This window comes from Gemmatimonas sp., assembly GCF_046594945.1.
Classification (GTDB): domain Bacteria; phylum Gemmatimonadota; class Gemmatimonadetes; order Gemmatimonadales; family Gemmatimonadaceae; genus Gemmatimonas.
This window is the reverse complement of sequence record NZ_JBKJRB010000102.1, coordinates 57,672-115,163: the sequence shown is the minus strand read 5'-3', so window position 1 is coordinate 115,163 and position 57,492 is coordinate 57,672. Positions and strand designations below refer to the sequence as shown.

General features: G+C 65.2%; 50 protein-coding genes and 2 tRNA genes (2 of these 52 running past the window's edge). 33 read left to right on the top strand and 19 right to left on the bottom strand.

Going from position 1 to position 57,492, the window contains the following annotated elements; genetic code table 11:
- The 6 genes from ACLL97_RS12775 to ACLL97_RS12750 all read left to right on the top strand — a co-directional run.
- Positions 1–2,333, top strand: the 3' portion of a protein-coding gene (locus ACLL97_RS12775) for a valine--tRNA ligase (RefSeq protein WP_411280853.1). Its footprint begins 430 nt before the window's first position; the window shows 2,333 of its 2,763 coding nt (coding positions 431–2,763); its start codon lies beyond the left edge, outside the window; its stop codon occupies positions 2,331–2,333.
- Positions 2,330–3,745, top strand: a complete 1,416-nt coding sequence (locus tag ACLL97_RS12770; protein WP_411280852.1) for an Ig-like domain-containing protein — start codon at positions 2,330–2,332, stop codon at positions 3,743–3,745. The genes ACLL97_RS12775 and ACLL97_RS12770 overlap by 4 nt, the downstream gene beginning before the upstream one ends.
- The gene (locus ACLL97_RS12765) at positions 3,745–4,362 is read left to right on the top strand and encodes a D-glycero-alpha-D-manno-heptose-1,7-bisphosphate 7-phosphatase (protein WP_411280859.1); all 618 of its coding nucleotides are present in this window, start codon (positions 3,745–3,747) and stop codon (positions 4,360–4,362) included. Before ACLL97_RS12770 ends, ACLL97_RS12765 begins: the two co-directional genes overlap by 1 nt.
- A gap of 10 nt (positions 4,363–4,372) precedes the next feature.
- Entirely contained in the window at positions 4,373–5,128 is a 756-nt protein-coding gene (gene purN, locus ACLL97_RS12760; RefSeq protein WP_411280851.1) for a phosphoribosylglycinamide formyltransferase, read from the top strand.
- A 52-nt stretch (positions 5,129–5,180) separates the two neighbouring features.
- Positions 5,181–6,710: a bifunctional phosphoribosylaminoimidazolecarboxamide formyltransferase/IMP cyclohydrolase gene (purH, locus tag ACLL97_RS12755; RefSeq protein ID WP_411280850.1), complete on the top strand. Its 1,530-nt coding sequence runs from the start codon at positions 5,181–5,183 to the stop codon at positions 6,708–6,710.
- Between the two features lie 73 nt (positions 6,711–6,783).
- Positions 6,784–7,245 carry a hypothetical protein gene (locus ACLL97_RS12750; RefSeq protein WP_411280849.1) on the top strand — a complete coding sequence of 154 codons (462 nt, stop codon included), beginning with the start codon at positions 6,784–6,786 and terminating at the stop codon, positions 7,243–7,245.
- On the opposite strand, the gene ACLL97_RS12745 is transcribed toward ACLL97_RS12750, so the two are convergent.
- Together ACLL97_RS12745 and ACLL97_RS12740 are read right to left on the bottom strand one after the other, a co-directional pair.
- Positions 7,199–7,744: a paraquat-inducible protein A gene (locus tag ACLL97_RS12745; protein ID WP_411280848.1), complete on the bottom strand. Its 546-nt coding sequence runs from the start codon at positions 7,742–7,744 to the stop codon at positions 7,199–7,201. The genes ACLL97_RS12750 and ACLL97_RS12745 overlap by 47 nt on opposite strands.
- A 9-nt stretch (positions 7,745–7,753) precedes the next feature.
- Complete coding sequence (locus ACLL97_RS12740; RefSeq protein ID WP_411280847.1) at positions 7,754–9,016, bottom strand: aminotransferase class V-fold PLP-dependent enzyme; 1,263 nt, start codon at positions 9,014–9,016, stop codon at positions 7,754–7,756.
- Between the two features lie 131 nt (positions 9,017–9,147).
- Between ACLL97_RS12740 and ACLL97_RS12735 the strand changes: the two genes are divergently transcribed.
- The 6 genes from ACLL97_RS12735 (at position 9,148) to ACLL97_RS12710 (ending at position 16,758) form a co-directional block, all read left to right on the top strand.
- A complete protein-coding gene (locus ACLL97_RS12735) occupies positions 9,148–11,493 on the top strand; it encodes a DUF2723 domain-containing protein (RefSeq protein WP_411280846.1) in 2,346 nt (781 codons plus the stop codon).
- A 77-nt stretch (positions 11,494–11,570) separates the two neighbouring features.
- The gene (locus ACLL97_RS12730) at positions 11,571–12,839 is read left to right on the top strand and encodes an amidohydrolase family protein (protein WP_411280845.1); all 1,269 of its coding nucleotides are present in this window, start codon (positions 11,571–11,573) and stop codon (positions 12,837–12,839) included.
- A gap of 218 nt (positions 12,840–13,057) precedes the next feature.
- Positions 13,058–14,209 (top strand): MlaE family ABC transporter permease, encoded by a 1,152-nt coding sequence (locus ACLL97_RS12725; RefSeq protein WP_411280844.1) that lies wholly within the window; start codon positions 13,058–13,060, stop codon positions 14,207–14,209.
- Positions 14,206–15,012, top strand: coding sequence for an ABC transporter ATP-binding protein (locus ACLL97_RS12720; protein WP_411280843.1), 807 nt, complete (start codon positions 14,206–14,208; stop codon positions 15,010–15,012). Before ACLL97_RS12725 ends, ACLL97_RS12720 begins: the two co-directional genes overlap by 4 nt.
- Positions 15,009–16,001 (top strand): MlaD family protein, encoded by a 993-nt coding sequence (locus tag ACLL97_RS12715; protein ID WP_411280842.1) that lies wholly within the window; start codon positions 15,009–15,011, stop codon positions 15,999–16,001. Before ACLL97_RS12720 ends, ACLL97_RS12715 begins: the two co-directional genes overlap by 4 nt.
- A gap of 13 nt (positions 16,002–16,014) precedes the next feature.
- Positions 16,015–16,758: a membrane integrity-associated transporter subunit PqiC gene (locus ACLL97_RS12710; RefSeq protein WP_411280841.1), complete on the top strand. Its 744-nt coding sequence runs from the start codon at positions 16,015–16,017 to the stop codon at positions 16,756–16,758.
- Positions 16,759–16,832: 74 nt separating this feature from the next.
- Here ACLL97_RS12710 and ACLL97_RS12705 read toward each other — a convergent pair whose 3' ends face one another.
- Positions 16,833–17,840: a DUF1611 domain-containing protein gene (locus tag ACLL97_RS12705; protein WP_411280840.1), complete on the bottom strand. Its 1,008-nt coding sequence runs from the start codon at positions 17,838–17,840 to the stop codon at positions 16,833–16,835.
- 324 nt (positions 17,841–18,164) lie between these two features.
- Between ACLL97_RS12705 and ACLL97_RS12700 the strand changes: the two genes are divergently transcribed.
- Positions 18,165–18,251, top strand: a tRNA-Ser gene (locus tag ACLL97_RS12700).
- Positions 18,252–18,319: 68 nt separating this feature from the next.
- On the opposite strand, the gene ACLL97_RS12695 is transcribed toward ACLL97_RS12700, so the two are convergent.
- Positions 18,320–19,504 carry an Ig domain-containing protein gene (locus tag ACLL97_RS12695; protein ID WP_411280839.1) on the bottom strand — a complete coding sequence of 395 codons (1,185 nt, stop codon included), beginning with the start codon at positions 19,502–19,504 and terminating at the stop codon, positions 18,320–18,322.
- Positions 19,505–19,716: 212 nt separating this feature from the next.
- Here ACLL97_RS12695 and ACLL97_RS12690 point away from each other — a divergent pair, with 212 nt between their 5' ends.
- Both ACLL97_RS12690 and ACLL97_RS12685 read left to right on the top strand, forming a co-directional pair.
- Entirely contained in the window at positions 19,717–20,793 is a 1,077-nt protein-coding gene (locus tag ACLL97_RS12690) for a WD40/YVTN/BNR-like repeat-containing protein (RefSeq protein ID WP_411280838.1), read from the top strand.
- Between the two features lie 99 nt (positions 20,794–20,892).
- Entirely contained in the window at positions 20,893–22,641 is a 1,749-nt protein-coding gene (locus tag ACLL97_RS12685) for a M28 family metallopeptidase (RefSeq protein WP_411280837.1), read from the top strand.
- A gap of 6 nt (positions 22,642–22,647) precedes the next feature.
- Here the strand turns inward: ACLL97_RS12685 and dps are convergent, their stop codons facing one another.
- Complete coding sequence (gene dps / locus ACLL97_RS12680; protein ID WP_411280836.1) at positions 22,648–23,160, bottom strand: DNA starvation/stationary phase protection protein Dps; 513 nt, start codon at positions 23,158–23,160, stop codon at positions 22,648–22,650.
- 223 nt (positions 23,161–23,383) lie between these two features.
- Here dps and ACLL97_RS12675 point away from each other — a divergent pair.
- Positions 23,384–23,473, top strand: a tRNA-Ser gene (locus ACLL97_RS12675).
- A gap of 109 nt (positions 23,474–23,582) precedes the next feature.
- A complete protein-coding gene (gene gltX, locus ACLL97_RS12670; RefSeq protein WP_411280835.1) occupies positions 23,583–25,028 on the top strand; it encodes a glutamate--tRNA ligase in 1,446 nt (481 codons plus the stop codon).
- 5 nt (positions 25,029–25,033) lie between these two features.
- On the opposite strand, the gene ACLL97_RS12665 is transcribed toward gltX, so the two are convergent.
- Genes ACLL97_RS12665 through trxA form a run of 9 tightly spaced genes read right to left on the bottom strand, consistent with a single transcriptional unit; the run spans position 25,034 to position 38,035 of the window.
- On the bottom strand, positions 25,034–26,083 hold the full coding sequence (locus ACLL97_RS12665; protein WP_411280834.1) for a hypothetical protein: 1,050 nt from the start codon (positions 26,081–26,083) through the stop codon (positions 25,034–25,036).
- Between the two features lie 26 nt (positions 26,084–26,109).
- Positions 26,110–26,724 carry a fumarylacetoacetate hydrolase family protein gene (locus tag ACLL97_RS12660; RefSeq protein WP_411280833.1) on the bottom strand — a complete coding sequence of 205 codons (615 nt, stop codon included), beginning with the start codon at positions 26,722–26,724 and terminating at the stop codon, positions 26,110–26,112.
- Positions 26,725–26,774: 50 nt separating this feature from the next.
- Complete coding sequence (locus tag ACLL97_RS12655) at positions 26,775–29,339, bottom strand: helicase C-terminal domain-containing protein (protein ID WP_411280832.1); 2,565 nt, start codon at positions 29,337–29,339, stop codon at positions 26,775–26,777.
- Positions 29,336–30,631: an asparagine synthetase B gene (locus tag ACLL97_RS12650; protein WP_411280831.1), complete on the bottom strand. Its 1,296-nt coding sequence runs from the start codon at positions 30,629–30,631 to the stop codon at positions 29,336–29,338. Before ACLL97_RS12650 ends, ACLL97_RS12655 begins: the two co-directional genes overlap by 4 nt.
- A gap of 23 nt (positions 30,632–30,654) precedes the next feature.
- On the bottom strand, positions 30,655–32,415 hold the full coding sequence (locus ACLL97_RS12645) for a tetratricopeptide repeat protein (RefSeq protein ID WP_411280830.1): 1,761 nt from the start codon (positions 32,413–32,415) through the stop codon (positions 30,655–30,657).
- Positions 32,416–32,434: 19 nt separating this feature from the next.
- The gene (locus ACLL97_RS12640; RefSeq protein WP_411280829.1) at positions 32,435–36,070 is read right to left on the bottom strand and encodes a hypothetical protein; all 3,636 of its coding nucleotides are present in this window, start codon (positions 36,068–36,070) and stop codon (positions 32,435–32,437) included.
- Positions 36,067–36,798, bottom strand: coding sequence for a DUF4159 domain-containing protein (locus tag ACLL97_RS12635; RefSeq protein WP_411280828.1), 732 nt, complete (start codon positions 36,796–36,798; stop codon positions 36,067–36,069). The genes ACLL97_RS12640 and ACLL97_RS12635 overlap by 4 nt, the downstream gene beginning before the upstream one ends.
- Positions 36,798–37,706 (bottom strand): 16S rRNA (cytidine(1402)-2'-O)-methyltransferase, encoded by a 909-nt coding sequence (gene rsmI / locus ACLL97_RS12630; protein ID WP_411280827.1) that lies wholly within the window; start codon positions 37,704–37,706, stop codon positions 36,798–36,800. The genes ACLL97_RS12635 and rsmI overlap by 1 nt, the downstream gene beginning before the upstream one ends.
- Positions 37,707–37,711: 5 nt before the next feature.
- Positions 37,712–38,035 carry a thioredoxin gene (trxA, locus tag ACLL97_RS12625; RefSeq protein ID WP_411280858.1) on the bottom strand — a complete coding sequence of 108 codons (324 nt, stop codon included), beginning with the start codon at positions 38,033–38,035 and terminating at the stop codon, positions 37,712–37,714.
- 105 nt (positions 38,036–38,140) lie between these two features.
- Here trxA and mce point away from each other — a divergent pair, with 105 nt between their 5' ends.
- Positions 38,141–38,551, top strand: coding sequence for a methylmalonyl-CoA epimerase (mce, locus tag ACLL97_RS12620; protein WP_411280826.1), 411 nt, complete (start codon positions 38,141–38,143; stop codon positions 38,549–38,551).
- A 65-nt stretch (positions 38,552–38,616) separates the two neighbouring features.
- Here the strand turns inward: mce and ACLL97_RS12615 are convergent, their stop codons facing one another.
- Positions 38,617–39,144, bottom strand: coding sequence for a hypothetical protein (locus ACLL97_RS12615; RefSeq protein WP_411280825.1), 528 nt, complete (start codon positions 39,142–39,144; stop codon positions 38,617–38,619).
- A 137-nt stretch (positions 39,145–39,281) separates the two neighbouring features.
- Between ACLL97_RS12615 and ACLL97_RS12610 the strand changes: the two genes are divergently transcribed.
- From ACLL97_RS12610 to ispE, 4 genes are read left to right on the top strand one after another with little or no spacing between them, the layout of a single operon-like run.
- Positions 39,282–40,025 (top strand): pyridoxine 5'-phosphate synthase, encoded by a 744-nt coding sequence (locus tag ACLL97_RS12610; RefSeq protein ID WP_411280824.1) that lies wholly within the window; start codon positions 39,282–39,284, stop codon positions 40,023–40,025.
- 40 nt (positions 40,026–40,065) lie between these two features.
- Positions 40,066–41,091, top strand: coding sequence for a hypothetical protein (locus tag ACLL97_RS12605; RefSeq protein ID WP_411280823.1), 1,026 nt, complete (start codon positions 40,066–40,068; stop codon positions 41,089–41,091).
- A gap of 22 nt (positions 41,092–41,113) precedes the next feature.
- Positions 41,114–42,133, top strand: a complete 1,020-nt coding sequence (locus tag ACLL97_RS12600; protein WP_411280822.1) for a lysylphosphatidylglycerol synthase transmembrane domain-containing protein — start codon at positions 41,114–41,116, stop codon at positions 42,131–42,133.
- Entirely contained in the window at positions 42,130–43,017 is an 888-nt protein-coding gene (gene ispE, locus ACLL97_RS12595; RefSeq protein WP_411280821.1) for a 4-(cytidine 5'-diphospho)-2-C-methyl-D-erythritol kinase, read from the top strand. Before ACLL97_RS12600 ends, ispE begins: the two co-directional genes overlap by 4 nt.
- A gap of 156 nt (positions 43,018–43,173) precedes the next feature.
- Here the strand turns inward: ispE and ACLL97_RS12590 are convergent, their stop codons facing one another.
- Together ACLL97_RS12590 and ppk1 are read right to left on the bottom strand one after the other, a co-directional pair.
- The gene (locus ACLL97_RS12590) at positions 43,174–44,670 is read right to left on the bottom strand and encodes a sensor histidine kinase (protein ID WP_411280820.1); all 1,497 of its coding nucleotides are present in this window, start codon (positions 44,668–44,670) and stop codon (positions 43,174–43,176) included.
- A 110-nt stretch (positions 44,671–44,780) separates the two neighbouring features.
- Complete coding sequence (ppk1, locus tag ACLL97_RS12585) at positions 44,781–46,805, bottom strand: polyphosphate kinase 1 (RefSeq protein ID WP_411280819.1); 2,025 nt, start codon at positions 46,803–46,805, stop codon at positions 44,781–44,783.
- 59 nt (positions 46,806–46,864) lie between these two features.
- Between ppk1 and ACLL97_RS12580 the strand changes: the two genes are divergently transcribed.
- The 7 genes from ACLL97_RS12580 to ACLL97_RS12550 all read left to right on the top strand — a co-directional run bounded on the left by ACLL97_RS12580 (position 46,865) and on the right by ACLL97_RS12550 (position 54,631).
- Positions 46,865–47,188, top strand: a complete 324-nt coding sequence (locus ACLL97_RS12580; protein WP_411280818.1) for a hypothetical protein — start codon at positions 46,865–46,867, stop codon at positions 47,186–47,188.
- Between the two features lie 74 nt (positions 47,189–47,262).
- Positions 47,263–48,255 carry a threonine/serine dehydratase gene (locus ACLL97_RS12575; RefSeq protein ID WP_411280817.1) on the top strand — a complete coding sequence of 331 codons (993 nt, stop codon included), beginning with the start codon at positions 47,263–47,265 and terminating at the stop codon, positions 48,253–48,255.
- Positions 48,256–48,290: 35 nt separating this feature from the next.
- Positions 48,291–49,409: a GNAT family N-acetyltransferase gene (locus tag ACLL97_RS12570; RefSeq protein WP_411280816.1), complete on the top strand. Its 1,119-nt coding sequence runs from the start codon at positions 48,291–48,293 to the stop codon at positions 49,407–49,409.
- A gap of 283 nt (positions 49,410–49,692) precedes the next feature.
- Entirely contained in the window at positions 49,693–50,562 is an 870-nt protein-coding gene (locus ACLL97_RS12565) for a dienelactone hydrolase family protein (protein WP_411280815.1), read from the top strand.
- Positions 50,563–50,613: 51 nt separating this feature from the next.
- Positions 50,614–52,230 (top strand): TldD/PmbA family protein, encoded by a 1,617-nt coding sequence (locus ACLL97_RS12560; protein WP_411280814.1) that lies wholly within the window; start codon positions 50,614–50,616, stop codon positions 52,228–52,230.
- Positions 52,227–53,603 (top strand): TldD/PmbA family protein, encoded by a 1,377-nt coding sequence (locus tag ACLL97_RS12555; RefSeq protein ID WP_411280813.1) that lies wholly within the window; start codon positions 52,227–52,229, stop codon positions 53,601–53,603. The genes ACLL97_RS12560 and ACLL97_RS12555 overlap by 4 nt, the downstream gene beginning before the upstream one ends.
- Positions 53,600–54,631 (top strand): alpha/beta hydrolase, encoded by a 1,032-nt coding sequence (locus ACLL97_RS12550; RefSeq protein ID WP_411280812.1) that lies wholly within the window; start codon positions 53,600–53,602, stop codon positions 54,629–54,631. Before ACLL97_RS12555 ends, ACLL97_RS12550 begins: the two co-directional genes overlap by 4 nt.
- A gap of 26 nt (positions 54,632–54,657) precedes the next feature.
- On the opposite strand, the gene ACLL97_RS12545 is transcribed toward ACLL97_RS12550, so the two are convergent.
- A complete protein-coding gene (locus tag ACLL97_RS12545) occupies positions 54,658–55,260 on the bottom strand; it encodes a YdeI/OmpD-associated family protein (RefSeq protein ID WP_411280811.1) in 603 nt (200 codons plus the stop codon).
- Positions 55,261–55,339: 79 nt separating this feature from the next.
- Here ACLL97_RS12545 and ACLL97_RS12540 point away from each other — a divergent pair, with 79 nt between their 5' ends.
- Positions 55,340–55,723, top strand: a complete 384-nt coding sequence (locus tag ACLL97_RS12540; RefSeq protein WP_411280810.1) for a hypothetical protein — start codon at positions 55,340–55,342, stop codon at positions 55,721–55,723.
- On the opposite strand, the gene ACLL97_RS12535 is transcribed toward ACLL97_RS12540, so the two are convergent.
- Positions 55,720–56,580 (bottom strand): acyl-CoA thioesterase, encoded by an 861-nt coding sequence (locus ACLL97_RS12535; protein WP_411280809.1) that lies wholly within the window; start codon positions 56,578–56,580, stop codon positions 55,720–55,722. The genes ACLL97_RS12540 and ACLL97_RS12535 overlap by 4 nt on opposite strands.
- A 56-nt stretch (positions 56,581–56,636) precedes the next feature.
- Between ACLL97_RS12535 and ACLL97_RS12530 the strand changes: the two genes are divergently transcribed.
- The 3 genes in view from ACLL97_RS12530 to ACLL97_RS12520 are tightly spaced (at most 19 nt apart) and all read left to right on the top strand, a layout consistent with a single transcriptional unit that may run on beyond the window.
- A complete protein-coding gene (locus ACLL97_RS12530) occupies positions 56,637–57,101 on the top strand; it encodes a hypothetical protein (protein WP_411280808.1) in 465 nt (154 codons plus the stop codon).
- A gap of 7 nt (positions 57,102–57,108) precedes the next feature.
- Entirely contained in the window at positions 57,109–57,420 is a 312-nt protein-coding gene (locus tag ACLL97_RS12525; RefSeq protein ID WP_411280807.1) for a hypothetical protein, read from the top strand.
- Positions 57,421–57,439: 19 nt separating this feature from the next.
- On the top strand, positions 57,440–57,492 hold the start of the coding sequence (locus ACLL97_RS12520; RefSeq protein WP_411280806.1) for an SDR family NAD(P)-dependent oxidoreductase. The gene runs 1,537 nt beyond the window's last position; 53 of the gene's 1,590 nt are visible here — the first part of the coding sequence; its start codon is at positions 57,440–57,442; its stop codon lies beyond the right edge, outside the window.

The window sequence follows — 57,492 nt, the reverse complement described above, 5'->3', positions numbered from 1 at the left end:
GCGCCGACTGGTCGCGCACGGCTTATACGTTTTCCCCCGCCCTCTCGAAGTCCGTGCGCGAAGCGTTCGTGCGCTTGCACGAGGATGGCCTCGTGTACAAGGGGCACCGGGTAATTCACTGGTGTCCGCGCTGCGGCACCTCGCTGTCGGATGAAGAGGCGGAGTTCGCCGACACGACGGGCAAACTCTATCACCTGAAGTACACGCTCGCCGACGACCCGACGCAGTCGATCAGCGTGGCGACCACGCGCCCGGAAACGATGCTCGGCGACGTGGCGGTGGCCGTGAACCCTGACGATGAACGCTATCAGGCCATGATCGGCAAGGACGTTGTGCTGCCGATCAACGGCGTGCGCATTCCGATCATTGCCGACACGTACACCGACGCCGCCTTCGGCACCGGTGCCGTGAAGATCACGCCGGCGCACGACGCGAACGATTTCGACGTCGGCAAGCGACACGGCCTGGCCATGCCGGTCGTCATCGATGCCCAGGGCATCGTGCGTGAAGTCGAAGATGCCGCCGGACGTGTGCCGGCGGCCTTATCTGGTCTCGATCGCACCGAGGCACGCAGCGCCATCGTAGCGATGCTCGAGGCAGCCGGGGCCTTGGTAAAGGTCGAGCCGCACGCCCACGCGGTACGTCATTGCTACCGCTGTGACACGGTAGTGGAGCCGCGCTTGTCCGATCAGTGGTTCGTGCGCATGCGTCCGCTGGCCGACAAGGCGCTTGATGTGTTGCGCGGTGGACAGCTGCGCATTCTGCCGGATCGCTGGGAAGCCGTGTACGTGAACTGGCTCGAAGGCATTCGCGACTGGAACATCTCGCGACAGATCTGGTGGGGCCATCGCATACCCGTGTGGTACTGCGACAATCCGGCGTGCTCACAGGAGCCGATCGTGTCGCGCACCGATGTGAGCAGCTGTCCGTCCTGCCAAGGAAGTGTGCGTCAGGACGACGACGTGCTCGACACTTGGTTCTCGTCGTGGCTGTGGCCCTTCTCCACGCTTGGATGGCCCGATAGCACGCCCGATCTGAAGGCGTTCTATCCGGGCGACGTGCTGGTCACCGCACCGGAGATTCTGTTTTTCTGGGTGTCACGCATGGTGATGTCGGGCTGCTGGTTCCTCGAACAGACGCCGTTTCACACCGTGTATCTGCACGGCACGGTGCGCGACCTGCAGCACAAGAAGATGTCGAAGTCGCTGGGCAACGGCATCGATCCGCTCGATGTCGTGAAGCTGTACGGCGCCGACGCGCTGCGCTGGACGATGGTGGCCGGTCTCGGTCTCGGCGTTGATGTCATGCTCGACCCCACCGATCTCGACAAGTCGTTCGCGCCGGGGCGCAACTTCTGCACAAAGCTTTGGAACATCGGACGCTTCCTGTTGTCGCGCGTTGGCACCGAGCCGCTGCAGCCGTTGTCGTCGATCGCGCCCGAGCGCCTCACCGCCGCCGATCAGTGGATCCTCGATCGTCTCGATCAGGCCATTCTCGACTGCGATGCGGCGCTGGGGCCGCCCCGCCCGGCCAACGGGCGCACGTGGACCGACGCCGAACGTGGTCGCGGATTGCGATTGTCGGAGTACGCCGAAGCGGCGCGCCGATTCGTGTGGAACGAACTGGCCGACTGGTATCTCGAAGCGCTCAAGCCGCGACTGTACGCCACCGAGGGCGACGATCGCGACGTGGCACGGACCGTCCTCGCGCACGCCTTCGACGGTGCGCTGCGACTGCTGCAGCCAATGGTCCCGTTTATCACTGAGGCGCTCTGGCAGCAGTTGCCGAACACGCCCGCCGGGGCGTTCCTGGCCCAAGCTGCATGGCCAGTGGCGCGTCGGGCCGATGGCGCGATATCAGCCGAGGCGCAGGCGTTCGATTACGCGCGCGACGCCGTTCAGGCGATCCGCAGCGTGCGTTCGGAGTACAACGTGAATCCAGGCGCGTGGGTGGACGCGATGCTGGTGGCCCCCGCGGGTATCGCAGGGCTGCTGGCTGCGCAGCGCGATACGATTGGCTCGTTGGCGCGCGCGCGCGTGACGATGGGGTCGGAAAACCCCGGGGGGGCGTCGGCACAGCTGTTGCTGCGTGACGGCGTAGAACTGGTCGTGCCGCTGGCCGGCATGGTCGACCTCGAGAAGGAGAAGCAGCGATTGCACGCAGAACTCACGCAACTCGAAACGCAGCTGAACGCCCTCGACTCACGCCTGGCCAACGAGACGTTCGTGGCGAAGGCGCCGCCGGCGCTGGTGACGGCGGAGCGCGCCAAGGCCGAAGAATGGCGGGCGCGGTGTGCGCTGATGCACAACAAGCTCGGTACGTTCGGCGCGTGAACACCGCGAGAAACGCCTGCGTGATCAAGGTTGGCATGATGAGGGCGGTCTCCAGGATGGCGGCCGTGCTGGTGCTGCTCACCGGGTGCGCCAATCAGACGGCACCGCCAGGTGGCGCGCCGGATCTGGCGCCGCCGCTCGTGCTGAAGGTGACACCCGACAACAACGCCATCGACACCAAGCCGAAATCGGTGGTACTGCAGTTCGACGAAGTGATCAGCGAGACACCAAAGGGCGCGAAGGATATCGCGGACCTGGTGTTCATCAGTCCGAAGAGTGGGGTGCCCAAGGTGGACTGGGGGCGATCGAAGATTGAGATCCGCCCGTCGAAGGGCTGGAAGCCGAACACCGTGTATTCAGTGGTCATCAAACGCGGCTTGCAGGACCTGCGGAACAACGGCATCGACAGCACGATTCGGCTGGTATTCAGTACCGGCGGTCCAATTCCGACCACGCGCATTGCCGGCGTGGCCTTTGATTGGGCGGCGGGCACCGGACTCTCGGGCGCGCTGGTGGAAGCGATCGCCCCCGACAGCACGACCTATCAAGTGGTCGCCGATTCCACCGGCCGCTACGTGTTGCAGTACCTGCCGCCGGGTCCGTATCTGCTACGCGCGTACGGCGACCGAAACACCAATCGAAGTCTCGATCCGATCGAAGTGTGGGACTCGGTGAGCGTCACGCTCACCCAATCGGCAGACATCGAGTTCTATGGGTTTTCGCACGACACCGTGGGACTTCGCGTGTCGGAAGTCACACCGCAGGATAGCGCGGTGCTGAAAGTGGTGTTCGACAAGCCATATGCCCCCGGACGCCTGTTCGGCCCGGAAGACGTGCTGATCAGGCGAGCCGATTCGTCGCTCGTGCGGATAAAGGCCGTGCAGACGGTCCCGCAACGCAGTCTGGCCGATTCGCTACGGGCGAAAGTACGAGCCGACTCGCTGGCGCGTGTGGCGTCACTCCGCGATTCGACGCCCGCGTTGCGGGCCCGTACCGATTCGCTGGCGCGGGTCAAGCGTGCGGACAGTCTGGCCGCAGTGGCCCGCACCGAGCGCGACGCGCGTGCGCGGTTGGCGGCCCGTCGTGGTCGTCCCGGTGCCCCGATTGATTCTACGCCGCCGCCCAAACTGCGTCGCCCGCTGCTATACAAGGAAATTTACGTCACGCTGGATACGGTGCTCGAACCGCAGAAGCAGTTTCGACTCAGCGTGTCCAACCTTCGCAGTCTCTCGGGAACGGTGCGGAGTCCGGCCCGCACGTTCACCACGCCGCGCGCGCCCAAGCCTGACAGTACGCGTGACAGCACCAAGCGGGACAGCGCCGCGGCGCGTCCGGCCCCACGCGACACGCTCGCTCCGCCGTTGCCGCAGGTCATGCGGTCGCGCGTCCGCGCCCTGTTCAGCAGTTCGTGATGGAGACGATCGCCGCAGCATCGGCGGTCCCCGCTCTCTTCATCGACCGTGACGGGACGCTGATCGCTGACGCGCACTACCTCGCTGATGCAGGCCGAGTACGGCTGCTGGCCGGCGCGGCCGCGGCGGTCGCGAAGGCGAACGCGGCGCAGGTTCCGGTCGTGGTCGTCACGAACCAGTCTGGCATCGCCCGCGGACTGATCACGACGTTCCAGTATGAAGCGGTGCGCGATCGAACCACGGCGTTGCTGAGCACGGGCGGCGCGGCGTTGCTGGCGACGTACCACTGTCCGCATTGGGGACCGCCGAAGGAACCGTGCGCGTGTCGCAAGCCCGGCCTCGGCATGTACCGCGAGGCGGCCGCCGCGCATTCGCTCGATCTCACGCACAGCGCGTATATCGGCGACCGGTGGCGCGACGTGCAGCCAGCGCTCGCGACCGGAGGCATTGGCATTCTGGTGCCTGGCATCGAGACGCCCGCGGCCGATGTGGAAGACGCCCGCTCCGCGCTTTCAGAGCGCATCTTCATGGCAGATACCATTCTGGAAGCGGTGTCCATCGCCCTAGCCTTGATCGGCCCGCGCGCCCCCCTGCAGTCGACCAAGCGCGGGGAGTAGCTTGGTCGCCATGATGATGCCGGCTTCTCCCCACACACCCGCGCGTATCTCCGTGCTCACCTCGGGCGGTGGATCGAACCTGCAGGCGCTGATCGACCACTTTGCGGGCCTCGCGGCCTGCGCCGGGGTGATCACATTCGTCGCCTCGGATCACGAGCGCGCGGGCGCGCTCCAGCGCGCGAGGGACGCGAGAATCGCCACCGGGGTGCTCGACGCGCCGCTCGACAGCGATGCCCTGCTCTCGTTGCTCGAGACGGCCAAAACCGATGTGCTGGTGCTGGCGGGCTATCTCAAGTTGGTCCCCGAGGGCGTCGTGCGCGCGTTCCGAGGTCGCCTGCTCAATATCCACCCCGCGCTGCTGCCCGCCTTTGGTGGACCGGGCATGTACGGCAAGCGTATTCACGCGGCCGTGCTCGAACATGGCGCCACGATCACCGGTGTCACCGTGCACTTCGTCGACGAGCACTTCGATCGCGGTCCGATCATCGCGCAGTGGCCGGTACCAGTGCTTCCCGGAGATGACGCCACCCTGTTGGCCGCGCGCGTGTTGCGTACCGAACATCGGCTGTTGCCGCTCTGCGTGGCCGCCGTGGCGTCGGGCGCGATCGTGCTGGGCGCTGATGGTCGCGTGCATGGACACCTCGACGTCCCCCAGTCTGTACACGCACCGGAGTGGCGCTTTGCGCTGATCGACGATAGCCCCAATCCGTCGCCGCCCGTTGCGACGGCGTTCACCACTGAAGTGGCGCGCCTCTTTCCGCGCTGATTCCGCGCGCATTCACTCCCGTCGTTCCCTTTCCTCTCCTGATCCCGTCTCCATGCGCGCGCTGCTTTCCGTTTCCGACAAGTCCGGTCTCGTTCCCTTCGCCACCGGACTCGCCCAGCAGGGATACGAGTTGGTCTCCACGGGCGGAACGGCCAAGGTGCTGCGTGACGCCGGCCTCGCGGTCAAGGACGTCAGTGACATCACGGGGTTCCCGGAGATGCTGGACGGACGCGTGAAGACGCTCCACCCGGTCATTCACGGTGGTCTGCTGGCGCGACGCGATCTGCCCGAGCACATGGACGCCATCAAGGCGCACGACATCGGGACCATTGATCTCGTGGTCGCGAATCTGTACCCGTTTCGCGAAACAGCCGCGAAGCCGAAGGTGCATCCGGAAGAGGTGATCGAGAACATCGACATCGGCGGCCCATCGATGCTGCGTTCGGCCGCCAAGAACTTTGCGTCGGTGTGGGTACTCGTCGATCCGACCGATTACGCGCATGTGTTGGAGATCGTACAGTCGGGCGGCGACGATCTGTCCTTCCGGACGTTGCTCGCGGAGAAGGTGTACGCCCATACGAGCGGCTACGACGCGGCAATCGCGCAGTGGTTCGCGCAGCAGCGTGGCGAGCCGTTCCCCGATCGGTATCCGCTCGCCTTCGAGAAGCAGCAGGCGCTGCGCTACGGCGAGAACCCGCAGCAGCGCGCGGCCTTCTACGTGGAGAAGCCGGGCGCCGGGTTGGGCGCGTTGGTACAGAAGGGTGGTAAGGAATTGTCGTTCAACAACTTGCTCGATCTCGAAGGTGCGCTGCTCGCCATCGAACCGTTTAGCGATCAACCGGCGTGTGCGATCATCAAGCACACCACACCGTGCGGCGTCGCCACGGGCATCGACGCCCTGTCCGCCTTCAAAAAGGCGTTGGCGTGTGATCCGGTATCGGCGTTCGGCAGTGTGATCGCGTTCACGGTGCCGGTAGATGTGGTGGCGGCGGAAGCGATCTCCAGCCTGTTCGTGGAGTGCATCGTGGCGCCGTCGTTTGCCGACGACGCCGTCGAGATTCTTGTCCGCAAGAAGAACCTGCGGGTATTGGAAGGGCGCGCCAGCTGGCCCACGGGTGGCATGGACTACAAGCGCGTGCGTGGTGGCCTGCTAGTGCAGGACCGCGCACCGGCGCCGATGGAGCCGGCCCAGTGGAACGTGGTCACCACGCGTCAGCCGACCTCCGACGAAATGATCGACTTGCACTTCGCCTGGAAGTCGGTGGCAAGCGTGAAGTCGAACGCCATCGTGCTGGTGCACGACGGCGCCACGATCGGCATCGGCGCCGGTCAGATGTCGCGGGTGGATGCCAGCTTCCTCGCCGTGCACAAGGCGACCAGCGCGGGCCACGTCACCGACGGCGCGGCGCTCGGCTCTGACGCCTTCTTCCCGTTTCGCGACGGCATCGATCAGGCCGCGGCGGCCGGCGTGAAAGCGATCGTGCAGCCTGGTGGATCGGTCCGCGACGCCGAAGTGATCGCCGCGGCCGATGAGCATGGTATCGCCATGGTGTTCACCGGCGAGCGTCTTTTTCGCCACTAGGCGTTCAATCGCACTTTTTTCCCCGACGCGGGTTCAAGCAAGGATGCCAATTCTCTCGGTCGGAGTTTTTGTGATGTCTCGACGCATGACGCGGGTTGTGGCCGCCACACTCGCCGCGCTCGTCACGGTGGCGGCGACGGCGGCGCCTCTGGCCGCGCAGTCGAAGTCGGTGAAGGCCGCGGTGTCCGCGTCGGCATCGCCGGTGCTGGTCGGTGGCTGGAGCGGCACCGCCACCGTGCCGCTGCCGGACAGTGTAATCGTGGTGCCCGTGCTGTACACGTTCACGCAGTCGGGAACCACCGTTGTCGGCCAGGCCATGGTACCCGGTCAGGGTACGGGGCCGATCTCGAACGTGGTGCTCACCGGAAAGCGCGTGCGCTTTCGCGTAACCGCGCCGGAGGGCAAGTTGCTCGAACATGACGGCACGTTCGGCGCGGACGGCAGCATTGAAGGCATGGTGAACATGGACAAGCAGCCCATCGCGAAGTTCAAGATCGCGCCGAGAAAGGACTCGAAGTCGATGCCGAAGAAATAGGCGTCACCGCTGTGGGCGGCTCGACCCGCAGCGCCTGAAAGGCCGCGTTGGAGACGAGACAGTACGCAGCGAAGCAGTAGAAGCCTAGGCCTGCCGTTGCCGAAAGATTGGCGGTGCCCTTTCCGACCAGCAGCGCGATGAGCATACCGACTGCAAAGACGTCGGCCATCGACCACTTGCTCATCGCCTGCACTACGCCGTACAACCGATACGCCATCGCGCTGCCACGCAGTGCGAAGATCGGCACCAGCAACGCCGCCTTCAGTACTGGGACGAGCACGCTGAACAGCAGGATGAGTCCGGCCACGAAGTCGTTGCCCGTGTTGTGCAAACTGCGTATCGCACTGATCACGCTACGGGTTTCATTGGAGAGCTCGCGCGTATTGCCGAACAACTCCATCGTGGCGCGGATGGTGAGCACCGGTTGCACGAGCCCAGGCCAGAGCAATACCAGCGACACCAGCGCTAGTACGATCGCAAGTTTGTTCCGTGAGGTCATGACGTTGCTCTAGGCCGCCAGCTGAGTGATCGCGCGAACGAACGCATCCAATTCGGCGGGCGTGGTGAACAGTTGCGGCGTGACGCGCACGCCGGTCACGCCCGCGGTATCGATCGCCACCGTGAAAATCTTGAAGCGGTCCATCAATGCCGTGGCAAGATCCCCCGGCTTCATGCCGTCGATCCCCACGGTGGCGATCGCACCCGTGCGCATGGGATCTTGCGGAGTGAACAGTCGCACGCGCGGCAGGCCGCGCACCTTGGTGGTCCAGTACTGCTGCAGCCAGCGCAAGCGAGCCTCCTTGCGCCGAATACCGATCTCCTCGTGAAAGGTGATTGCATCGTCGATCGCCAGATCAGTGTGCACCGGATGCGTGCCGGTGTGATTGAGTTTCGCGATGCTGGTCGCAGGCTGTCCTTCGTCGCCATATATCGGCCAGAGCGCTTCAATGCGGTCGCGGCGCACATACAGCAGTCCGGCTCCGAGCGGCGTCCCGAGCCATTTGTGCAGACTGGCGCCGTAGTAGTCGCAGCCGAGGTCGGGAATGCGGAAGTCGAGCTGCGCGAAGGCGTGCGCGCCGTCGACCATGACTGGCACACCGCGCGCCTGCGCCATATCGCAGATCTTCTTCACCGGCAGTAGCTGACCGGTAATGTTGATCATGTGGCAGACCATCAGCAGACGCGTACGCGGCGTGATGGCCCTGGCGTATACCTGCACGATGTCGTCGTCGCTTCGCGGATCGAGGGGCACCGTGACGGTGCGGGTCACGACGCCCCAGCGACGGCCCATCAGCGCGAACTGATCGAGCATCGCGCCATAGTCATGTACCGCCATGACCGCCTCGTCGCCGGCTTTCCAGTCGAAGCCCGAGATCACCGTGTCCAGTGACTCGGTGGTGTTGCGGGTAATGATCAACTCTTCGGGCGAGCACCCGGCCAGTGCGGCCAAGCGGGCCTGCACCCGCGCCTTGTTGGTGCCTTGCACCGTGCGCATGTAGCGTGAACTCTGGGCGTTCACAGCGCGCACATGGCCGATGAACTTCTCCAGCACCGGTTCCGACTGCATGGAGTAGTAGCCGTGCTCCAAATGGATGTAGTCGGTTGGGACGCGGTACTTGGCCCGAAGCACGTCCCAGAAGTCGGCTCGCGCCGCCAGCACATTTACGGGCAGGCGGGAAAACGCCCGAAGCTGGGCCGGCGTGAACAGGAGGCCCAGCGAGGCGCCGCCCAAAGCGCCGCTCACGGTACGGAGAAAGTCGCGCTTGTCCATGCGTCAGGGGAGATGAGGGGCCCGGACCGGGCGGGAAGCAGTTGTGCCCCCCGTCGCTGCCTGCGAACTTACCTGATTGTGTGAGCTCCGGCCGCCCCCGGTCCGGTGCTGTCCCACCTTCCGTCCAGTCCATGACCGTCGCAGCCACCGCTTCCGCGACTGCCGCTTCCCGGCCAGCCGCCGCCACGAGTGCCGGCGCGGCCGAGCTTGATTACCGCCCGTCGTACCTGGCCGCCGGAATCGCCGGCCTCGTCGTGTTTCTCCTGTACCTCGTCACGTTGGCACCGACGACGTCCATGTGGGACACCAGCGAGTACATCGCGGCCGCGTACGTCCTCGGTATTCCGCACCCGCCGGGCAACCCGTTCTTCGTGTTGATCGGACGCGTTTTCGCGATTCTGCCGATCGCGCCCACGGTCGCCATGCGGATCAACGTGCTGGCGGCACTGTCCAGCGCGGTGTCAGCCGGCGTGTGGTTCCTGATCACCGAGCGAGTGCTGGTGCAGTGGATGCCGCGTCGTTGGCAACGCATCGCCGGCGGTGCGCTCGCCGCGTTGATCGGGGCCACCGCGTTCACCGTGTGGAATCAGTCGGTCGTGAACGAAAAAGTGTACACGGTGTCGCTGGTTGGGCTGGCAGTCATCTGCTGGCTCACCGTGCGCTGGTGCGACGATCCGGAAGGCCCCGTCGCTGACCGCCTGCTCGTGCTGGTGGCCTACTTGCTGGGTCTCGGCTACGCCAACCACATGGCCGGTATGCTGGCGGCGCCCGCCGTTGGACTCGCGGTACTCGTGCGCCGGCCGTCGTCGATTCTGCGCTGGAAGCTGCTCGTGGCCTGCGCTGCCGCGCTGGTATTCGGCATGACGCCGTTCGCCACGCAGCCCATTCGCGCCGCGCACTTCCCGGCGATCAACGAGGGAGAGCCCACCGGCTGCGTGACCGAGCTGAAGCTGGATTGCACCTTCTCGGCGCTCACGTACGACCGCTTCATGTACAACTTCAATCGCGGGCAGTATGGCAAGCCGGAGCTCGGGGAGCGCCAGGCGCCGCTCACGGCGCAGGTCGGCATGTACTGGCTGTACTTCAAGTGGCAGTGGCTTCGTGACGCATACCAGGAGAATCCGGGGCTGCAGAATGGGCTCGCGGTGTTTTACTTCATTTTGTGCATCCTCGGTGGTTGGATGCACTTCAAGAAAGACCGACGCAGTTTCTGGTTCTTCGGTCCGCTCATCGGCACGATGACGTTGGGGCTGATCTTCTACCTCAATTTCAAGTACGGCCACAGTCAGGCACTGGAGCTCGGCGACTCGGTCCCTCGCGAAGTACGCGATCGAGACTACTTCTACTTGTGGAGCTTCTCGGCGCTGAGCGTGTGGGCAGCGCTCGGACTCGTGTATCTGTGGGAAACGGTGGCCAGCCTGTTTGGCGCCGATGAAGTGAAGCTCGGTCGCGAGACCGTGGTGGAGCCGCGCACGCGGAGCTTCCTCTTGGCGTCGCCGTTACTTGCGGTGGCGTTCATCCCGCTGGTGGGCAACTGGCAGCAGGCGTCGCGGTCCAATCAGACCGACACGACCGACTTTGCGCGCGACTTGCTCAACTCGGTCGAACCTTACGGCATTCTGATCACCGTGGGCGACAACGACACCTTCCCGCTCTGGTACGCGCAGGAAGTCGAAGGCATCCGCAAGGACGTCATCGTCGCAAACACCTCGTTGATGAATACCGACTGGTACACGCGGCAGATGATCCGTCGCCCGGTGTACGAGTACGATGCCGCCAAGGGTCCGGAGATCTACCGCCGCCAGCAGTGGAAGAAGCCGGTCGGTCCGCCAGTCAAAATGACGTTCGACGAAGCCGATGCACTGCCGCTCGCGATTCAGACGCCGCCAAACGCCGCGTTTCAGAAGGGCGACATCATCGCGGCGCCGCGTTCACCGCAGCTTATGCGCGCCGATCAGTTGGTGTACTTCATGATCCGCGACACCTACCCTGATCGGCCGATCTACTTCAGCCGCACGGCTGGTGGATACCCGTACGAACTCGGTCTCGAGCGCTACGTGCTCACGCAGGGCATGGCGAAGAAGCTGGTGGGTCAGCAGATCATCCCGGGACGTGACACCGTGCTCATTCAGGGTGAGGGCATGGTGGACGTGAAGCGCTCGTACGACCTGTGGACGAAGGTGTTCACGGCCACCAAGTCGCTGGCCGCCCGGAAGGGATGGGTGGACGACGCGTCGGTTGGCATCCCCGATCTGTACGTGATCAGTGGGGTCACGTTGGCGGAAGCGCTCGCGCAGTCGGGGCAGATCGCGCGCTCCGACTCGGTGTATCAGCAGGCGAAGGGCATCGCCACCGCCATGCGCCGCGCGCAGGTGTTCGGGTTTGATCGTCAGCCGGCGCTGCCCGTCACGCCGGGTGCCGACGTCGGTCCACAACAGCAGCTGTTGGTGCCGCAGTCCCGGCCCGACTCGAAGTAAGGCACATCGCTCTGTCAAAGGCCGGGGATCAACGACATGTTGATCCCCGTCTCGTATCCTACCTCAGGAGTCTGCCCGTGCGTCGCTCCCGTTTTGTGCTTGCGCTTTCCATCGGCCTCTCGCTGGCCCCATCCGCGTTGGCTACCGCCGCATTGCCGACGTGGATGTCGGCCCAGCAGCCGCCGGCCACGCAACCGCCGCGCCCTCCCGCCGGTTTTCGCGGCGGAACGCAGATAAAGCCCGGCGAGTCCTGCCCCGCCGGCATGACGGAAATCCGTCCGAATAACTGCCTCGCACCGGCCTCACCGCCGCCGAGTATTGTCGACTATCGGCCCAAGTCCACGCTGATCGTGCCGTCGGCCGGGATGAAGTGGAAGGCGAAATATCCGGTGGTCGACTTCCACGGCCATCCCTCAGGACTCCTGGCCAACGCCGACGGACTGGCGCGTCTCGGGGCCTCGATGGACTCGGTAAACGTGCGACTCATGATCGCGGCCGACAACGTGAGTGGCGACCGGCTGCAGCGCACGATGGAGTTGGTGAACGGCTCGCCAACGATGAAGGATCGCGTGCGCCTGCTCACCGGTATCAACCTGGGCGGCGTGGGTCCGGGGTGGGCCGCGAAGGCGGTGGCGCAGCTCGACGCCGACGTGAAGGGCGGTGCGGTCGGCATCGGTGAAATCGGCAAGGGTTTCGGCTTGAACACGAAAAAGGCCGACGGCACGCGCTTGCGGCTGAACGATCCCGATCTGGATCCGATCTGGGAGGCGGCGGCGCGTCTCAAGCTGCCGGTGTTCATCCACACCGCCGATCCGCAGGAGTTCTTCCGCGAGGTCGACAACACCAACGAACGGTGGCTCGAAGTTTCGCTCTTCCCCGAGCGCCTGTATCCGCCAGACCGCTATCCGAGCTTCAACCAGCTCATGGCGGAACGCGACAGTCTATTCCTGCGTCATCCGAAAACGACGTTCGTGGCCGCGCACCTCGGTTGGCACGCCAACGATCTGGGCCGACTGGGCCGCCTGTTCGACCAGATGCCGAACGTGCTCGCTGAAGTGGGCGCGGTGCTATACGACATCGGTCGTCAGCCGCGCAGTGCACACGACTTCTTCATCAAGTATCAGGACCGTCTGCTCTTCGGCAAGGATTCGTTCCAGCCCCAAGAATATCCGTACTACTGGCGCGTGTTCGAAACGCGTGACGACTACTTCGATTATTACCGCGATTACCACGCGTTCTGGAAGCTGTACGGCATTGATCTGCCGGATGTGGTGCTGAAGAAAGTGTACTATCAGAATGCGCTGCGGATCATGCCGGCGATTCAGCTTTCGGGGTGGCCGAAGTAAGGGCGGCTGAGTGACGGTGCCGACTCGAACAGATCACACAGAGGGACGGAGAAAAAGAGAAAAGGAGCGTAGGGAACGGGGACAGCTGCACAATCAGGCCCCAACGCTCAGCCTGCCGGACGCATGCTCGAATTCGGCATACAACTTGCTTCGCGTAGGCTAAAGCGTTCCGCGCGTCACGTTCCCCTTCGCCCCACCGCTCGTCCACGAGGACATCCATGCCCGGAGCTACGGCAAGCGCGACTGCTGCTGCGCGTGCCGAACTTCGCGCCGAGGGCGATGCCCTCGTCATTGTCTTGGCCGGTGATTGGTCGATCGAGGCGCCGCAGCCGCACTTCACGGAGCTGGTCAGTCGCGCGACCGTCGGGAGGAGCACGCTGCGCACCGTCACATTCGATGCCACCAATCTCGGCGTGTGGGACAGCACGCTCCTGATCTTCGTAGCACGATGTCAGGACTTCTGCGACGCCCAGAAGCTCGAGCTCGACCTGTCTGGCCTGCCGGAACAGATGCGCCGGCTGCACGCACTCGCGCAGGCGGTGCCGGAACGCGTCCAGGTCGCCGATCCGACGCGTGGATCGTTCGTCAGTCGCCTCGGCACGGCGGTGATCGGGGCGTGGAGTGGCCTCAAAGCGGCGGTCACGTACGTCGGTGACACCGCGATGGCGCTCAGCGGCATCGTCACGCGGCGCGTGCATATGCGATGGCGGGAGTTCTTCGTCGTCGTGCAGACGAACAGTTCGGGTGCGCTCCCCATCGTCACGCTGATCGCCTTGCTGATGGGCATCATCATCGCATTTCTCGGCGTCGTCGTGTTGAAGCGCTTCGGCGCTGGGTACTACGTGTCGTACCTCGTCGGCTTCGGCATGCTGCGCGAGATGGGGGCCCTCATGACGGGCATCATCATTGCCGGCCGTACCGGTGCCGCGTTTGCCGCCGAACTTGGCAGCATGAAGATCACCGAAGAAATCGACGCCTTCACGACCCTGGGCATTTCACCCATCGAGCATCTCGTGCTGCCGCGTGTGCTCGGCATATTCGTCATGATGCCGCTGCTCACGATCTACGCCGATTTCATCGGGATCGTTGGTGGCATGATGGTATCGGCGCTGTTGCTCGACTTGTCGTTCAAGCAGTTCATGAGTGGTATGCTGTCGGCGGTGACGATCTCCGACGCGCTGCTCGGCGTGTTCAAGGGCACGATTTTCGGACTGATCGTGGGCGTGTCGGGCACCATGAAAGGACTGCAGGGCGGCTCCGACGCCGGCGCCGTCGGGCGTGCGGCGACCGCCGCCGTCGTGCTGGGCATCACGTTGATCATCACCGCCAACGCCGTCGTGGACTGGCTCGCTGCCTTGCTTGATATATGACCGTCACCAATGCCTCGCCATCGCACGAGGCGCCCACGACGCGCCCCGTTGTACCGGCCATCGAAGTCCGCGGACTCACCATGATGTACGGTGAGCGCGTCGTGATGCACGATCTCACCTTTAACGTGGCGCGCGGCGAGGTCTTCGTACTCATGGGCGGCAGCGGCAGCGGCAAGAGTACGCTGCTCAAGCATCTCATCGGGCTCAAGACGCCGGCCAAGGGTCAGATCCTGTTCGATGGCGCGGACTTCGCCCTCGGCGACGACGTGGTGCGCAAGCGCGCGCTGCGTCGTATGGGGGTGCTCTATCAGAACGGTGCGCTGTGGAGTGGGCTCACACTCGCCGAGAATGTGGCGCTGCCGCTCGAGGAGTTTACGGACCTCGATGCCGACACGATTGCCGAAGTCGTCTCACTCAAGCTCGCACTCGTTGGGCTGCGTGGCTTCGAGGCGTTCTACCCGTCGGCCATCAGCGGTGGTATGCGCAAACGTGCGGCCCTCGCCCGCGCAATTGCCCTCGACCCCGACGTGCTCTTTTTCGATGAGCCGTCGTCCGGTCTTGATCCTATCAGCGCGAGCCGACTTGACGATCTCATTCTCGAGCTCAAGGCGAGCTTTGGTACCACCATCGTCGTAGTCACCCACGATCTCGACAGCATCTTTCGCATCGCCGACCGGGCGCTGTTTCTCGATATCGAAGAGAAAACCATGACCGCGCTCGGTCCCCCGAAGGAGTTGCGCGACAACCCGCCAACCCCCCACGTGCATCAGTTCCTCACCCGCAGCAGTGAAGGTGTTTCATGAGTACCCGCGCGAATCCGACTGCCATCGGGCTCTTTCTCATTGGTGCGCTCGCCATCGTGATCATCGGCGTCGCGGTACTGGCGTCGGCCACCTGGTTTCAGTCGCGGACCACGTTCCTCAGCTTCTTCCCCGAATCAGTGAACGGCCTGGAAACCGGAGCGCCCGTGAAGTTCCAGGGTGTGCCCGTCGGGCGCATCACCGCGATCAACATTCAGATCGATCCGCGCGACGATTCCTTTCAGGTGCCCGTCGAGTATGAGATCGACCTGCCGCGACTCACGACCTCGCGGGGGACGTTCGTGAATCTCGAGGACACGCTCGTCCTGCAGCAGCAGATCAAGAAGGGGCTGCGTGCGCAGCTGCAGATGGAGAGCTTCGTGACCGGCGTGCTGTACCTCGAACTCGCCTACCGGTTGGATTCCACGCCGCCACGACTGTACGCCACCGACACGACGCTCTATCCGCAGATTCCCAGTTCGCCGTCGCTCATGGCGGCCATCGGAGGCGGTGCAGGCAGCCTGCTCTCGGAGATGTTGAAGATCCTCAACCGCGTCAATGGCATGCTCGGTGACGTGAACATGCGCGAGATCAACACGGCAGTCGTGCAGTCGTCGAAGGCCGTGCAGCAGCTCGTGGAGTCTCCCGAACTCCGCGCAACCTTGCGCCAAATGCCCGCCACCACGGCGCAGCTCAATCGAACGCTGGTCGAAGCCGAACGGCTGGCATCGCGCGCGGGCGTGGCGCTCGATTCGATACGGCCGGGCGTGCAAGGCGCGAGCACCGAGGCCGTGGCCACTTTGAAGGAGCTGCGCCGAACGCTCGAGCAAGCACAGAGTCTGCTGTCGGCCGACACCGGACCGGGCTACGCGCTCACTGGTGCGCTGACGAGCATGCGGGAAGCCGCCGATGCGCTGCGCGTGCTCATCAACTCGCTCGAGCAGAACCCCGACATGTTGATCCGCGGCAAGAAGCCCCCGGCAAAGCGATGACTACGAGATGATCATGCGAAGCAGTATCCAGACATCGCGACTGGCATTCCCGCTCGTCGCGTTCCTGCTCGGCGCCCTCCTGCTCGGCGGATGCTTCAAGCTGTCGCGCGAGTCGCCCCCCTTACGGCAGTACGTGCTGAGCGCGACCGCGCGGCCCGGCGCCATGGCCGGAGCACCGGCCATGGCGCCGGCCGGCGGTGTCACGTCTCCAGCCGCGCGCGCAACACTCACCGTCGGACTTCGGCGAATGGACCTCGCGTCGTATCTCTCCGTTCAGTATCTCATCGTTCGGCGTGGGACGAGTGAACTGGTGACGTCGGAATTTCATCGCTGGGGCGAGGATGTCGGCGAAGGCATCAATCGCGTAGTGGCGGCCTTTCTCGCGGGATCGCCTCCGGTGCGCGCGGTGGATGTTGCACCGTGGCAACCGACTTCTCGGCACAACTTTCTGGTACAGCTGCACGTGACGCGCTTCGAGGGCGTCGCCGATTCGGCAGCGACCGAGGGTCGGGTGCATGTGATCGCGGGCTGGGACATCATCCGTCCGGTCGACGGGCGCGTGCTGTGGCGTGGCAGTACCGACGATCGCCGCGAATTGTGGCGCGTTGGTGACTACACTGGCCTCGTGCGCGGGCTCGATGCCGCGCTGCTGCACGTGGCTCGGGATATCAGCGCGTGCGTGGCGCAATTCCCGAATGATTCGACGCCGCCGTCGGCGTGTGTCGCGACGGATTCTACAGCGGGCGGGTCACGGTAGGCGCGGGGGAAGGGCCTGCAGAACAGATCACACCGAGCAAAAGAGAAAAAGGGGGAACGAGAGAGGTTGAGTCCTCACTTCCCCAACACCGACAGCGCGATCGCATCGAGCCCGCCACGCAAGGGATCGCACACCGGCACGCCAAGTTCGGTACACACGCGCTGCGCGTACTCGTGCCAGGCCTCCTCGGAGAGCGTCGACGAGTTGATGCTCACACCGGCCAGTCGCACCTGTGTGTTCGTCACGCGCGCTGCCGTGAGATACTGAGCGACGGCGTCAGCCAGCGGCGGAATCGGATGCGTCGGGCGGTACTCGATCGTGAGCCGCGACGGGTCGTGACAGAGCACCAGACAATCGGGCTGCGAGCCGTGCAGCAAACCCAACGTGACGCCGGCGTAGGCTGGATGAAACAACGAGCCCTGCCCTTCGATCACATCCCAGTGATCGGGCTCGTTGTCCGGTGACAAGACCTCGGCCGCGCCGGCGATGAAGTCCGCCACGACCGCATCGATCGCGATACCACTTCCCGCAATCATGATCCCCGTCTGTCCGGTGGCGCGGAACGTCGCCTTGGCGCCACGAGCCCGCAGGGCGTTGGTGAGCGAAAGGGCCGTGTACTTCTTGCCGAGCGCGCAGTCGGTACCGACGGTGGCCACGCGCATGCCGGCGCGCTTGTCGCCGGTGCCGGCGGGAAACGTGGCGTCAGTGTGCCGCACGTCCATCAAGCGCACACCGTAATGCTGCGCCGCGGCCACCAACGATGGGAATGAGGTGAGGCGCGTGTGCATCCCGCTCACGATGTCGAGACCATTGGCGACGGCCGCTTCGAGATCGGGGAGCCAGCTGTCGGGTACCCGTCCGCCCACTGACGCAATGCCGATAACCAGACTGCCGGCGCCACGCGCGGCGGCGTCGGCTGGCGAGAGGCGCGTGAGTCCAACGCTTACCGTGGCTTCCGGCAGACTCCATTCGCCGATCACATCGTTGGGGCACCAGTCGCGGAGACCGCACGCGGTCTTGGCATCGGTGGGATGTGTGCTGTTTCCCAGATACAGGAGATACGGCTTGCGGAGCTCGGGCATGGCGGGCGCGGTGTGAGGGAGATCGGCTACGCGGGCACAGGCGCCGTGAGCGCGAAGATTCGCCAGAAGCGATCGATCTTGCAACGAGCGCCAGCGCGGTGGACGCCGCCGCGAAGCGGGCCCACCGCTGGTCGCTGGTGCCCGCCAGCGCCCCGTATTGCCGCTGGACAGACATGGAGGCACACGTCGGCGTACGTGGCTGCAAACGGGGCGTGGGCGTTTGGGACGCATTTGGCGCATCCGGTGCGAATCAGGGCTTGCCCGCGCGAGGCTCTCGCCATTTTCTTCTGTGACGTCGATAGCGAACACGTCGCCCGACGTGAAGGCGTGGTGGCCGAGTGGTTTAAGGCAGCGGTCTTGAAAACCGCCGAACCTGAAAGGGTTCCGTGAGTTCGAATCTCACCTACGCCGTGTACACTTTACAGCAGACGCCCGCGATCGGTAGACCGATCGCGGGCGTCTGCTGTTCGAAGTAACGCTTACGGCGCGATCGTCGCGCGCAGCGTCACCGCCGAGTACGCGGTGTAGCCGATCACCGACGCGCGCCAGAGACCAGGCGTGAGCGTGGTCGTGATGGTGCACGTTTCGTTCGGACCACCAAGCTCGGACGCGCAGGCCGCCGTGGTCGCTCCCGGACGGTACACGAACAGGTCAGGATCCTGTGTGCCCGCGCCCGTGGTGGCCACGACCACGCTGGTCGTACCTGCGGGCACTTCGAAGAACCAGTTCAACGTGCTGTTGAGGGCACCGGTAATTGTCAGCGGCGTGCCAGGCAACAGCGGGTTGATCACGACCGTGCCGACCTTGCCTTCGCTGGTCGCGTTCACCACCACCGAGCCAGCCGTCAACACACTCACAAGGCCCGTCGCTGAGACAGTGCCGACCGAGGCGGCCGACAGCGTGGACCACGTCACCGTACGGCCGGTGACGACCGCGTTGTTCGCATCGCGCGTGGTCGCCGTGAGCTGCTGCGTGCCACCGATGGCAACCGTCGCATTGAGCGGCCCGACGGTGACCGTGTTGACCGGGAGCACGATTTCAACCGTGAGATTGTAGGTCGCGGTGCGCGTCTCGCTGGTCACCGTGATCGTGGTGCTCCCCGCCGCGATTCCCGTCACGACACCGTCGGCCGACACGGTGGCCACCGTTGGTGCCGACGACGTGAACGTGACCGGGCGCGCCAAGAGCGCGTTGCCCGAGGCATCGCGCAGCGTGTACGACAGCCCCAGCGACTCGGCCACACGCAGATTGCGTGAGAACGGCGTTACGCTGATCGATGCCACGGCGGCGACGCCCTGAAACGACGCGAGACCGGTCACGCCGTTGATCGTGGCCTGAATGGCCGTGCTCCCCGTCGTCAGCATAGTCACGAGGCCCGCGGACGACACCGTGGCGATTGTCGGCTCGGACGACTTCCACGTCACGGCGCCTGCCGAAACGGTGGCGCCAGCCTTGTCGACCAACGTGGCCGCAAGCTGCTGCGTCTGTCCGACGCGGAGGCTCGACACCCGCGGCGTGACGACAACGGTGTTGGTGTTGATGACCGGCGCCGTGACCGCATCGTCGTCGTCGGTACAGGCGGTCATTCCGCCCACGAGGAGCGTGGCGCCGAGAAGCAGGCGGGTCGCGAAGATTCCGCGACGAAGTGAGCGAAGCTGAGGCATGGTGAGAAGGCTGGAGGAGCACGGCGCGGAATCGACCCGATCCCGGTGATCTGCAACACCCTAAGAAGAGAATCAGTGATCCACGACTTTCGCTAGGGATTTCGGCCCACGATTGCGAGGGTAGCTTCTTGGATATGGCAAATCTCGGCAGTCGTCCCCGTCATTCGTCTCGATTATCGCTCTTGCGGTTGGGTTCGCTGACCGCAGGCAGCGTGGCCGTCGCCGTCGCCGTTACCGTGATCGTCTCCCCGGTGAGCGCCCAGACCGCCGCGCCAACCCCGACGTTGGCTCCGGCGGTACGAATTTCCGAGCAGACCAGCGGAACGTCCAACCTGTTACAAGCGGTGCACGCCGTCTCCGAGCGCGTGGTGTGGGCCTCGGGGCATGGTGGCGTGGTCCTGCGCTCGATAAACGGCGGCGATAACTGGGAGGCGCGTCCCACCGCCAGTGGCGACTCGCTGGAATTTCGCGATGTTCACGCCATCGATGCCGACACCGCGTGGATCCTGTCCGCCGGCAACGGCGCCAAGTCGCGGATCTATCGCACCACCAACGGTGGCGCATCATGGACGCTGCAATTCATGAACCCGGACACCGCCGCGTTCTACGATTGCATGTCCTTCGGCAGTGGATCAGGCCGCACCGGCGGTGGCCGCACCGGCGTGGCGTTCAGCGATGCGTCGGGCGGACGAACGAATATTCTGCACACTGAGAACGACGGCGTGTCGTGGCGACTCCTGGCGCCGTCGGTGGTGCCGGGTCCACTACCCAGCGAAGGCGCGTTCGCCGCCAGCGGTTTGTGTGTTGTGCATGGGGATGCGCGCACCGTGTTCATCGCCACCGGCTCGCCGGGCGCGCGGCTGCTGCGAAGTCGTGATGGCGGACGCACGTGGGATGTCGAGAACACGCCGTTCACGCGCGGCACCGTGGCCGGGCTCACCGGGCTCGCCTTCAAAGACGGCCAGACCGGCCTCGTGGTGGCCGCTGATATCAACCGCCTGCGCACCGACTCCTCCAGCGCCGTGGTCGGCATCACCACCGACGCCGGTCGCACCTGGGAGCTCCGCACACGTCCGCCGCTGCCTGGCGCGCTGGTGGGTGTGGCCTGGGTTCCGGGCGCTGGCGGCGAGACGGCCGTGGTCACCAGCTACGGTGGCGCATTTATCACGAGTGACGCCGCGCGCACCTGGCGCACACTCACGACCGCACTGACCACCGGCGTGAGTGCGGTCGGCACGAGCGCCTGGATCGTGGGCGGCGGCGGCACGATCACGCGGCTCGACTGGTAGCGGGCGACACGTCTCGCTCGAGTGGTCGCACGCGAGTGGTCGCACGCGACTGTTCGCGCTCGACTGGACGGTCTCGGCCGCGGAAGCCATGATAGGCCGATGGACACTTCATGGCTTCGGCGGCACGGCCGCCCTGCACGTTCCGCGCGCGCGATCGCCCTGGTACTGACCGCATCACTCGCGGCCTGCCGCCCCGGCGACAAGCCGCCGGCCTCGGAAAGCACCACCGGGGGCGACATGGCGTTGGCCCCTGCCCTCGCGGCCATCACCGCCGATGGTCTCATGGCCCACACCAAGGCCCTCAGCGACGATTCGCTCGAAGGCCGGGCACCGGCCACGCCGGGCGAAGAGAAAACCGTCGCTTATCTCCAACGGCAGTTCTCCGCGATGGGACTCAAGGGCGGCATGCCCGACGGCTCCTTCGTGCAGAAAGCGACGTTCGCCGGCATCACCGGCAAACCCGAGGCGTCGTTTCGCCTCGGCTCACGCGTGATGCCCCTGTCGTTCCCCGCCGACTACATCGCCCGCACGCGACATGAAGTGCCGGTGATCGACGTCGACGCCGAGATGGTGTTCGTGGGCTACGGCGTTGATGCACCCGAGTATGGATGGAACGACTACAAAAGCGTGGACGTGAAGGGCAAAGTGCTGGTGATGCTGGTGAACGATCCGGCCGTGGCTGATCCCAATGACAGCACGAAGCTCGACAGCATGATGTTCAAGGGGAAAGCGATGACGTACTACGGTCGATGGACCTACAAGTACGAGATCGCGACCGCGAAGGGAGCTGCTGGTGCGCTCATTATTCACGAGACCGGACCCGCAGGCTATCCGTTCGACGTCCTGAGTGGCAGCGCGGCCCTCGAGCAATTCGACATCGCCACCGCAGATGGCAACCGAGGACGCACGACGGTGGAAGGCTGGATCACGCAGCCGAAAGCAGAAGAACTGTTGAAGGCGGTCGGAAAGGATTTCGCATCGCTCAAGGCCGCCGCGAAACGCCAAGACTTCAGGCCGGTGCCCCTCGGCGCCACCGCGAAGATTCACATCAGCAACACCACGCGCCGCGTGGAGTCCCGCAACGTGGTCGCCACCCTCGAAGGCAGCGACGCGGCTCGCCAGAACGAGTACGTCATCTACAGCGCGCACTGGGATCACCTCGGTCGCGACACCACCATCAACGGCGATCAGATCTTCAACGGCGCGCTGGATAACGCGAGTGGCACGGCGCAGTTGCTGGAGATCGCGAAGGGATTCAGCGCACTCCCCATCAAGCCGACGCGATCCATCATGTTCGTCGCCCTCACCGCTGAGGAGAAAGGGCTGATCGGCGCAAAATTCTTCGCCGCGAACCCACCGGTGCCACTGGCCAACGTGCTCGCCAACATCAACATGGACGGCTTCAGCCAGTGGGGCCGCACCAAGGACGTGACGGTGATCGGTCTGGGCAACAGCACGCTCGATGATGTGCTAGCCGACGTGATCCGTCCGGCCGGCCGCATGGTGGCGCCCGATCAGGAACCGGAGAAGGGCTTCTTCTACCGTTCGGATCATTTCGAGTTTGCCAAGCAGGGCGTTCCGGCGCTCTACACCGAATCCGGTGTGCAATTCGTGGGTAAGGACGCCACGTATGGCATGAAGAAGCGCGAGGAGTACACGTCGCGTGACTATCACCAGCCCAGTGACGAAGTGAAGCCCGACTGGGATCTCTCCGGCGCGGTGGAAGACACGCAGGTGCTCCTCCAGGTCGGCTATCGCGTGGCCAACGGCAGCGTCTGGCCGACTTGGAAGCCCGGCACCGAGTTCAAAGCGAAGCGGGACTCGGTGCTGAAAGCCGCCGGAAAGTAACGCGCGCTACTTGGGCTCTGGTTCGAGGTGCGACTCCACGAACCAGAGCTGCTTGTCCGTCTCGCCCGTAATGCGGGTGAGCAGATCGGTCGTGATCGCATCATCGGCATCGTCCGCGGCGTCGATGTTCGCGCGCGCGGCGTTGGCGCACGACGCAAGCGCTTCCGCCACCACATGAACCCATTGGTCGGCGCGGTCGACGGTGAGCGGCGCCTTGGCCAGGCGACTCCGCTTGGCGATGACCTCCAGCGTTCCCTCGGCCGCCACCCCAAGTTGCCCCGCGCGCTCGGCGAGTTGATCTGACCAACCCACAGCCAGGGTGGCCGTTGCGTCGAAGAGTTCGTGCAACTGCTGAAAGCGAGCGCCACGGATATTCCAATGCGCCTGCTTGGCCTGACGCTCCAGATCGAGGAAGTCGGCGAGGCGCTCGTTGAGCAGAACGGCCATGGCAAGACGGGTCTCCGCCGGGAGGTCGATGCGCGTATGGAACTGCGTGCTGAGTTCGGACTTTTTTGACACGTCGCACTCCAGAATGGGCAGGAAACGGGACGACATCGGACGTTGTGATGCGAGACATGGTGCAAAGATCGCGCCCACGGGGGTCGCCGATTCCTCTGCCGAGACGGCCCGAACAGTCTGCCAGCAGCGCAACCGGTTGACCCCGGGGCGTCTCCGGGTCAGATTGCTGGTCTGTAGTACAACTGGCCTGCACCGCTGCCCTCGGGCACCGTCGGCAAGCTTGGGAGGGGTGGCCGAGAGGCTGAAGGCACCGGTTTGCTAAACCGGCATAGGGGGTCAACCTCTATCGCGGGTTCGAATCCCGCCCTCTCCGCTGCGCGGGTCCGCTGCTTTGTCGGCGGGCCCGCGTTGTTTTTATGCCCGATCCTGTTGCGTTCCCGATTCTTCGGTCTGCTGCGCCTATGTCGTCGTCTGAGTCTATCGTGAAACGCCCACGTGTGCGTTTCGCTCCGTCACCGACCGGCTTTCTTCATGTCGGCGGCGCGCGTACAGCCCTCTTCAACTGGCTCTACGCGAAGAAGTTCGACGGCGATTTTCTGTTGCGTATCGAAGACACGGATCGCGCTCGCAGCACCGACGAAAGCACCCGCGCGATTTTCGAGGGGCTCGAGTGGCTTGGCCTCACCTGGGACGAAGAGGTCGTGTACCAGGGGGCCAATGCGGCGCGGCACTACGCCGACGCCCACCGCCTGCTCGGTAGCGGCGCGGCCTATCGCGACTTCACGCCGCCGTCGGAAACGGAGCGGCTACGCAACGAGGCCGAGGCCCGTGGCGATTCGTACCGATTCGATCGCGACACCGCCCGGTTGAGCGACTCCGAGGTCGCCGAAAAGCTGGCCCGCCACGAGCCCTACGCGATCCGTTTCAAGGTGCCCGACGGGCACACCGAGTGGCCCGATCTCGTGCATGAGCGGATCGCGTTCCCCAACAAAGACATCGAGGATTTCATCATCCTCCGTTCGGACGGCACGCCGGTATACAACATGGCGGTAGTGTCCGACGATATCGCGATGCGCATCACGCTCGTCATGCGCGGTGACGATCACATCTCGAATACGCCGAAACAGATCTTGTTATACCGCGCACTCGGCGCCGACGTACCGCAGTTCGGACACGTACCGATGATTCACGGCGCCGACGGCAAAAAGCTGTCGAAGCGTCATGGCGCGACGGCCGTGAGCGACTATCAGCACCTCGGTTTCCTGCCGCAGGCGATGCTCAACTTTCTCGCGCTCGTCGGCTGGTCGCCGGGTGACGACACCGAAGTGATGCTGATGCCCGAGCTGATCGAGCGGTTCAGCGTGCATGGACTGCACGCGAAAGCGGCCATCTTCGATACGAAGAAACTGGAGTGGATGAACGGACAGCACTTGGCGCTGATTCCGATCGCCGAGCTGGCGCAAATCGTGGCGCCGTTGTTCGAGCAGGCGGGACTGGCCACCGTGTCCGATCTCGAGGTGCGTCGCGAGTGGTTTTACGGTGTGCTGGAGCTCCTGCGGGTGCGCGCGCGGCTCACCGACGAGATCGTGCAACTGGCCACCACCTTCTTCGGCGAAACGGTGGAGTACGACCCCGAGGCGATCGGCAAGCAGTGGCGAGATGCCCCGGTGACCGGCGACATCCTGCAGGCCACGCACGATCGACTCGCGTTACTCGAGTCGTGGGAGCCGGCGGCCATGGAAGAGGCGCTGCGCAAGCTGGCCGAGGAGAAGGGGATTTCGGGCGGCAAGATCTTTCAGCCGCTGCGCGTGGCGCTCACCGGCAAGACCGTGAGCCCGGGCATTTTTGAAGTGCTGCTGTATGTGGGGCGCGAGCATTCGCTGGCTCGGGTGGCGGCGGCGGTGGCGTTCTTGACGCAGGACGCGTAAAAGCCCTACCGGTCGCCGCCGCTCTTCAACGGCGCGGCCACCGAGGCACTCGGGGCCTTCAAGCGACTGCGCCGTTCAGTCTCTCGACGATCGCGCAGGTCGTTGGCGATCCTTCGAAAGTCCGCGTCGCCAAGGCCGCGCTCGGACATGCGCATGATATCGGTGCGCGACGCCGCCAAGCGGCGGTCGGCGTCCATCTGCGACATATTGCCGCTCATGCGGCCGGCGGTCGCCGCATTGAGCGGCAGCAACGCCAGCAACGCATTCGGGATCATGACTTTGCCCAAGCGAATGCCCTGCTGATCCCAGCCCCACTTGTCACCGTTCTTGCCGGTCTTGGTCCAGTCGCCGGGCTTGCGGCCCGTGCGACCCTGCGCTCGATTCAGCGAGTCGAGCGAGTCGGCCGCCTGCGTCAGCATGAAGCCCATGATGCTGTCGAGATTGTCGGCGCGATCGCCACCGCCGCCGCCCCCGGCATTCCCGACGACCACGGGATCACGCCACACACGACCATCGAAATACCCGGGGCGTACGCCGCGCACGTTGGGATCTCCGTTTCCGATTCCACTGCCGTCGCCCTGGCCCACTGCCGCGCCACTGCCCGTATCGCGCGGCGCCGACGCCGCGGGTACCATTTGCGGGACCGACACGACCGGTGCGGACACCGGCTGTTGCGTGGTGGTCGTGGTGGTCGTGGTCGGAGTGGTCGGCTTGACCTGCGCCACCGGCTTGGGCTGCTGGCGCGGCGCGACGTACGTGAGCCGCTCTTCGAGGGGTTGCTCAGGCGAACCGAATCGCAGCCACGAGGGAATGCCGTGACCGAAGGTGAGCATCTGCACCAACACTACGCCAACCACCACGTGGAAACCGACGGCAGCGAGTACGGCACGCGAGGCACGTTGCTTCTCGCGCACCGCGCCACCGGAACGCGCACGAGGGCTGAGCCCAGCGCGCTTTCGGGTGGAATCCGGCGTCAACCCTCCCCCCGCCGGCAGAACCAGCGGCCCATCGCCAAGAGAACTCTGGCGATCGCGGGAGGGAGGAGTCGCGGACATAGAAAAAAGATACCCTAAAATCCGGCTCAGGTGCCGGCGACAACCGGATTCGACACGATGCTGAGCCCCACGAGCTCCACCTCGACCACATCACCAGGGTGCAGGGCTTTCGTCCCCGCCGGGGTCCCCGTGGCCACGATATCGCCAGGCTCGAGCGTCATGAACTGCGAGATAAACGAAATCACCATCGGGATCGGGAACACCATATCGGCCGCGGTGGCCCGCTGGCACTCTTCGCCGTTGACTCGCGTGATCAGCGTGATGCCCGACAGGTCGGCCGGCGCCGCGCTTTCCGGGCCGATCGGGCAGAAGGTGTCCATCCCCTTGGCCCGAGACCACTGACTGTCGCTGCGCTGGAGATCGCGCGCCGTCACGTCATTGAGCGCCACCACGCCAGCAATGCCGGCAATGGCCTCTTCTTCAGTGGCCTTGGTGAGCCGCTTGCCGATCACCAGCGCGATCTCTCCCTCGAACTCGATGTGCGTCGAAATCGGATGCAAGACGATGGCGTCGCCATCGCGGATGATCGACGACGGCGGCTTGAGAAAGAACATCGGCTCTTTCGGCACGTCGTTGCCCATTTCAAGGGCGTGCGCGACGTAATTGCGGCCGACGCAAACGATCTTTGACGGAGTTGACATATGAGCTCGTAAGTCCTGAGTCGTGGAGCGGGAGTGGTGCCTCTCTGAACCTACCCCTTCGCCCGACCGCCCGCATAGAACCGTGACACTTCATCCCGGACCGTACCCCACGGCCCGGTCAGGCGTCTCGCGGGCGGCAGCGCATTGAGCAGATCGCGTCCGTAGCGCTTGGTGACGACGCGTGGATCGCTGAGGACGACTACGCCGGAATCGGTGGCCGTACGGATCAGGCGACCGAAGCCTTGCTTCAGTCGCAGCGACGCGTGCGGCAGCATGAATTCCACGAACGCGTTGCCACCGCGCGCTTCGATCGCTTCGCACTGGGCTGCCACCATGGGCTCGGTAGGGACGCGAAACGGCAGCTTCGCGATCAACAGGCCGCGGAGCGCGTCGCCGGGTACGTCCACCCCTTCCCAGAACGTGGCCGTACCCAGCAGCACGGCACGACCGGAATCGCGAAAACGTTGCAGCAAGACATCACGCGGCTCTTCGCCGTGCACCAAGAGCGGCGTGCGGCCGTCCAGCCCCACATCGCGTAACTGCTGCGCCATCTCGCGCACGTCGCGATGACTGGTAAACAACCCAAACAGTCCGCCTTCACTTTCCACGATCAGGTCGCGCATGTGCTGCACCACCGCCGCGAAATGTTCCCGCGGATGCTCGTTGGGCGCGGGCAAATCGGTCGGTACCACCAGCAACGCTTGACGCGGATAGTTGAACGGCGAATCGAAGATGGCCGAACGCTTCGTAAACGTCCCGTCGTCGAGACCGAGTCGTTGCTCGAGGAAACCGAAGCCGCCGTCGGTGGCCAGCGTAGCACTGGTGATCACCGTGGTCTCTACACGCCCGAACAGATCGTCACGCAGTACCGGCGCCAGATCGAGCGGCACGCAGTGCACCGCCACGTTGCGCTCGGTGGTCGTTGGCTTCCCCTGAAACTCCATCCAGCGCACCACGGGATCTTTGTCCTTGGGCGGCTGCAGTCCACGTGACAACGAATCGCCGGCGCCCGCCAACCGTCGCGTCACGGCCCGCACTTCGTTCAGCAGCGGCGCCATCTCTTCACTGCGCTTCTGATCGCTCTCCAACCGTTCCGTGACCAAGCGCAGTCCGTCCGATAATGCCGCGATCTCCATCAGCAGCTCGGCCAGGGTGTCTTCAATGCCGTTGATCCAGAGTGGATGCTGCTGAAACTCGTCGGTGAGACGCAGAATGGGCGCACCGGTCCCCTCGAGCACGGCCGACAGCAATTCGAACAACAGCTGCGTGCGGTCACGGGCGGTCGCGGCGCTCGACACCATACGCTGTTGCACGAGATCGAGACTGGCCACGCTATGGAGATCACTGAATCCGCCCAAACGGGCGGCGAGCGCGGGTAACAGGCCTTTGCCGCGCCGCTCGAGTCGGTTGAACAAACGAGCCAGTGCCCGTCGCGTAATCGAGCTGCCCAAATGCGACGCGGCCGCATCCTCGAGATGGTGTCCTTCGTCGATCACCAGCCGCTTGTAGGCCGGGAGCACCGCCGAATCTTCCCAATTCTGCGCCTGACGTCGCACGGCGACATCCGACAGCAGCAGATGATGATTCACCACCACCACATCGGCCGCCGCCGCTTCTTTGCGCGCTTTGAACAGAAAGCACTTCTCGTAGAACGTGCACTTCATGCGTCCACACAGATCCGGCTCGGCCGCCACCTCATCCCACACCTCCGGACGCGGCGGCGTGGGCAAGTCGGCCAACGAGCCGTCCTGCGTTTTCTCCGCCCATTCGGCGATCTGCTCCACATCGCCGGCGCTGGCGGCGTCGAACAGCGCCGCCCCCGCCCCGCGCGCCTGTTCGAGACGCATGAGACACAGATAATTGCGCCAGCCTTTCAACAGCGCAAAGCGCACCTTTTGATCGGTGAGAGCGTGTTGCAAAAACGGGAGGTCCTTGGCAACGAGCTGCTCCTGCAGCGTAATCGTGTTGGTCGATACGATCGTGCGTTCACCGTTCGCCGCCGCCCAGCGCAGCGCGGGCACGAGATAGCCGAGTGACTTGCCGACGCCGGTGCCGGCCTCGAGCAGCGCCACGCCGCCACGGTTGAACGTCTCGGTTACCGCTGCCGCCATCGCCCGCTGACTCGGCCGGTCTTCGTAGTCGCGCGACCCGCCTACTCGCTGCATCATCTGCGCAATCAGGCCGTACGGCCCCAGGGTGACGTCGACATCGTCAAGCGATACCGGCAACTTCTGCTTGGATCGCGGCACCTCAGCCACCACGTACACTCGCGTGGCCTCGTTGTCGACGATCGCGAAACCGACGCCATTCCCGTGAATGCGCGCCGCCACTTCAAGGTCGGCGTCGCTGGGTTCGAGCAACCCCGATGGATGATTGTGCAGCATGAGCTCACCGCGCTCGGCCACACCGGGAAGTGCGAGTACGCTGCGCACGTCGCCGCGGAAAACCACGCGTGCCGTCGTGATCAGGTTTTCGTCGTCGACCGCGCACACGAAACACACTTCGTTGCCGCCGGCCAGTTTGATGGCCACCCGTACGGCGCTCGCGGCCTTCGGGGACAGACGCGTCTCCCCGATCGTCTTCGCGCCGGCCCTCATCACGCGCTTACCGGTCACGTCTTTCGCGGCTTCTTCTTTGCAGCGGGGAACAGGACGTTGTTCAGGATGAGACGGTAGCCGGGTGAGTTCGGGTGCAGCGAGAGATCCGTGGGCGCACTGCCGATGGCATGCTGCGCGTCTTCGGGATCATGACCGCCAAGAAAGGTCCACGCACCCTTGCCGTGGTCACCGTGCAGATACTTGCTCCACGGTGCGCCGTCTTCGCTGGCGAGCACGGTGACACCGGGCTTCACGATGGCGCGATTGAAGCTCGTGGTCACGCCGTAGAAATCAGCCACCACCGAGCGGTGATTCTGCACGAGCATCGTGGCCACTGGATCCAGCTTTGCCGAAAAGTCGAACAACGTGAAGGTACCCAACGGCTGCCGACGCGCGGGCACGTTCACCTGATGACCGTCGATGTCACTGAGCGCATTGATGTACGGCGACGGCTCCACATGCGCGCCGGTGAAGGCGAGGGCGCGCGTCCAGTCCATGCGCGCGTCGGCGTCGGGGGCCGGCGGCGTGCCGTCGGAGAACGGTCCGGCGATGTCGACGGTGAACGCCGCAATGGCGAGATCGAGTGATTCGGTAGCGCCACACATGGCGAACAGAAAGCCGCCGCGATCGACGAACCCCCGGATGTTGTCGGCCACCGCCTTCTTGAGCGCAGGCACATCGGCCTTCCCGAACCGCTTGGCCATCGCGATGTCGCGCTCGCGCTGCGCGACGAACCAGGGCGCGTCACGATAGGCGAGGTAAAGCTTGTTGAACTGGCCCGTGAAGTCTTCGTGGTGTAGGTGCACCCAGTCGTACTTCGACAAATCGCCCTGCATCACGGCATCGTCCCATACCGACGTGAACTCGATGCCGGCGTAGGTGAGGGCGAGCGTCACGGCGTCGTCCCAGGGTGGCTGATCCACGGGACGGTAAATCGCGATCTTCGGCGCCCGCTCCAGCACGACGGCGTCCATGTTGCCGCCGGCGACTTCGGCGCGCATGGAGGCGACGGCCGCATCGGTCATCAACTCGATGCTCACGCCGTCAAGCGCCGCGCGACGACGCAGATCGGGCGCGTCGGGCAACAGGAACGAACCGCCGCGATAGTTCAGCAACCACTCCGCCTTCTGACCGTTCTTCAGCGCAAGGTACGTGACGCCGTAGGCCTTCAGGTGATTGCGCTGACTGTCGTCCATCGGCAACAGCATGGACTGGGCCGAAAGCGAGCGCGCCATGGTGAGCGACACCATGGTTACGAGCAGGGCCGCCATCACGCGGCTCCAGCGAGCTAGTCGAACGAACGAGCGCATGGAGGAAATGTACCCGCGGGAGCTCATCGAGTGTCGAACGAGGACACGGCCGGCGGCACCTGCCCTTTCATCCGTTCGAGTTCACGACGCGCCTGTGGTGCCAGCGCGCTGGTGGGATAGTCCACCAACAGCGTTTCGAAACGGGTGGTGGCTCCGGCTTTATCGCCGGAAGCGAGCAATGCGCGCGCCGAGGCCAGCAGCGCCTCCGCCGCCTCGGGACTCTTGGGCCAGGTCGCGATGATGCGATCCCACAGCGTCATTGCTTCGGCGCGCGGCGACAAGCGCGCGGCCAAGGAGAGCAGCGCCGGTGCCGCCGGTCCAACGGAATCGGATAGCAAAATGAAGCGCGCGGCGGCGCCGGCGGAATCGCGACGCGCCAGGGCGAGAAACGCCGCACCGAGTCCGGGCGATCGATCGACTCGCGTGCGGGCGAGAATACCCAGGGCGTCGACCAGTTCACCGCGTTGAGTCGCGGCACGTACCAAGCGCTTGCGGGCCGTGGCCAGATCGCCGTCGTACAGCGCCAGCCAGCCAGCCGTCTCGTCATCGTCTTCGAGGTCCGTGCCCTTCACCGCTTCCTTGGCGCGCGCGAGATCGCCCGCCCGCAGATACGCGCTCACCAACGGGCGCGCCATCGCCGTTCGGGCCGTTTCGTCGAGCAGCTTACCCGAGGCGTCGATGCGTTGCTGCGCCTCAGGGGCACGACCGAGCTCACCAAGGGCCGCGATTTCGATGGGCAGCAGCGCGCGGGCGCGTACCACGTCCGTGCCCGGCCCTCTGCCTTTCGCGAGCCGCAACGCGCCGTTCGCATCGCCAGCATTGAGTGCGGCCTGTGCGGCCCGCTGCTGCGCTTCGAGATCTCCGCGCTTCTCGAATACCGCACTCCACGCATCGCGCGCCACGAGCCACGACTGCGCGAGTTCGGCCCGTTCCCCGAAGGCGCGCCACGCGGCGGAGGTCGAATCATCGGCCTTCACCGACGACAACGCGAACCACGCGCGCCGGGGCTCGCCCCACGCCAACTCGAGCGCGGACAGCAAGCGACGCGGCGCCAACAGCGCGGGGTCGGCGAGCAACACGGTGCGAATGGAGTCGCGCGCCGGCGCCGGTGCGCGATTGAGCGCGAACATGGCCGCCGTTTCGAGATATGGCTCGTCGCGCAGCGCGTCGCGGAACGCCACGGCAGCCGCGTTCCATCGTGCAAGCGCCACGTGCAGCTGTGCCACTTCGCCGGAAAGCGCACCGCCAGTGCCCAGCAGGCGTCCCGCTTCACCGAGCACGGAGTCGGCGGCCTGCGCCCGCCCCTGTTGCAGCAGCAACCGCGCATACTCGCGGAACGGTGCACCGTCGTTGCCGGCCGCGCGACGCCAAGACGTAAATGCGATACGCGCTTCGTCGTCACGCCCGATGCCGACCAGCGCGCGCAACTGAATGCTGCGCGCCACGGGATCGGTGGGACGCAGCTGCACGACGCGTTGCACCACGGGGATGATGGAATCACGCATGCCCAACTCGGCCCACACGCGCTCGAGTCCCAGCAATGACAGCGCCACCTTGTCGCCGTCCGAATTACCCGGAATGAGCGCGCGCTGCAGCACCTGGCGATAGGCGAGGGCCGCCTTCTTCATGTCGCCTTTGTCTTCCGCGTCGAGCGCGGTGCCCAGCGCGTCAGCGCTATCGACACGCGTAGCCGCCGGTCGGGCCCCGCCCTGCGCCCGCGCCACCGCGGCCGGTGCCGCCGAGAGCGTCGAGAGCGCCAGCGCCACCAAAAGACAACGTGACATCGTCGGCATTCCGATCATCTTACGGCGGCGTCGTGCCATTGAGCCGGCGGAAATACTCGATCACGATGCGCCGCTCATCGGGGCCGAGGCCGCGCAGTTCATTCCAGGTGGGTGGTGCGAACTTGTTCGCCGCCTTACCCGACTGTGCCCCATCGACGCGCCCCGATGCACCGTTGCCGTTGGCGGCCTTCGCTTCGCGCGGTCCCTGATCGTCGCGCTCGTCCTGCTCCAGGAAGCGACCGGCGTCGAGCAGTCGGCGGTACAGCTGTTGCTGACGCGCCGCCACCGCGGGATCGATGCCGTTGCGTTCGATCTGCTGCGCGAGTGTCTGCGCCTCCTTGGCCAACGCATCGGTGCGCCCGGTTTGATCGGCGTCCGACACGTCGTTCAAGGAGCGCGCAACGTCACGCTGCTGCTTGGCCAACACGCGCGACTGCTGCCGCGCCGCATCACCCTTGGCACCGCCGGGCAACATATTGAGCCCCTGCATCTGACCGTTCAGCTGACCCTGCTGCTGCGCGAGCTGCTTGAGCTGCTCCATCATTTCGGTGAAGCCTGATGCCGATTGCGCGCCGTTCATCTTCTCGCGATCGCGCACCAGCGACGAGAGCGCCTGATTGAGCGCCTCGCTGGCATCCTTCATCGCGTTCTGCGCCTGCTCGCTTCCGCCGGGCTGTCCCGATTGCTGCATTTGCTGGGTGGCCTGTTCTACGCGTCGCTGCGCTTCGCCCATCGCCTTTTGTGAACGCTGCGACAACAGCGACGAACTCCGGCCGGCCTTCTCGAGCCGTTCGGCCGCCTGCTGCACACCTTGCTGCAGTGCGCTCTGTTCGCCCTGCATCCCTTGGGCGCCCTGGCTACGGGCCTTCTGCTCGAGCTCCGCCTGCTGACGCGCGAGCTGCATCGTTTCGTTGATCGACTGATCGAGCTCGCTCGATAGCTCGGTCTTCCACGCGTCGACCTGCGCATCGCGCGCCGCCGACAACTGCTGTGCGGCCTTGTCCATGGCGTCGGCGGCCTTCCGGGCCTGATCGCCCGGATTAGCCCCCTCTTGCCCCGCCTGCGGCTTACCACCAGACTGGTTTTGTCCTTGCTGACCGGGCTGCGGCGTGCCCTGTTGACCCTGCTGCCCGTTCGGCTGCGCGCTCGACTTCTCGGCGCCTGCCTTCTGTTCGCCCTGATTGCCCGGCTGTTTCTGGCCCGCGGCGCCGTCTCGACCAGGCTCCTTGCCCGCGGCATTCGGGTCCTTCTCGCCTGGCTTGGATTCACCGGATTCGCCCGACTTCGGCTCACCGGCCTGAGTCTGCGCGGCTTTCTGCGCCGCCTTCTGCATTTCGTTGGCGGCCTGATTCACCAACGGCTGCGCCGCGCGCGTTTTCGAAGCGCCTGGTTTCGCGCCCGCATCTTCAAGACGCTTGGCCAGCGCCTGCACTTCACGCTCGAGCTCACGGGCACGATCCGACAAGTCCTTCGGACTGGACGCCGCCCGTTCACTCTGGCGGCTCTCGCTCTGACGCCCATCCATGCGGTCGGCCGCCTGCGTCTGCTCCTTCGCCAAGTCTTTCGCGTCGTCGCGCAACGTCTGCATCGCGCCTTCGAGCGCCGCGCGCTTCAACATCTCGGCGCTTTTCTCCAGCTGCTCGCGCATTTGCTTCTGCTGCTCGCCCAACTGCTGCATCGACTTCTGCGCGTCCGTTCCGCTGAGGCGATCGGAATTTTTGCTGAGCTCCTCGAGCTGTTTCTGCATCTCGGGCGTCATCGCATCGCGTAGCAGTTTCTGAATGTCCTTCATGCGCGACGCCAGCGCGGTGTCGAGCGCGTTCGCGTTCTTCAAGCGCGATTCGAGTTCCTTCGCATTCTGCCGCAACGCGTCCACCTTGGCGCCCAGCTGCTGCTGATCCCGAGCGAGCTGCTTCGCCTTTTCGGCCGCCGAGAAGCTCATCGACTGGCTCTTGCCGCCGTCGCTCTTCGCATTGCCGTTCGCCTGCGCCTCCTCCGACTTGCCACCACCCTTCAAATCGCGATTCCGGGCGGCATTATCGGTGTTCTGCTGCAGCCGCTTTTCCTGCTGTGCCAGTTGCTGTGCCCGCGATGCCAGCGAGTCGGCCAAAGCGCGCGCCAGGGCGCGCTGTTCGGTGAGACTTGGCACGCGCAGCAAGACTTCCGCGCTAACCGTGGACTGACGCCACGGCGAATCGTCGGTAGCAATGGCGGTTACATGCAAACGATCGCCCGGTTCGAGCTTGCGTCCGTCCAGCGTAATCGACGCACCGCCTTCGAACAGCGGCGACGCCGGCGATGCGACATCGATGCGCTCCCGCGTGATCACGCCGGTTGCTCCCGCGCTCTCCCGCCACACCTGGAGCGACACGTTGCTCACGCCATGATCATCGCTGACGTCTACATAGACCGGCACGATACCGGTCGGACCAATCGCCGTATCCGATACCGGCGACACGATCGAAACGTCCGGCGCCTTGTCCGGCACCACCGTGAAGGCGAGAGCATCGGGTAGTTCCGGCGGCAGTGTCGCGGCATCGGCGCGCGGCGTTGCCGACGCGATCCAGCTCCAGCTGCCATCGCGGTCGAGCGCCAGAATCGCCGACACCGCCGCGCCGTTTTCTGACGCCGGGAAACGCACCGTATCACGACCATCGGTCAGCCGCGCATCCCGCGCACCGCCACGCAGCATCGCGGTTACGCGCACGCGAGTGCCGCGCGGTACGCGGAGTGGCGGCACTGGCTCCATCGCCTCATCGGTGCGCCCCAGATACGACGGATAGTCGGCGAACAGCGCGACGTCACCGATCCACCCACGATCGGCCACCGTGATGATGCCGTTCAGTTCGGGTGCCCGTCCGTCGTTCACGCGCACGGCGATCGGCGCCGAGGCGGCACCGAGGGCCAGCGTAGCCAGGCCATCGGCGCGCACCGCCAGTGTGGTGTCACGCCACGCTTCGCCTTCAGCACGTCGCGAGATGGTAACGCTGTTGCGTCCGTCGGCCCGCACGCGCAACGACACCGGCATACCTCGCGGCACGAGCGTCGGGAGATCGTCGAAACTGAGCGCCGGCAGCAGCGTACCACGCCAGGCGCGCACAGGATGTACGGTGGCCGCGAAGCCATCGGGTGCGCGACGCGCCGACCAGGACAACGCGCCCACCGTGATCGCGGCGGCAATTCCGGCAAACGTAACGGCGCGCCCGAGCCGCTGTCCCACCTGGGGCGCGAGGGCGCCCGGCGCCAACCGACGAGCGACATCCTGCGAGGCGCGCTCGCCGAGCGCACCGGCACCCGACACCTCCAGCGCACCGCGCAGCGAGCCCGCGCGCAACGCCTGCTCGCGTTCGATCGCCGCAGCGAGTGAGGTGAGCGAAAGCACGTCGGCGTTGCGTTGACGCAGCCGCCACACGAGACCGGCGGCGGCGGCCAGTGCACCGACCCACATCGCGAGCGGCACGGCGCGCGGCAATGTCATCCACCGACCGTCGGCCATCAGCCACGCACTGGCGACCAAGGCCAACGCGATCACACCGATCACGGCCAGCACCACCGCGGCCATCGAGCGGGCCCGCAACGTGGACTGTTCGCGGGCGAGTCGCGCCTCGAGTGTGTCGGCGACGATCGCCGTGGTTTGCAGCGCAGGGGCAGTCATGGTGTCACTCGGCTCGTGACCGCGTACGTGAACAGATTCACGCCCATGCGGATGGCCTGTTCGTGGAGCAGCGGCGGATCGGGATACGTGCCGACGTCTTCCCATCCGTTGCCGAGGTCGGCGGAGTAGGTGTAGTACACGGCGAGTCGGTTGCCGATGAAAATGCCCATGCCCTTCGCCGGCGTGCCGTCGTGCTCGTGCACCTTGGGCGGCCCATTCTCGAAGTTGTACACGAGATGGTAAATCGGGTGGCTGTACGGCACATCCCCCAGCGGTCGATCGGGAAACACCCGTTTGATTTCGCGACGGAAACTGTCGTCGAGCCCGTAGTTGTCGTCCACATGCAGGAATCCACCGCGCGTGAGATACTCACGGAGTCGCTTCACTTCGATCTCGCTGAGTTTCATCTCGCCGTGTCCGGTGATGTGCAGGAACGGAAAGTCGAAGAGCGACGAATCGGTGAACGTGACCTTCGCCTCGGTGCGCTCGATCGGCAGCGCGGTGCGCTCGGCGATCGCGCGGATCAGGTTGGGCAGACTGGATGGATTGGCATACCAGTCACCGCCGCCTTCGTACTGCACGCGGGCGATCGCCAAACGACCCGGACCACGAAGCGCATTGATGGTCACGTCTGCAGTCGTCACGGCGCGCGGCGCGAGCGCCAGCGACACACCGGCAACGGCGGCAAGCAGGACGTAGCGGAGGGAACGGCAGGCAAGAAGCCGCATCAGGTATCGTGAGCGAGTCGGTAGGCGAGATTGCGGCTGGCACCATGTTCGTCCATGAGACGCTGGACAATTTCGCGAGGGCGGAACCCTTCCTCGCGCAGTGCTACGGCCACGGCCTGAAGTCCGTCTTCACTCGGGGCGTCGACCGACGCGCCACCCAGAACGATCACGATTTCCCCGCGCGGTGGCGTGCCCTCGTAATACGCGGCCACCTCCTCAAGCGTTCCGCGTTTGACCTCTTCAAAATGCTTGGTCAGCTCCCGGGCCACCGCCACGGGGCGGGTGGTTCCGGCAATGAGAGCCAGATCACGCAACGTGTCGACGAGACGGTTGGGTGATTCATACAGCACCACGGCATGGGGTAGTCGAGCGGCGAGCGCCAGCTGCTCCTCCCGCTCCTTCCCCTTCCGCGGCGGAAATCCGAGCATCGTAAATGGGTGCGGCACCATGCCGGAGGCCACGAGCGCGGCCAGCACAGCAGACGCGCCTGGAATCGGCACGACACGCACCCCGGCGGCAGCAGCGGCTTGAGCCAGTCGGGCCCCTGGATCGGAGACCAATGGGGTGCCGGCATCACTGATCAAGGCGATCGCTGCCCCCTCGAGCAGTCGGGCCACGAGCCGCGGTAGGACGCTGGCTTCGTTGTGCTCGTGGACCGCGATCGTCGGTGTGCCGATGCCGTATCGGCTGAGCAGCGTTCTCGCATGCCGGGTGTCCTCACAGCAGATCACCGAGGCTTCCTTGAGCACGGCGAGGGCGCGCAGCGAGATGTCTCCCAGATTCCCGATCGGCGTGCTGACGATATGCAACGCCCCGGGGATGGCCGCGGACGGCCAGAGCGTCGCCGCCCGGTCGGCGAGATCGGAGGCGATGACCTCCGATTCGGCCGAGCCGGGCGCGTCGCCCACCTCGGTCAGGCGTGCTCCTTGAACTTCGCTTCGAGCGCCGGGCGCGGGACCGCGCCGACCACTTGATCAACCAGCTTGCCATCCTTGAAGAACAGGATTGTCGGAATCGAGCGCACGTTGAAGCGGGCGGCGGTCCGCTGATTATTGTCGACGTCGAGCTTGGCGACCTTCGCCTTGCCTGCGTACTCCGTCGCTAGCGCTTCCACGATGGGCGCGATCATGCGGCACGGCGCGCACCACGTGGCCCAGAAATCCACGACCGCGAGCCCTTCATACTGCTCGATCTCGGTCGCAAAGTTGTCATCCTTCACTTCAACTGCGTTCGCCATCATGTGCTCCGTTGGCGCGGCTTCCGGCGTCTACCGGTTGCTCTCGCGCCCGTCTGCAGGATTAGAATTCGGAATTCGTTCACGCCCGCATCGACTCCACCGACCATGACCGACTCCGTACGCCGCGGTACGCGCATCGCCCACATCGGGATCGCCGTGCGTGCCCTCGACGAGCTGCTTCCCTTCTACCGTGATGTCCTCGGCATGCCCGAGGTCCCACTAGACGATGCCGACGGCGCCACCATAGCGGGACTGGCGGCCGGCGAATCGCTGGTGGAGCTCCTCGAGGCGAAGGCCGACGACTCTCCCATTGGCAAATACGTCGCCAAACGGGGTCCCGGTATTCACCACGTGTGTTTCGCGGTGGACGACCTCGACGGCACCTTACAGCGCTGCCGTGACGCCGGCCTCCGACTTATCGACGAAACACCACGCGTGGGAGCGGAGGGCAAACGCATCGCGTTTCTCCATCCGAACGCCACCGGCGGGGTACTCGTCGAACTATCTGAATACTAGTCTGGGTGTCCAGCATCACTAGTCCAGTACGCTACCCGTCGACGCCAAAGGTGCCGGCCGCGCACTCAGCGGCAGAACTCCTTTAAAGGGAGGAGATTGATGTCCTCCACGAACCAGCGGCCACCGGGACCGCTGACCGTCACGATAGAGGTTTTAGCGCTACGCGGCCCCTGTGTGAGCTCGATCTGGAACTCCTGACGGCCGCCCGTCTGCAGCCGGGGGCGATCCTCGAGGAAGACCCATCTATCGTGCGTCAGTGTGCACTGCATGATGATCAGGCGCTTCTCGAGATCTTCGCGCTTCATCTGATCACGTGCGGCACCTTTAACGGTGCCCCAGATCGCACTCATGGTCTGGAGATCCTGCGCCTTGACAGCCCTCAGAAATCCTTCCACCGCGACCTTTCCGGTCGCCGCGCCAACGGCGTCCGGCGCCTCGCCGCGCACCGACGGTGCCGCCGCGCCCGGAATCGACGTTTCGGTGCTCTGGATAGTGCGGGTACAGGCACTCAGCCCGGTCGCCGCCGCAATCAGCAGAGCAGAGTACAGGAGCACACGATTCCGCATCATCTTACGCTGCACAGTACGCTGCACGCAGGCCTCCTACCCACGGTGTTGACCATCTTGACGGATCGGCATCCGGCGGGCCTGTGGTCCACAGGCACGAAAGACGGTCCCGTCCGTTCGTCGGGGAGAAAGGTACCCCACACGTTCTTCTACCGGATACCCCAGTGACGTCGCTTCGCTACCAGCGCCTCTATGTGAACATCGATCACGTCGCCACGGTCCGGCAGGCGCGTCGCAGCGCCGAGCCGGATCCGGTGGCCGCGGCCGTGCTGTGCGAGCGGGCCGGGGCTGACGGGATTACGGCCCACCTCCGGGAAGACCGGCGACACATTCAGGACGCGGATATCCATCGGCTCGCCGCCACCGTCACCACGGCCCTGAATCTGGAGTGCGCCGCCACCGACGAGATGTTAGCCTTGGCCGAGGCCCTCCGCCCGGTCGCGGTCACGCTCGTGCCCGAGCGCCGCGAAGAAGTGACCACCGAGGGTGGCCTCGACCTGGTCCGCTCAGCGCCCCAGCTGCGGGAGTCGATCGCCCGTCTGAAACGCGTGGGGGTGCGCACCAGTCTGTTCATCGATCCTGCGGCCGAGGCCGTTCGCGCGGCGCACGCACTGGGCACCGATGCCGTCGAGTTGCACACCGGTCAGTACGCGCACGCGCCGGGAGATCCGCGCACGTTGCGGGCGCTGGCCGAGTCGGCCGCGCTGGCATCGTCGTTGGGGATGGCCGTGCACGCTGGTCACGGCTTGTCGGTGCAAAACGTCGGACCGGTCGCCGCAATTCCGGAGATCGAAGAATTGAACATCGGGCACGCGATCGTCGGACGCGCCATCTTTGTCGGACTGGCGGAAGCCGTACGCGAAATTCGTCAAGCGATGGACGACGCGCGTGAGGCCGACCGTTTTTGAGTCATCACTGGATTCACCTTCTTCGCCCGAGCCGCCGCGCATGAGTGCACCGCACGCCCTCATCGAGTTCTTCCAGAAGGAAGCGATGGAGTATCTCGGCCGCCTCGACCAGATGATGGCCGACGCGGAGGAGCAGACGCCGGACGCCGCGGCGTTTCTCACAAACGCACGAGCACTCCGCGGCAGCGCGACGATGACGCGACTGGAAGGACTGCCGGATCTCGCCTCGACGATCGAACGGATCGCGACGGGATTGCGCGACAACGAGCTGCGATGGGATCAGCGTCTGCACTTCGCGGTGCGCGGCGCGCTGGTGGAACTGCGCGCGCTCGTGGAGCGGGCGGGCGTGTGGACCGACGCTGAACAACGTCGCAGTCGAACGCAGTCAGTCGCCCTGGCGGCCGTCGCAGCCGGCTATCTGGCCACCGACACGCCGGCCGCGTCGCCCGCCACGCAGGTCGTGCCGATCGCACGCTTCTTTCCTGACGACGGCATGCCCGCGATTCTGCAGCGCAACGCGGAGCCGCCGATCACGTTGGCGCAGCGCTTCCGCACCGATATCGCCGCGGCGGCGGATGGCGTGGCGCGCGAAGCCGTGGCGTTGGCCACCAGCAGTGCGGGTCCGTCGCAGCTCGCGCTGGCCGACGGGGTGCGCCGCTCGCTGTTGGGATTGGCCGATGTGGCCGAGAGCTATGGTGCCGCGAGCATCGCGAATCTCGCCACCCGCATGGCGCGCGCGCCGCTGGCATCGGCGCATGAGCGCCAGGGTGTACAAAGTGTGGCACGCCTGCTGATGGATCGCGAGATCACCGATCAGCAGCTGGCGCAGCAGGTGAAGCAGGCCAGTATCAGTTGGGCTGGCACGCTCGCTGCGGAACCAGCGGTCGCCCCCGCCGTGATTCCCATCGAGTCGCTGCTCTATCGTGGCCATTCGGCCATCACGCGCGCGCGAAAAGTGCGCGACGAACTCAAGACGCATTGGCAGCGCGGCACGCTCGCCGAGCCCGCGGCGCACTCCCTGTTCGAAGAGCTGTCGGATTTGCTGGATCTCGCGGTGACCACGTGACGTCTGTGCGGCGGCGAACGCGGTGAAGGTGGACTGGAAAAGCGGACTGGGGTTCGCGTTCAGCGCGGTCCTGCTCTGGTGGTCACTCAAGGGTGTCAACCTTGGTGACGTCTGGTCGGTGTTGCGCACGTCCAACGTGCTCCTGTTTGCGCTCAGCCCGATCGTCGGCACCTGCATCTTTCCGCTACGCGCGCGACGCTGGCGCACGATTCTCGAACCGGTCGCCGGGCGCATTGCGTTCGGCCCGCTGTGGCGGAGCACGGCGATCGGGATGATGATGAACAACGTCTTCCCGTTCCGCGCCGGCGAGTTCGCCCGCGCCTTTTCGCTCACGCGCGAAGTGCCCCGCTTGCCCGTCACGACGGCGCTCGGTTCCCTCGCCGTCGATCGGATCTTCGATGCGATCGTCATCTTCGCGATGATGTTCGCGGCCATGCTCGATCCGCGGTTCCCATCTGGGGTCACGCTCGCCGGTCGCACGGTTCCGCAACTTGCCCAGTTCGGTGTGGCGGCGATGCTCGTGCTGCTCGTCGTCTGCTACGCCATGGTGATGCAAGCCCCGCGTGTTCTGTCGATCGTGCGATGGTTCGCGCATCGCGTGTTGCCACGCTTTGCAGACGCGATCGTAGGCTTCGTCGAGAACGCGATGGGCGGGCTGGCAGTGCTCCGCGATGGCCGTCGCTTTCTGGCCGTGCTCGGGTGGGCGATCGCCCACTGGGTGGTCAATGCACTCGCCATGTACATCGGGTTTGTAGCCGTCGGCATGGATATCCCGATCAGCGCGGCGTTTTTCCTGCAAGGCGTCGTGGCACTGGCCGTGGCCGTCCCCAGTTCGCCCGGCTTTTTCGGCGTCTTCGAGCTGTCCTCGGTGCTGGGTCTGGCGGTCTACGGCGTGAACGACAAGCTGGCGGTCAGCTGGGCGCTCGCGTATCACCTGCTCAGCTTCATCCCCATCACGATTATCGGCGCCGTGTACTTCGCGCGCCTCGGGCTCAGTGTGGGCACGTTAAGCGGCAAGCGCACCGAGGTCGCGCGTTCGTGATCGGCGAATCGCGCACCGAATGCGCCTACGCGAAAATCAACCTGGTGCTCAAACTTCTGGCGCGTGAAGCCAGTGGCTATCACGGCATCGAAACGCTCTTTCAACTGCTCGACCTGCACGACCTCGTGCAGGTACGTGTGGGCACGATGACGCCGGCACTCACCTGCGCCGGCCCCACGATACCCGCTGGCGGCCTCGGAGCGGTCGAGCAGAATCTGGCCTGGCGGGCGGCGGTCGCGTACACCGCTGCCAGTGGCTGGCAGACCGGCTGGGACATCCACATCGAGAAGCATATTCCGGTGGGCGGCGGACTCGGTGGCGGCAGTGCCGACGCGGCCGCCGTATTGCGCGCCCTCGAAGCAATGAGTCCCACGCCGCTCGGCGCCAAGCAACTGCTCGCCCTCGCCGGTACGCTTGGCGCCGACGTACCCTTTCTCGTAAGCGGCCACTCGCTGGCGTGGGCGTGGGGACGCGGCGACCGCCTGCTGACGCTGCCCGCACTCCCGCGGGCGGTCGTGTGGTTGGCCACCTTCGCCGAAGGCGTGAACACCGGCGCCGCCTACGGCGCGTTCGCGCAGGCACGCGAGGCCAACGGCGAGACTGCGCCGGCCTTCGCCTACCCGGCGTCGGCGTTCGCGAGTTGGGACGCCATTGCCGCACTCGCGATGAACGACTTCGAACCGGTGGTCAGCGCAATGCACGCCGGCGTTGCCGCCATCCTGCCGGGCTTTCGCGCGATCGCGGCCGAGAGGCGCGCCAGCGGCTCACCGGCGATCGGTATGATGAGCGGAAGCGGCGCGACCTGCTTTTTGTTGCTGTCGGAGGGCGCGATGGGCCTGCAGACCGACGGGTCGGCCGCCGTGCTCTGGACGTCCACGCGATAATCAGAACATCGCGACGCGAACCGGACGTTCGGTTGCACTCGCCGCGCGCGTAACGAGCCAGCGGAGTTGCTGGCTTCATTGGGCGACAGACTCAGGAAGGCGACGCAGGACAAACATTGCGCCAATAATCGACTGCCACGTCGAGCGCCGTGGCATTCACGCGGCGGGGAGATACACCTCAAACGTCGACCCGCGCCCAACAGTTGACTCAAGAAGGACATCGCCGGCAACCTCTTTCGCAATGCCGTGCACGGTGGCGAGACCGAGCCCGGTGCCCTGCCCAACCGACTTGGTCGTGAAGAACGGCTCGAAGATCGAATCACGAATCTCGGACGGGATGCCCATGCCGGTGTCGGCCACGATCAGCCGTATGTACTCACCGGGCGCGAGCGAGTTTCGGGGGCGTCCGGCTTGCGGCAGCGACACGAGATCGAGCGACACGGCAATGCGCCCGCCGGCGTCGCTCGCATCACGCGCGTTGGCCACGAGGTTGATCACGATCTGCTCGAACTGCGCCGGGTCCATGAGCAATGACGCGCCGCGTGCCGACGCCGACAGTTGCAGTTCGATGGACGCGCCCGCCATCACGCGCAGGAGCGCGTCCAGTGAATGCAATCGGGCCGCCGGATCAAAGTGCACCAGTGCCGTGGGGCGCGCCCGCGCGAACGTGAGCAGCTGCGCCGTCAGTGAACGCCCATGCTGCATCGCGGCGCCCACTTCGCCGTGCGCATCGCCGCGCACGTCGCCGCGCGCATCACGCGGCAAACGCTCGCGCAGCGATTCCAAGGTCAAGCCGAGCACCTGCAACACGTTGTTCATGTCATGCGCGACCGCCGCCGCCATGCGTCCCAGACTCTCCATGCGTTCGCCCTGGGCGAGCCGCTGCTGCACCCGCGCCAGCTCGGCCGCCTGTCGTTCCATCAGCACGACTTCCTCGGCCGTACTGGCGAGCAGCGCGAACACGCCGGCCGCAGAGACGAACAACACGTCGAGCGTGACGATCACGATCACGCCCGACAGTGGAAGGTCGGGCATGCCCACGCGGAGTCCGAGCAGCACCGCGAACAACTGGCGTGCGGCAAGTGACGTCAGACCGATAAATAACAGCTGCAAGGCAGCGTGATGCTCGCGCGCATTACGCCACGCCCGCCACGCCATCACGGCCGGTATCGACAGCACGATCAGCTGTGTCACACGACTCCAGCTCACCGTGAGCACCCGGAACTCGGGGAAGAGCGTCGCCGATCCGAACACCCCGACCGCGTAGAACAGCAGCACGGCGACGCCCCACTGCAGCGCCTTGGACGCAATGTTCTGGCTCGGCGCCGCCGGCCGCAGCAACGACGTAATGGCCCGCTGCACGAACGGTATGCCGGCGGCCATCGCGGAGACCGACAACGCCGTGATCGCGCGCGACAGCGTGCGCTCGTTCCAGACCGCGCCGCTCCACGAGGAAAAAATGCTCAGGAATACGGCAAGAGCGAGGAGCGCCCAGTAGCCGGCGATGGCCCGCATGCCCGGCCGGTCAAAGTGCCGCGCCACGCCCTGTTGCGCGACAGCAAATCCGATGATCACGGCGCTCTGCAGCAGCGTCGAGCCCAGATTGATCTGATCGAACGACGGCAGCGAATCAAACCCGCTCAGCAACGCCAACGAAACTCCGGAATACAGAGTGATGAACGGCTGCCTGAGCGGGGCATCACTGGCAAAGTAATCCTCACGAGGCTTCGTCTCCGCTCGTCAACGTAGCGCACCACTCAGCATCAGGCCAGCGCCACCTGCGCTGGCGGAGTGCCGCGATCACGGGTTTGACGGTACTCGCCGTCGGCCTGCAATTCCCAGGCGGTGCCGTCGCGCAGATACGCCTCCAGAATTGCATCGAGCCGGGCATGGCATGACGCGCCGGGCACCGGCACCAGCACCTCAACGCGCCGGCGCAGATTGCGCGAGCGGAGGTCGGATGACCCCAGAAGATATTCCGGCTCTCCGCCGTTCTCGAAGCGGTAAATGCGCGAATGTTCGAGCAAGCGTCCCACGACGGAGATCACGCGGATGCGGTCGGAGACGCCGGGAACGCCCGGTCGCAGGATACAGATGCCGCGCACGATCAAGTCCACCTCCACGCCCGCCTGCGAGGCCCGTTCGAAGGCGTGAACCATCTCGCGGTCTCCGAGTCCGTTGATCTTGATGGTGATCCGCGCGGGCGCGCCGGCCTTCGCGTGCTGAATCTCGCGTTCGATGCGCTCCAGTAATCCGGTCAGCAGCTGTTGCGGAGCCACCAGCGCGCCGTGCGGCAGCGCCGTCGGTGGCGCGTGGCGCTCGGTAAGTCCGGCGAACAGCACGTCCATTGCATCGGCGAGATCTGTCCGCGCGGAGAACAGACTGAGGTCGGTATACTGTCGACCGGATCGCGGATTGTAGTTGCCCGTGCCCACGTGGACATAGCGCACGGTGGTGTCGCCCTCCAGTCGCGTGACCATGGCGACCTTCGCGTGCACCTTGAGACCCGCAATGCCGTACGTCACATCAACGCCCGCCGCCTCGAGCGCACGCGACCATTGCACGTTGTGCACTTCGTCGAAGCGCGCTTTGAGTTCGACTATCACCGCCACTCGCTTTCCGGAGCTGGCCGCCTGTACCAGTGCGTCCACTATGGGCGACGGGTTCCCCACCCGATAGAGCGTCGCTTTGATCGACGTGACAGCGGGATCGGCGGCGGCCTGTTGAAAGAAGCGCACCACACTGTCGTCGAAGGCATCGAACGGATGATGCAACAGTAGGTCGCCATCACGCAGCAGGGCAAAGATCGAACGCTCACCGACGGGCAACCGGGCCGTCATTGGCGGAAATTCAAGGGCATGGTCATCGGGCAGCGGCAGCGACTGCAGACAGCGCAGGTCGAGCAACCCGTCCACGTGCTGCACCGACTCCACCGTGAGCTCCATATCGCGACCGATCGCCTCACGTCGCAACGTGTCGAGGATCAGCGCGCCGACCGCGTCGGGCATGCTGCGCTCCACCTCCACGCGCACCGCTGGATTGTGCACCCGTCGTTCAGTGGCCAACGCCACGGCGCCGAGCACGCTGCCCGTTTCGTCGTCCATGATGGGCAGGTCGCCGCCGCGTGTCACCCGGAACAGATACGCGCTGTCGACGATCGTGCCGGGATGAAGCAGGTGCGCGTTCGCCCGCAACACTTCCTCGATTGCGATCACCGCACCCACGCGATCCGGCACTGCCAGCAGGCGCGGCATGTCGACCGGCAGATCATGCTCGGCCAGATGCAGTCGCTCACCCTCAGCCCGGCGGAACAGCACCGCGAGAAAGAGTCCGAGATGCGGCAGATGCGGCAGTGGATGCCCAGGACTGAGCGTGATCGCCAGCGGTCGCAGATCCGGTTGAATGTCTTCGAGATACTGCACACGCAACAGATGCTGCTCATCGACGGTCAGCTCGCGCCACGAGAGCAGCCGCACGCCCACGCGCGCCGCCTCGCGCAGGCACTCCGTCGCGCAACGTGACTGCCGCACGATGAGCGCATCGATGCCACGCTCCACCGCCAACAACCGCTCGGTGGCCTGCCCAGCTTCATCGACCGCCGCGCGGCGCAGCTCGGCCATGCGCACCATGTACAGCTCGTCGATGTTGCTGGTCACGATGCCCAGAAAGCGCAGCCGCTCCAACAATGGCACGGCGTGATCTTCGGCCAACGCGAGAACCCGACTCTGAAAGGCCAGGAGACTCAGTTCGAGGTCGATCTCCACGTCGTCGGATAAAATGGTGGGCATTCGCGACCTACAACCGGATGATATCAGCGAAGCTACAGTCCGCACACCCATATTGCAGCATGCCCGACCGATCCGACCATCCCATGCAGTTCGAGCCGCGTCCAGGTGATCCGGCGCCGCGTCGCATCCGGCGGATCGGACGACTCATCGCGATCCTCGCGCTGGCAATCGGGTTTATCGGCCTTCTTTGGGTGTTCACCGGTATTCCCTCTCCAGTGGCCACGGCGATGGATGACGCCCTCTGGAAGCCGTGCCCGGCGCAGTACTTGGACGCCCGCACGGCCATCGACTCCGGGCTGGCCGATGGATACGTGTTGCGCCCCCGCACGCGCTTCGAACGGGCCATCACGTGCGGCAGCGAGCGTCGCCGTCGCGGGAAGTAGGGCGTGAGGAGTAGGGAGAAGGCCGTAAGCCACGCACGGCTTTCGGCACGACCCTCCGTGGTGGATTATTCAGGATGTCCACAACACTCCCCGCCGTTCCGACGATCGACGATATCCGCGCGGCCGCCGCCCGCATTGCACCGCATGCGCAGATCACGCCGCTGCTGACATCTCCCGCCCTCGACGCGCGCGTCGGCGGCCGCGTGTTACTCAAGGCCGAAGTACTCCAGCACACCGGCTCGTTCAAGTTGCGCGGCGCCCTCAATCGCCTGCTGCAGCTCTCGGACGACGAACGCGCGCGCGGCGTCGTCGCGTACTCGTCGGGGAATCACGCGCAGGCTGTGGCGTATAGTGCGTCGCTGCTGGGCATGCGTTCGGTGATCATCATGCCGACAGACGCCCCTGCGCTCAAGATCGAGCGGACCCGCGCTTTCGGCGGCGAGGTCGTGCTGTATGATCGGTACACCGAAGACCGCGTGGCCATCGGCAGCGCCATTGCGCAGGAGCACCGGCTCACGATCGTCCCGCCCTTCGAAGATCCGCACGTCGTGGCCGGGCAAGGCACCCTGGCGCTCGAAGCACTCCTGCAAGCATCGGCGATGGGATACACGCCCGACACGCTCTTGGTGTGCTGCGGCGGTGGTGGACTGACGGCGGGTTGCGCGCTGGCGGCGGAAAGCGTGTCGCCGACCACGGTGGTGCATCCCTGCGAGCCGTCCGAGTTCGACGACATGGCGCGCTCCCTCGCGCTAGGGCATCGTGTGGCGAACGCGCCGGGGAAGCGTTCGATCTGCGATGCGATCGTAACCGAGATGCCGGGGGAGTTCACCTTCTCCATCAACCAGCCGCGCGTCGGGGCCGGTCTCACCGTGACCGACGACGAGGTGCTGGCGGCCATCGCGTTCGCGGTGCGCGAACTCAAGCTGGTGGTGGAGCCGGGCGGCGCGGCGGCGCTGGCCGCGCTGTTGGCCGGTAAAGTCGAGACGCGGGACCGCACCACCATGGTGGTGGTGACCGGCGGCAATATCGATCCTGCGATTCTCGCGAGGGCGATCGGCGCGGCGTGACCGCTTACGATCGTGATTTCGTGATTCCTTCCGGCATGCGAGAGGCTTTGGGAGCAGGGCCCGACCGACCGGCGACGGTGTTGCTACTGCCCGGCCTGTACGACTCCGGACCCGAGCACTGGCAGTCGCGCTGGCAGGCCCAGTCGTCGGCAGAATCTCCGCTGTTCGTTGAGCGCGTCGTGCAACAGGAGTGGGCCGAGCCGCGGTGCGCCGACTGGGTCGCACGGCTCACGCACGTGATGCAGGAGAGCGTACACGATGTGGTGCTGGTCGCGCACAGCACCGCCTGTGCCATGGTCGCGCATTGGGCGCGCGGGGCGTCGCTCGAACACATCATGCGCGTGCGTGGTGCGCTGCTGGTCGCGCCCAGTGATCCATTGGCGGCCGCCTTTCCCAGCGGCCCCACGGGCTTCGCCCCGGTTCCGCTCACTGCGCTGCCGTTCCCCAGCACGGTGGTGGCCAGCCGCAACGACGAGTATGTGACGTACGAGCAGGCGGAGCGCTATGCGGCGGCGTGGGGCAGCCGTGTCTGGGACGTGGGCAAGGCCGGCCACATCAACGCCCACGCGGGCTACGGCGCGTGGCCCGACGGCTGGCGCGCCGTGGAAGCGATGGCCGCTGCTCCGCACTGCCGCGTGGCACGCTATGCCGACGTGCCGCCACTCACCGCGCTGATCGACCTGTCGGTGCGCCGCCTGGCCGCCGGATATTACACCGACGCGCAGATTGCGTCGTCGCTGGCGTATGTGTTCGGGGTGGACTCCAGTCTCATTCACGACCGCAGCTATTTCGTGCTCGCACAGCATGGCGACCTCGTGGCCGCTGGTGGATGGAGCGATCACCAGACGTTGTTCGGCGGCGATCAGTTCCACCACCGTGACGAAGGGCGCCTTCATCCGGCCAGCTCACCAGCGCGCATCCGCGCCTTCTACGTGCACCCCGATCACGCCCGTCGGGGTTACGCCAAACGCCTCTTAGGCATCTGCAGCGCCGCCGCCCAACGCGCCGGCTTCACAACACTCTCGCTGATGTCAACGCTCCCGGGCGAACCGCTGTACCGGGCCCTGGGCTTCGTGCCAGACGCGCGCGTGGAGTATCCGATGCCCGACGGCACGACGCTGCCGGTGATCCCGATGACGAAGGCGATTGGGTAGGCCGCGCCGATCGCAACGACAAAAGCAACGGCTGGAACACAGAAACAGCAGATTGCACAGATCAGCACCGTCAAAAGAAAAAGCGCCGCTTGCGTATCAGTGCTGTTCCGTGCACTCCGTCGACTCCGTGTTCCAGCTGTCTACTGAGCTTCAGGCGTCGTCGATGGTCGAAGACCAATCCGCCCCGATGTCGGAAACGAAGCGACGTGCTCCAGTGTTTCAATATTGAGGCAGTGATTGCCCGTCCGTACCACTCTCGTCTCTCCATCAAACAGCCCCACCCATGATCGCTACCACACACGTGACGCGCCTCGCCGCCGGCGCTGCGCTCCTCCTTGCCGTCACCGCCGCCGCGGGCGCCCAGAGCACGAAGGCCGCCCAGCCCGACTATGCCGCCGCGATGCATCGCGAGCACCTGAACGAGACCCCGACCGCGTCCGCGGGCGCCCACATCGCACCGCGTGTCGAGGTCGTCGGGAGGACGGTGACCTACGCCACCATCAACGGCAAGGCCATCAAGGGCTTCCTCGCCAAGCCGGCCGTCGGCGCCAAGACGGGAAAGGCGATCATCATGGTGCACGAGTGGTGGGGCTTGAACGACGGCATTCAGGCCATGGCCAAGCGCTACGCGGGCGAAGGCTACACGGTGCTCGCGGTCGATCTGTTCGGGTCGGTCGCCACCACGCCCGATGCCGCGATGAAGCTGTATCAGGCGGGCATGGCGGACATCGCCGGTGGTGAGAAGAACCTCGGTGCTGCCATCTCGTATCTGAAGAAGGCGGGCGCCAAATCGATTGGTTCGGTGGGCTACTGCTATGGTGGACACTGGTCACTGCGCACCGGTCTCGTGGGCGGCAGTAAACTCGACGCCGTGGTGATGTACTACGGCGCGCCGATCACCGATCCGGCGCAACTCGCGCGCCTCAAGGCGCCCGTGCTGGGACTGTTCGGCGGCAAGGACACCGGCATTCCGCTCGACAGCGTGCGTGCCATGGAAGCGGCCATCACCAAGCTCGGCGGTTCCGTCACGATCAACGTGTATGCCAATGCGAATCATGCCTTCGCCAATCCCACCGGTCAGGCCTACGACAGGACGGCCGCCGAAGACGCGTTTGCCAAGACCGTCAGCTTCTTCAAGGCGAACCTGAAGTAACTCGTAGGACCCACGCGTGACCTGATCCGTCGGTGGCGATACATTCGTGACATGACTACTCGTCGCGATTTCCTCGTCACCGGCGGCGCCGCACTTGGCGCGCTGGCGATCGGCCCGACTGCGCTGCGTGCCCTGCCCGGGTTCCACTCGCTCCCCGCGCTCTACACCGACGCCGCCACCCGCGAACTCATGATGGAGGCGCTCAACGCCGCCAAACGCTACGGCGCCTCATGGGCCGACGTGCGCATCTCGCGCAATCGCAACAACAGCATCCAGACGCGCGAGCGACAGGTCACCGACGTCGTCGACACCGACACGATGGGTTGCGGGGTGCGCGTGCTGGTGGACGGTTGCTGGGGGTTCTGCGCCACCCAGGAACTCACCAAAGAAGGCGTCGGCACCGCCGCACGAGAGGCCGTCGCTATCGCCAAGGCGAATCGCATCGCGCGCGATCGTCGCGTGGAGTTGGCGCCGTCACCGGCGCATCCGAACGCGACCTGGCGCAGTTCCTATCAGATCGACCCGTTCACCGTACCGGTGGAAACCAAGGCCGACCTGCTCCTGCGTGCCAATGCCGAAGCACTGAAGGTGCCCAACGTACGCTTCGTGAACTCCGGCCTCTCGTTCGTGAAGGAAGAGCGCAACTACGCGAACACCGACGGCTCGGTGATCACGCAAGATTACGTGCGCAGCTGGGTCACCATGAGCTGCACCGCCGTGGCGCCTGATCGCTCGAACACCGCCGTGCGCGGTCCCGAAGTCGTGCAGCCCGCCGGACGAGGCTGGGAGTATGTGCTTGAAGCAGACATCGTGAAGAACGCCACCAAGTGGGGCGAAGAAGCGGCCGAGAAGCTCACCGCCAAGCCGGTGGAGCCGGGGCGCTACGACCTCATTCTGCATCCGTCGCAGCTGTTCCTCACCATCCACGAATCGCTCGCGCATCCCACCGAACTCGATCGCGCGATGGGCTACGAGGCCAACTACGCCGGCACCAGCTTCATGGCGCCGCCGGAGAAAGTGCTTGGTTCGCTCAAGCTCGGGCCCCCCATGATGAATCTGGTGGGCAATCGCGATGAAATCGGCGCACTGGCCACCATCGGCTACGACGACGACGGCGTACAGCCCGACACCTTCCACATTGTGAAGGACGGCATTCTCAACGACTATCAGACCACGCGTGAACAGGCGCCATGGCTGGCGTCGTGGTATGCCAAAAACGGCAAGCCGGTGCGCTCGCACGGATGCTCGTACGCGCAGAGCTGGGCCGACGTGCAGTTCCAGCGCATGCCGAACGTCTCGCTGCAGCCGGGCGCAAAAGATCTGAGCTGGGGTGATCTCATCGCCGCCACCGACAAGGGCATCGCGATGATCGGTCGCGCGTCGTACTCCATTGATCAGCAGCGCTACAATGCGCAGTTCGGCGCGCAGCTCTGCTACGAAGTGCGCAAGGGCAAGATCGTGGGCCAGGTGAAGGACGCCGCCTATCAAATGCGCACGCCGGACTTCTGGAACACCCTCGACATGCTCGGCGGCAAGAGCAGCTACGAGTTCGGCGGCACGTTCAACGACGGCAAGGGCCAGCCCGGGCAGTCCAACGCGGTGAGCCACGGCTGCCCGCCCACGCGCTTCAAAAACGCGACCATCATCAACACGGGACGCACGGTATGAGCGAGTCCATGAGCGACACCAAAGCCATGGCCGCCATCGGAGTGCTCTCGCGTGACCAAGCGCAGGCGATCGTCGAACGCGCGGTGAAGCTGTCCAAGGCCGACGCCGTGCGCGTGTCGGTGAACAGTTCGCGTGAAACCAATCTGCGCTTTGCCGACAATCAGATGTCTACATCGGGCGTTACCACCAACAGCACGATCCGCATTCAAAGCGTGTTCGGAAAGCGCAAAGCCAGTGTGGTCACGAACGACCGCAGCGACGAAGGACTGCGGCGCGCGGTCGAGCAGTCGGAAGCGCTCGCGCGCTTGGCACCGGAAGACCCCGAGTATCTCGGTGAACTACCGCCACAGATGTATGCGCCGGTGAATGCGTGGTTCGATCGCACCGCCGATCTGTCGGCCGAGGATCGCGCCAAGGCGGCCATGACCGCACTCGCGCCGGCACGCGCGGCCCGGGATCTCACCGTGGCCGGGTTCATCATCTGCAACGCGAGCGCCAGCGCGATCGGCAACAGCGCCGGGCTGTTCGCCTATCACCGCGGCACGAGCGCGAACTACACGCTCACGGCGCGCACCACCGACGGCACCGGCTCCGGCTGGGTCGGTAGCGAGAGTACCGACTGGAGCGCGATCGACTTCCAGTCTGTCGCGACGCGCGCCATCGACAAGGCGCGTCGCTCGCGTAATCCGGTGGGCATCGAACCCGGTCGATACACGGTGATCTTCGAACCCGAAGCGACGGCCAATCTCGTGAGTCTCATGGGCGGCGCCTTTCAGGCACGCTCAGCCGACGAAGGACGCTCCGCCTTCTCGAAGGCCGGTGGTGGCACGCGCCTCGGCGAGAAGATCGTGGATGAACGCGTGTCACTGATCTCCGATCCCGGCGACCCGCTCATTCTTGGCTCACCGTTCGATGGTGAAGGCATGCCCACGGGCAAGCAGACGTGGGTGCAGAACGGCGTGCTGAATCAGCTGGCGTACAACCGATTCTGGGCCAACAAGCAGAGCAGGACGGCCACCGGCGGTGCCCAATCGCTACGCATGGCCAGCGGTAGTGACACGATCGAATCGATGATCGCCAGCACCACGCGTGGTGTGCTCGTGACGCGCCTGTGGTATCTGCGTCCGCTCGACGCGCGCACGCTCATGTACACCGGCCTCACGCGCGATGGCACCTTCCTGATCGAGAACGGCAAGATCGCGCGCTCTATCAAGAACTTTCGCTTCAACGATTCCCCGCTGTTCATGCTGAACAACCTCGAGGGCGTGGGCGCGGCGGTACGCACAGCCGGCGGTGAAGGTGGTCCCGGCGTGGCGATGCCGCCCATCAAGGTGCGCGACTTCAACTTCTCGAGTTCGTCGGACGCCGTATGATTCAGCCGCGCGAGGCGCGCCGTATTCGGCTGTCAGTGCGATACGTGATGCTGCTGATCGTATTCTGGTCACTCTATCGCGCGGGTCCTCGCCCAAGCGTGGAGTGGAACGAGCCCGCCACGTATCCACCAGCGGTGCACGTCGTGGCCTCTGCCCTTCCTGACTCCCTCGCCAACTTTCCAGCGTGGTTTGCCCAACAGGAACGGGCAGCCGGCGTTACCGACCCAGACGTGGCGAAGCACGTGGTGTTCGCCGACAGCATGTCGCCCAAACGCACGCCCTGGAGCGTCGTGTATCTGCACGGCTTCTCCGCGACGCGGCAGGAAACCGCCCCGCTGAGTGCAGAAGTAGCAGAAGCGCTTGGCGCCAATCTCTACGAAACGCGACTTCGCGGACACGGTCTACCGGGTGACTCACTCGCCAACGTGCAGGCGAGCAACTGGATGAACGACGCCGCGTTCGCACTCGACGTCGGCCGACGGCTTGGTGATTCGGTACTCGTCATCGGCACCAGCACGGGGGGCACACTCGGTGTGCTGCTTGCGACAGTGCCCAAGGCGGCACGCGAAGACCTACGCGCGTTGGTGCTTATCTCGCCCAACTTCGGCCCGAAGGATCGCATGGCTGGGCTGCTCACGTTGCCGTGGGCTAGCGTCGTGCTGCCGAGGTTCATTCCTCGTCGCACGTGGACGGCGGCCAATGAAGAACAAAAGCGCTTCTGGACGATGAGTTATCCGTCAAGCGCTCTCTTTCCGATGCAGGCGCTGGTGGAGTATGTGCGCGCGCTGCCACTCACCGGTTATGACACACCAACGCTCGCCCTCTACAATCGAAACGATCAGGTGGTGGACGCCGAGCGCACGACACATTGGCTCGATGCGCTGGACGCCGAAGGCATGGTGAAATCGCAGCGAATGCTCGTCATTCCAACCAAGGGCGAAGACGGCCACGTGATCGCGGGGCGCATTGTATCGCCGAGTCAGACGCGGGCCGTTCGCGATCGCATCGTGGCGTTCGTCAGGCCGTAGACAGCGCCACAGGACGCGCAACGTACCTACGCGCCGTACTTCCAGTTCCGCGCCCTGCCTTGGGCGAGCATGTCGATCGCCTGCGCGACTCGTTTCGTCTTCGTCTCGTCGCGCTTCGCCTCGGAGATCCATTCGCCGTACTCGCGGCGATGCGACGGGCTAAGGGCGTCGAACACCGCCTTGGCCCCTTCTTCGCCGGCGAGTGCCGCAGCCAGTTCAGGCGGAACCACGATTGGCTTTGCGGTCGTCGCCCTCCTGGCTGCCGGTCGTGACCGCTTCACGTCGGCATCATTCAGCGCCATCGCTTTCTTGATGTACGTCGTCAGCATGGTCTTGTTCGGCAAGTCCGTGACGCGCGTGATCCGACCGAACTGTCCCATCGCCTCGTCGCTCATCTCCTCGCCAAGCACTTGCCGGCCGAGCCAGAAGGTGAGCGCACAATGCGCTTTGAACGACGCCGTACTGCACATCATACCGTGGTAGTCGAAGTGCGGGAAACCCCACTTGATGGTTTCCTCGGCGTGGGGGCACGCCTCATGCACGACCGCACGAAGGTGCTCGAGAATCGGCTGGGCAAACAACGCCGATTTCGCGATGTAGGCATCGATGCGGGGGTCGCGCGTTCCCATACGGCGTGCTCCGAATTAGACAGGACAGGACGGGTACAACGCAGAGGACAATACTGGGCAGCGCGCGGAGCGTTAGCGAATGGACAGCAGCAGCATCGGCATCATCTTCGTGATCGCGCTCTTTGCTGTCGGCTTCCGGCTGCTCGCCGACCGCTGGGACCGCGACCGTATTCAACAGTACGTGGCCGAGCGCGGCGGCGCCGTGAACGACATCACGTGGCAACCGTTCGGCCGAGGATGGTTCGGCGAGAAAGGCGATCGCATCTACGAAGTGGAGTACACCGACCGCGACGGCGCGTCACCCAGCGCGTCGTGCAAGACCAGCTTGTTTAGCGGCGTCTATAGTTACCGACGACCGCACCACCTCCGGTGTGCAACCACTGGCGATTACGCGCGCCGACCGCGAGATCGCCTCACTGGAACGCGAAAATCAGCAGGTGCGCACCGAGATCGAGCGGCTTAAGCATCGCGGAGCCTGATCAGCCCTTCCTGCGCCACCGACGCCACCAACGTTCCGTCTTGGGTGAAAATCTCGCCACGCACAAAGCCGCGCGCCCCTGCGGCCGCAGTACTGTTCATGCTGTACAACAACCATTCGTCACAGCGGAACGGCCGGTGCATCCAAATCGTATGGTCGAGTGACGCCAACTGAAGCCGCGGATCGCGATACGACACTTGGTGCGGCAGCAGCGCCGTGGGCAAGAATCCGTAATCGGAGGCGTACGCGAGAATCGCCTGATGCGTGATCGGATCGTCGGGCAGCGTGTCGATCACACGGAACCACATGAAGCGCTTCGAACCGCGCGACTCGTCCGTACCCGGCACATGGGACGTAAACGAGCGGAAGTCGATTGGACGATCCTGCGTGAGCACCGTGCGCAGCTCGGGCGGCAGCACTTCGGCACGCTCACGGATCTGATCGAGCTCCGGCATTAAGTCTTCCGGCGGCGGCACGTCGGGCATCACACTCTGATGTTCGAGGCCGTCGATGTGTACGTGAAAGGAGGCCGACAGATGAAAGATGGCCTCGCCATGCTGTATGGCGGTCACCCGGCGGCTGGTGAAGCTGCCGCCATCACGAGGACGGTCCACGAAGAAGACGATCGGGGCGTTGAGGTCGCCGGCGCGCAGGAAGTAGCCATGCACCGAGTGCGCCTCGCGCGGCTCGTCCACGGTGCGACGGGCGGCCACCAGTGCCTGCGCGAACACCTGTCCACCGAACACGCGGCCGGTGCCGAGATCGCGGTTATGCCCGCGATAGATATTGACCTCGAGCTTCTCGAGCTCGAGTAACGACAGTAGTTCTTTGACGACGCTCATGCGGTGAAATATGCGCCCGAGTTGTGGCCGGAGCGACGCGGCGATAGCATGGGCGCATGAATCGTGCGCTTCGCTCCTTCCTGTTGGCGCTGGTCAGTGTGATTGCCGCCTGGATGTTCGCCCGCACCAAGGGCGTGTCGCCACCGCCCACGCCCACGCCCACGCCCACGTCCGCTCCGTCCGGAGAACCTACCGCGCCCCCGCCGGAAACGTCGCCAACCCGACGCGTGGGCTTCCGCTCCAACGCGCGGCTGGTAGAGCACTTCGAGAAGCACGGACGGGAGTTTGGGACGGTCTCGCCGGAGCAATATCTGCAGTTGGCGCAACGATTGCGTGATGCACCCGTGAGCGGAGACATCGTCGAAGTCGTTCGGTCATCTGACGGCGTCATCTCCCGCTTCGACCGGGGCAGCGGGGCGTTCTTGGCGGCCGACGCCGACGGCACGATACGCACCTTCTTCAAACCCAATGACGGGGAAGCCTATTTCCGCCGTCAGGCCCGTCGCACCCCCCGATCCTGAACCGCCAATGATCAGCGCCGACCAGCTCCTGGAGCAATGGGCCCGTACGGTGGACGACGTGGAGCACGGCTACGCGCTCACCTACGAGGACTTCCTGAACGATTTGGACGTCCGTCGAGCGCTCGATGATGCCCCCCTGCCCCACGCCGCCGTGGAGCGCCTCGCGGCCCTCGACGCGCGGTTCCAGGAGGCGACGTTTCCCTCTGGGGCGTGCGTCTGGGGGGTCGAAAATGAAGAGGCCGAGGGGTGGGACCGGGTATCTCACTGGTACTATTGGCGGCTGCCCACTCACCCCGGATCGGCCTTTCACGACGAATGATCGATTAGCTTTCAGGGTTATGTCCCAAAGTCCTGACTCCCTGAACGCCAGTCTGAGCCTGTCCGAGCGTGT

Bases quoted from the DNA above. Each gene is read 5' to 3' on its own strand.
- ppk1 (WP_411280819.1), bottom strand. From the start codon at position 46,805: ATGCCCACCATTTTATCCGACGACGTGGAGATCGACCTCGAACTGAGT.
- ACLL97_RS12735 (WP_411280846.1), top strand. From the start codon at position 9,148: ATGACCGTCGCAGCCACCGCTTCCGCGACTGCCGCTTCCCGGCCAGCC.
- ACLL97_RS12605 (WP_411280823.1), top strand. From the start codon at position 40,066: ATGAGTGCACCGCACGCCCTCATCGAGTTCTTCCAGAAGGAAGCGATG.
- ACLL97_RS12720 (WP_411280843.1), top strand. From the start codon at position 14,206: ATGACCGTCACCAATGCCTCGCCATCGCACGAGGCGCCCACGACGCGC.
- ACLL97_RS12545 (WP_411280811.1), bottom strand. From the start codon at position 55,260: ATGGGAACGCGCGACCCCCGCATCGATGCCTACATCGCGAAATCGGCG.
- ACLL97_RS12555 (WP_411280813.1), top strand. From the start codon at position 52,227: ATGAGCGAGTCCATGAGCGACACCAAAGCCATGGCCGCCATCGGAGTG.
- trxA (WP_411280858.1), bottom strand. From the start codon at position 38,035: ATGGCGAACGCAGTTGAAGTGAAGGATGACAACTTTGCGACCGAGATC.
- purH (WP_411280850.1), top strand. From the start codon at position 5,181: ATGCGCGCGCTGCTTTCCGTTTCCGACAAGTCCGGTCTCGTTCCCTTC.
- purN (WP_411280851.1), top strand. From the start codon at position 4,373: ATGATGATGCCGGCTTCTCCCCACACACCCGCGCGTATCTCCGTGCTC.
- ACLL97_RS12695 (WP_411280839.1), bottom strand. From the start codon at position 19,504: ATGCCTCAGCTTCGCTCACTTCGTCGCGGAATCTTCGCGACCCGCCTG.
- mce (WP_411280826.1), top strand. From the start codon at position 38,141: ATGACCGACTCCGTACGCCGCGGTACGCGCATCGCCCACATCGGGATC.
- ACLL97_RS12560 (WP_411280814.1), top strand. From the start codon at position 50,614: ATGACTACTCGTCGCGATTTCCTCGTCACCGGCGGCGCCGCACTTGGC.
- ACLL97_RS12640 (WP_411280829.1), bottom strand. From the start codon at position 36,070: ATGACTGCCCCTGCGCTGCAAACCACGGCGATCGTCGCCGACACACTC.
- ACLL97_RS12570 (WP_411280816.1), top strand. From the start codon at position 48,291: ATGCGAGAGGCTTTGGGAGCAGGGCCCGACCGACCGGCGACGGTGTTG.
- ACLL97_RS12535 (WP_411280809.1), bottom strand. From the start codon at position 56,580: ATGAGCGTCGTCAAAGAACTACTGTCGTTACTCGAGCTCGAGAAGCTC.
- ACLL97_RS12580 (WP_411280818.1), top strand. From the start codon at position 46,865: ATGCCCGACCGATCCGACCATCCCATGCAGTTCGAGCCGCGTCCAGGT.
- ACLL97_RS12650 (WP_411280831.1), bottom strand. From the start codon at position 30,631: ATGCGCTCGTTCGTTCGACTAGCTCGCTGGAGCCGCGTGATGGCGGCC.
- ACLL97_RS12635 (WP_411280828.1), bottom strand. From the start codon at position 36,798: ATGCGGCTTCTTGCCTGCCGTTCCCTCCGCTACGTCCTGCTTGCCGCC.
- ACLL97_RS12550 (WP_411280812.1), top strand. From the start codon at position 53,600: ATGATTCAGCCGCGCGAGGCGCGCCGTATTCGGCTGTCAGTGCGATAC.
- ACLL97_RS12645 (WP_411280830.1), bottom strand. From the start codon at position 32,415: ATGTCACGTTGTCTTTTGGTGGCGCTGGCGCTCTCGACGCTCTCGGCG.
- ACLL97_RS12525 (WP_411280807.1), top strand. From the start codon at position 57,109: ATGATCAGCGCCGACCAGCTCCTGGAGCAATGGGCCCGTACGGTGGAC.
- ACLL97_RS12715 (WP_411280842.1), top strand. From the start codon at position 15,009: ATGAGTACCCGCGCGAATCCGACTGCCATCGGGCTCTTTCTCATTGGT.
- ACLL97_RS12660 (WP_411280833.1), bottom strand. From the start codon at position 26,724: ATGTCAACTCCGTCAAAGATCGTTTGCGTCGGCCGCAATTACGTCGCG.
- ACLL97_RS12665 (WP_411280834.1), bottom strand. From the start codon at position 26,083: ATGTCCGCGACTCCTCCCTCCCGCGATCGCCAGAGTTCTCTTGGCGAT.
- ACLL97_RS12705 (WP_411280840.1), bottom strand. From the start codon at position 17,840: ATGCCCGAGCTCCGCAAGCCGTATCTCCTGTATCTGGGAAACAGCACA.
- ACLL97_RS12750 (WP_411280849.1), top strand. From the start codon at position 6,784: ATGTCTCGACGCATGACGCGGGTTGTGGCCGCCACACTCGCCGCGCTC.
- ACLL97_RS12745 (WP_411280848.1), bottom strand. From the start codon at position 7,744: ATGACCTCACGGAACAAACTTGCGATCGTACTAGCGCTGGTGTCGCTG.
- ACLL97_RS12565 (WP_411280815.1), top strand. From the start codon at position 49,693: ATGATCGCTACCACACACGTGACGCGCCTCGCCGCCGGCGCTGCGCTC.
- ACLL97_RS12685 (WP_411280837.1), top strand. From the start codon at position 20,893: ATGGACACTTCATGGCTTCGGCGGCACGGCCGCCCTGCACGTTCCGCG.
- ACLL97_RS12725 (WP_411280844.1), top strand. From the start codon at position 13,058: ATGCCCGGAGCTACGGCAAGCGCGACTGCTGCTGCGCGTGCCGAACTT.
- ACLL97_RS12765 (WP_411280859.1), top strand. From the start codon at position 3,745: ATGGAGACGATCGCCGCAGCATCGGCGGTCCCCGCTCTCTTCATCGAC.
- ACLL97_RS12740 (WP_411280847.1), bottom strand. From the start codon at position 9,016: ATGGACAAGCGCGACTTTCTCCGTACCGTGAGCGGCGCTTTGGGCGGC.
- ACLL97_RS12530 (WP_411280808.1), top strand. From the start codon at position 56,637: ATGAATCGTGCGCTTCGCTCCTTCCTGTTGGCGCTGGTCAGTGTGATT.
- ACLL97_RS12710 (WP_411280841.1), top strand. From the start codon at position 16,015: ATGCGAAGCAGTATCCAGACATCGCGACTGGCATTCCCGCTCGTCGCG.
- ACLL97_RS12540 (WP_411280810.1), top strand. From the start codon at position 55,340: ATGGACAGCAGCAGCATCGGCATCATCTTCGTGATCGCGCTCTTTGCT.
- ACLL97_RS12575 (WP_411280817.1), top strand. From the start codon at position 47,263: ATGTCCACAACACTCCCCGCCGTTCCGACGATCGACGATATCCGCGCG.